Source organism: Mucilaginibacter sp., from assembly GCF_035492695.1.
Taxonomy (GTDB): domain Bacteria; phylum Bacteroidota; class Bacteroidia; order Sphingobacteriales; family Sphingobacteriaceae; genus Mucilaginibacter.
In genome coordinates this window covers 288,358-346,028 of the sequence record NZ_DATJJC010000012.1, presented here as the reverse complement: position 1 = coordinate 346,028, position 57,671 = coordinate 288,358, and the positions used below count along the sequence as shown (strand labels likewise).

58 protein-coding genes (2 of these 58 only partly in view) are annotated in these 57,671 nt (G+C 45.4%); 53 read left to right on the top strand and 5 right to left on the bottom strand.

Annotated features, from left to right (window positions below; translation table 11 throughout):
* The 8 genes from VL525_RS08235 to VL525_RS08200 all read left to right on the top strand — a co-directional run.
* Positions 1-722 carry the final stretch of a DNA cytosine methyltransferase gene (locus VL525_RS08235; protein ID WP_325385279.1) on the top strand. The gene continues 1,003 nt to the left of window position 1, outside the view, so 722 of the gene's 1,725 nt are visible here — the last part of the coding sequence; the start codon falls outside the window, past its left edge; the stop codon is at positions 720-722.
* 2 nt (positions 723-724) lie between these two features.
* Positions 725-2,401 carry an NERD domain-containing protein gene (locus VL525_RS08230; protein ID WP_325385278.1) on the top strand — a complete coding sequence of 559 codons (1,677 nt, stop codon included), beginning with the start codon at positions 725-727 and terminating at the stop codon, positions 2,399-2,401.
* The gene (locus VL525_RS08225; RefSeq protein ID WP_325385276.1) at positions 2,392-4,764 is read left to right on the top strand and encodes a hypothetical protein; all 2,373 of its coding nucleotides are present in this window, start codon (positions 2,392-2,394) and stop codon (positions 4,762-4,764) included. Before VL525_RS08230 ends, VL525_RS08225 begins: the two co-directional genes overlap by 10 nt.
* Before the next feature lie 5 nt (positions 4,765-4,769).
* Positions 4,770-8,939 carry a helicase-related protein gene (locus VL525_RS08220; RefSeq protein ID WP_325385274.1) on the top strand — a complete coding sequence of 1,390 codons (4,170 nt, stop codon included), beginning with the start codon at positions 4,770-4,772 and terminating at the stop codon, positions 8,937-8,939.
* Positions 8,940-8,949: 10 nt separating this feature from the next.
* On the top strand, positions 8,950-10,986 hold the full coding sequence (locus tag VL525_RS08215; RefSeq protein WP_325385272.1) for a DUF1998 domain-containing protein: 2,037 nt from the start codon (positions 8,950-8,952) through the stop codon (positions 10,984-10,986).
* Entirely contained in the window at positions 10,983-12,080 is a 1,098-nt protein-coding gene (locus VL525_RS08210; RefSeq protein ID WP_325385270.1) for a hypothetical protein, read from the top strand. Before VL525_RS08215 ends, VL525_RS08210 begins: the two co-directional genes overlap by 4 nt.
* A gap of 75 nt (positions 12,081-12,155) precedes the next feature.
* The gene (locus tag VL525_RS08205; protein ID WP_325385268.1) at positions 12,156-12,395 is read left to right on the top strand and encodes a hypothetical protein; all 240 of its coding nucleotides are present in this window, start codon (positions 12,156-12,158) and stop codon (positions 12,393-12,395) included.
* 120 nt (positions 12,396-12,515) lie between these two features.
* On the top strand, positions 12,516-12,779 hold the full coding sequence (locus VL525_RS08200; RefSeq protein WP_325385266.1) for a hypothetical protein: 264 nt from the start codon (positions 12,516-12,518) through the stop codon (positions 12,777-12,779).
* A 317-nt stretch (positions 12,780-13,096) separates the two neighbouring features.
* On the opposite strand, the gene VL525_RS08195 is transcribed toward VL525_RS08200, so the two are convergent.
* Positions 13,097-14,662, bottom strand: a complete 1,566-nt coding sequence (locus VL525_RS08195; protein ID WP_325385264.1) for a Fic family protein — start codon at positions 14,660-14,662, stop codon at positions 13,097-13,099.
* Positions 14,663-15,269: 607 nt separating this feature from the next.
* On the opposite strand from VL525_RS08195, the gene VL525_RS08190 reads away from it, so the two are divergent.
* The 42 genes from VL525_RS08190 to VL525_RS07985 all read left to right on the top strand — a co-directional run bounded on the left by VL525_RS08190 (position 15,270) and on the right by VL525_RS07985 (position 50,001).
* Positions 15,270-16,211: a toprim domain-containing protein gene (locus tag VL525_RS08190; RefSeq protein ID WP_325385262.1), complete on the top strand. Its 942-nt coding sequence runs from the start codon at positions 15,270-15,272 to the stop codon at positions 16,209-16,211.
* Between the two features lie 181 nt (positions 16,212-16,392).
* The gene (locus VL525_RS08185) at positions 16,393-16,803 is read left to right on the top strand and encodes a plasmid mobilization protein (RefSeq protein ID WP_325385260.1); all 411 of its coding nucleotides are present in this window, start codon (positions 16,393-16,395) and stop codon (positions 16,801-16,803) included.
* 283 nt (positions 16,804-17,086) lie between these two features.
* On the top strand, positions 17,087-18,079 hold the full coding sequence (locus VL525_RS08180) for a relaxase/mobilization nuclease domain-containing protein (RefSeq protein WP_325385258.1): 993 nt from the start codon (positions 17,087-17,089) through the stop codon (positions 18,077-18,079).
* A 21-nt stretch (positions 18,080-18,100) separates the two neighbouring features.
* Complete coding sequence (locus tag VL525_RS08175) at positions 18,101-18,727, top strand: ParA family protein (protein WP_325385256.1); 627 nt, start codon at positions 18,101-18,103, stop codon at positions 18,725-18,727.
* On the top strand, positions 18,715-19,074 hold the full coding sequence (locus VL525_RS08170) for a hypothetical protein (protein WP_325385254.1): 360 nt from the start codon (positions 18,715-18,717) through the stop codon (positions 19,072-19,074). Before VL525_RS08175 ends, VL525_RS08170 begins: the two co-directional genes overlap by 13 nt.
* The gene (locus tag VL525_RS08165) at positions 19,071-19,478 is read left to right on the top strand and encodes a hypothetical protein (RefSeq protein WP_325385252.1); all 408 of its coding nucleotides are present in this window, start codon (positions 19,071-19,073) and stop codon (positions 19,476-19,478) included. The genes VL525_RS08170 and VL525_RS08165 overlap by 4 nt, the downstream gene beginning before the upstream one ends.
* Positions 19,475-19,759 (top strand): hypothetical protein, encoded by a 285-nt coding sequence (locus VL525_RS08160; RefSeq protein ID WP_325385250.1) that lies wholly within the window; start codon positions 19,475-19,477, stop codon positions 19,757-19,759. Before VL525_RS08165 ends, VL525_RS08160 begins: the two co-directional genes overlap by 4 nt.
* Before the next feature lie 3 nt (positions 19,760-19,762).
* A complete protein-coding gene (locus tag VL525_RS08155) occupies positions 19,763-20,053 on the top strand; it encodes a DUF4134 family protein (protein ID WP_325385248.1) in 291 nt (96 codons plus the stop codon).
* Positions 20,054-20,282: 229 nt separating this feature from the next.
* Positions 20,283-20,588 (top strand): DUF4134 domain-containing protein, encoded by a 306-nt coding sequence (locus tag VL525_RS08150; RefSeq protein ID WP_325385246.1) that lies wholly within the window; start codon positions 20,283-20,285, stop codon positions 20,586-20,588.
* Positions 20,589-20,590: 2 nt separating this feature from the next.
* A complete protein-coding gene (locus tag VL525_RS08145) occupies positions 20,591-20,878 on the top strand; it encodes a plasmid transfer protein (protein WP_325385244.1) in 288 nt (95 codons plus the stop codon).
* Positions 20,856-23,279 carry a TraG family conjugative transposon ATPase gene (locus VL525_RS08140; RefSeq protein WP_325385242.1) on the top strand — a complete coding sequence of 808 codons (2,424 nt, stop codon included), beginning with the start codon at positions 20,856-20,858 and terminating at the stop codon, positions 23,277-23,279. The genes VL525_RS08145 and VL525_RS08140 overlap by 23 nt, the downstream gene beginning before the upstream one ends.
* Positions 23,276-23,950, top strand: coding sequence for a hypothetical protein (locus tag VL525_RS08135; protein WP_325385240.1), 675 nt, complete (start codon positions 23,276-23,278; stop codon positions 23,948-23,950). Before VL525_RS08140 ends, VL525_RS08135 begins: the two co-directional genes overlap by 4 nt.
* On the top strand, positions 23,947-25,170 hold the full coding sequence (locus VL525_RS08130) for an MT-A70 family methyltransferase (protein ID WP_325385238.1): 1,224 nt from the start codon (positions 23,947-23,949) through the stop codon (positions 25,168-25,170). The genes VL525_RS08135 and VL525_RS08130 overlap by 4 nt, the downstream gene beginning before the upstream one ends.
* Positions 25,171-25,191: 21 nt before the next feature.
* On the top strand, positions 25,192-25,857 hold the full coding sequence (locus VL525_RS08125) for a hypothetical protein (protein ID WP_325385236.1): 666 nt from the start codon (positions 25,192-25,194) through the stop codon (positions 25,855-25,857).
* A 54-nt stretch (positions 25,858-25,911) separates the two neighbouring features.
* Complete coding sequence (locus VL525_RS08120) at positions 25,912-26,694, top strand: hypothetical protein (RefSeq protein WP_325385234.1); 783 nt, start codon at positions 25,912-25,914, stop codon at positions 26,692-26,694.
* Positions 26,691-27,848 carry a plasmid transfer protein gene (locus tag VL525_RS08115; RefSeq protein ID WP_325385232.1) on the top strand — a complete coding sequence of 386 codons (1,158 nt, stop codon included), beginning with the start codon at positions 26,691-26,693 and terminating at the stop codon, positions 27,846-27,848. The genes VL525_RS08120 and VL525_RS08115 overlap by 4 nt, the downstream gene beginning before the upstream one ends.
* A gap of 78 nt (positions 27,849-27,926) precedes the next feature.
* On the top strand, positions 27,927-28,541 hold the full coding sequence (gene traK / locus VL525_RS08110; protein WP_325385230.1) for a conjugative transposon protein TraK: 615 nt from the start codon (positions 27,927-27,929) through the stop codon (positions 28,539-28,541).
* On the top strand, positions 28,519-28,932 hold the full coding sequence (locus tag VL525_RS08105) for a hypothetical protein (protein ID WP_325385228.1): 414 nt from the start codon (positions 28,519-28,521) through the stop codon (positions 28,930-28,932). The genes traK and VL525_RS08105 overlap by 23 nt, the downstream gene beginning before the upstream one ends.
* Positions 28,933-28,938: 6 nt before the next feature.
* Positions 28,939-30,147, top strand: coding sequence for a conjugative transposon protein TraM (traM, locus tag VL525_RS08100; RefSeq protein ID WP_325385226.1), 1,209 nt, complete (start codon positions 28,939-28,941; stop codon positions 30,145-30,147).
* Positions 30,148-30,171: 24 nt separating this feature from the next.
* Entirely contained in the window at positions 30,172-30,966 is a 795-nt protein-coding gene (locus tag VL525_RS08095; protein ID WP_325385224.1) for a DUF4138 domain-containing protein, read from the top strand.
* Positions 30,967-30,983: 17 nt separating this feature from the next.
* Positions 30,984-31,199 carry a hypothetical protein gene (locus VL525_RS08090; RefSeq protein ID WP_325385222.1) on the top strand — a complete coding sequence of 72 codons (216 nt, stop codon included), beginning with the start codon at positions 30,984-30,986 and terminating at the stop codon, positions 31,197-31,199.
* Positions 31,200-31,224: 25 nt separating this feature from the next.
* Positions 31,225-36,657: a helicase-related protein gene (locus VL525_RS08085; RefSeq protein WP_325385220.1), complete on the top strand. Its 5,433-nt coding sequence runs from the start codon at positions 31,225-31,227 to the stop codon at positions 36,655-36,657.
* Positions 36,658-36,808: 151 nt separating this feature from the next.
* On the top strand, positions 36,809-38,809 hold the full coding sequence (locus tag VL525_RS08080; protein WP_325385218.1) for a type IV secretion system DNA-binding domain-containing protein: 2,001 nt from the start codon (positions 36,809-36,811) through the stop codon (positions 38,807-38,809).
* Positions 38,806-39,225, top strand: coding sequence for a hypothetical protein (locus VL525_RS08075; protein ID WP_325385216.1), 420 nt, complete (start codon positions 38,806-38,808; stop codon positions 39,223-39,225). Before VL525_RS08080 ends, VL525_RS08075 begins: the two co-directional genes overlap by 4 nt.
* 68 nt (positions 39,226-39,293) lie before the next feature.
* Complete coding sequence (locus VL525_RS08070) at positions 39,294-39,671, top strand: hypothetical protein (protein WP_325385214.1); 378 nt, start codon at positions 39,294-39,296, stop codon at positions 39,669-39,671.
* 19 nt (positions 39,672-39,690) lie between these two features.
* The gene (locus VL525_RS08065; protein WP_325385212.1) at positions 39,691-40,098 is read left to right on the top strand and encodes a hypothetical protein; all 408 of its coding nucleotides are present in this window, start codon (positions 39,691-39,693) and stop codon (positions 40,096-40,098) included.
* Between the two features lie 2 nt (positions 40,099-40,100).
* On the top strand, positions 40,101-40,577 hold the full coding sequence (locus tag VL525_RS08060) for a M23 family metallopeptidase (protein WP_325385745.1): 477 nt from the start codon (positions 40,101-40,103) through the stop codon (positions 40,575-40,577).
* Positions 40,516-41,673, top strand: coding sequence for an ArdC family protein (locus tag VL525_RS08055; RefSeq protein ID WP_325385210.1), 1,158 nt, complete (start codon positions 40,516-40,518; stop codon positions 41,671-41,673). The genes VL525_RS08060 and VL525_RS08055 overlap by 62 nt, the downstream gene beginning before the upstream one ends.
* Positions 41,674-42,450: a DUF4099 domain-containing protein gene (locus tag VL525_RS08050; protein WP_325385208.1), complete on the top strand. Its 777-nt coding sequence runs from the start codon at positions 41,674-41,676 to the stop codon at positions 42,448-42,450.
* Positions 42,450-43,046, top strand: a complete 597-nt coding sequence (locus VL525_RS08045) for a hypothetical protein (RefSeq protein ID WP_325385206.1) — start codon at positions 42,450-42,452, stop codon at positions 43,044-43,046. The genes VL525_RS08050 and VL525_RS08045 overlap by 1 nt, the downstream gene beginning before the upstream one ends.
* Positions 43,030-43,470, top strand: a complete 441-nt coding sequence (locus tag VL525_RS08040; protein ID WP_325385204.1) for a PH domain-containing protein — start codon at positions 43,030-43,032, stop codon at positions 43,468-43,470. The genes VL525_RS08045 and VL525_RS08040 overlap by 17 nt, the downstream gene beginning before the upstream one ends.
* A 73-nt stretch (positions 43,471-43,543) precedes the next feature.
* Positions 43,544-43,822 carry a hypothetical protein gene (locus VL525_RS08035; RefSeq protein ID WP_325385202.1) on the top strand — a complete coding sequence of 93 codons (279 nt, stop codon included), beginning with the start codon at positions 43,544-43,546 and terminating at the stop codon, positions 43,820-43,822.
* 204 nt (positions 43,823-44,026) lie between these two features.
* Entirely contained in the window at positions 44,027-44,464 is a 438-nt protein-coding gene (locus VL525_RS08030) for an Rrf2 family transcriptional regulator (RefSeq protein WP_325385200.1), read from the top strand.
* Between the two features lie 47 nt (positions 44,465-44,511).
* Entirely contained in the window at positions 44,512-44,844 is a 333-nt protein-coding gene (locus VL525_RS08025; protein ID WP_325385198.1) for a hypothetical protein, read from the top strand.
* On the top strand, positions 44,844-46,661 hold the full coding sequence (locus tag VL525_RS08020) for a cbb3-type cytochrome c oxidase subunit I (protein WP_325385196.1): 1,818 nt from the start codon (positions 44,844-44,846) through the stop codon (positions 46,659-46,661). The genes VL525_RS08025 and VL525_RS08020 overlap by 1 nt, the downstream gene beginning before the upstream one ends.
* An 8-nt stretch (positions 46,662-46,669) precedes the next feature.
* Complete coding sequence (locus VL525_RS08015) at positions 46,670-47,716, top strand: cbb3-type cytochrome c oxidase subunit II (RefSeq protein ID WP_325385194.1); 1,047 nt, start codon at positions 46,670-46,672, stop codon at positions 47,714-47,716.
* A 5-nt stretch (positions 47,717-47,721) separates the two neighbouring features.
* The gene (locus tag VL525_RS08010; RefSeq protein WP_325385192.1) at positions 47,722-47,994 is read left to right on the top strand and encodes a hypothetical protein; all 273 of its coding nucleotides are present in this window, start codon (positions 47,722-47,724) and stop codon (positions 47,992-47,994) included.
* 7 nt (positions 47,995-48,001) lie between these two features.
* Complete coding sequence (locus tag VL525_RS08005) at positions 48,002-48,415, top strand: cytochrome C (protein WP_325385190.1); 414 nt, start codon at positions 48,002-48,004, stop codon at positions 48,413-48,415.
* On the top strand, positions 48,412-48,795 hold the full coding sequence (locus VL525_RS08000) for a group III truncated hemoglobin (protein ID WP_325385188.1): 384 nt from the start codon (positions 48,412-48,414) through the stop codon (positions 48,793-48,795). The genes VL525_RS08005 and VL525_RS08000 overlap by 4 nt, the downstream gene beginning before the upstream one ends.
* 85 nt (positions 48,796-48,880) lie before the next feature.
* Positions 48,881-49,153 carry a cupin domain-containing protein gene (locus tag VL525_RS07995; RefSeq protein ID WP_325385186.1) on the top strand — a complete coding sequence of 91 codons (273 nt, stop codon included), beginning with the start codon at positions 48,881-48,883 and terminating at the stop codon, positions 49,151-49,153.
* A 12-nt stretch (positions 49,154-49,165) separates the two neighbouring features.
* Entirely contained in the window at positions 49,166-49,648 is a 483-nt protein-coding gene (locus tag VL525_RS07990; RefSeq protein ID WP_325385184.1) for a hemerythrin domain-containing protein, read from the top strand.
* 23 nt (positions 49,649-49,671) lie between these two features.
* On the top strand, positions 49,672-50,001 hold the full coding sequence (locus VL525_RS07985; protein ID WP_325385182.1) for a 2Fe-2S iron-sulfur cluster-binding protein: 330 nt from the start codon (positions 49,672-49,674) through the stop codon (positions 49,999-50,001).
* Between the two features lie 350 nt (positions 50,002-50,351).
* On the opposite strand, the gene VL525_RS07980 is transcribed toward VL525_RS07985, so the two are convergent.
* The 4 genes from VL525_RS07980 to VL525_RS07965 form a co-directional block, all read right to left on the bottom strand.
* The gene (locus VL525_RS07980; protein WP_325385180.1) at positions 50,352-50,633 is read right to left on the bottom strand and encodes a pyridoxamine 5'-phosphate oxidase family protein; all 282 of its coding nucleotides are present in this window, start codon (positions 50,631-50,633) and stop codon (positions 50,352-50,354) included.
* Positions 50,634-50,643: 10 nt separating this feature from the next.
* Complete coding sequence (locus tag VL525_RS07975) at positions 50,644-51,093, bottom strand: putative zinc-binding protein (RefSeq protein WP_325385178.1); 450 nt, start codon at positions 51,091-51,093, stop codon at positions 50,644-50,646.
* Between the two features lie 15 nt (positions 51,094-51,108).
* Entirely contained in the window at positions 51,109-53,454 is a 2,346-nt protein-coding gene (locus tag VL525_RS07970) for a cbb3-type cytochrome c oxidase subunit I (protein WP_325385176.1), read from the bottom strand.
* A 452-nt stretch (positions 53,455-53,906) separates the two neighbouring features.
* Positions 53,907-54,614 (bottom strand): Crp/Fnr family transcriptional regulator, encoded by a 708-nt coding sequence (locus VL525_RS07965; protein WP_325385174.1) that lies wholly within the window; start codon positions 54,612-54,614, stop codon positions 53,907-53,909.
* Between the two features lie 98 nt (positions 54,615-54,712).
* Here VL525_RS07965 and VL525_RS07960 point away from each other — a divergent pair, with 98 nt between their 5' ends.
* The 3 genes from VL525_RS07960 to VL525_RS07950 form a co-directional block, all read left to right on the top strand.
* Positions 54,713-55,375 (top strand): hypothetical protein, encoded by a 663-nt coding sequence (locus tag VL525_RS07960; RefSeq protein WP_325385172.1) that lies wholly within the window; start codon positions 54,713-54,715, stop codon positions 55,373-55,375.
* Between the two features lie 30 nt (positions 55,376-55,405).
* Complete coding sequence (locus tag VL525_RS07955; RefSeq protein ID WP_325385169.1) at positions 55,406-57,061, top strand: SulP family inorganic anion transporter; 1,656 nt, start codon at positions 55,406-55,408, stop codon at positions 57,059-57,061.
* 121 nt (positions 57,062-57,182) lie between these two features.
* Positions 57,183-57,671 carry the beginning of an IS256 family transposase gene (locus VL525_RS07950; protein ID WP_325385167.1) on the top strand. 738 nt of this gene lie beyond the right edge of the window, so only the first 489 of its 1,227 coding nucleotides appear in the window; it begins with the start codon at positions 57,183-57,185; the stop codon falls past the right edge of the window.

Genomic DNA, 57,671 nt, shown 5'->3' with positions numbered 1-57,671 from the left:
GCTTTCCTATAACTTTTCAGTTCATCGGATCGGAGGGCGCTAAATGGCGCCTTGCAGGAAATGCTGTTTGCCCATCTGTTAGCAGGAACTTTGCGGCAACGGTGCGAACAGCCCTCGGTCTGATGCCAATGACCCAGCCATTAGTACAACGCGAACCCAGGCTTGAAAATGTTAAGGACCTAAACACTTTTACTCAAAAGATATTTAATGATCCACCTGTCCGTAACACTGGTTCGAGGTTCAGGCGTCACCCTTTCAAATATGGTAATATCACGGTCACCTTGTCCAATTACGACATTACGAACAAAGAGGAGTCAGTTTTCAAATGGATCACCTCAGTTCAATATGGAAATGGCGATGGGTTCCCTACAGTGAATTTCAAAGACCATTATTTCACGGGTATCGAGCATATAATCAAGGAATTCCCGAACGGGCCAAACTTCCTGGAGATCGTCAATAACGGTTTTTCCGAACATATAGCGGACGGTAAAACGATGCAGGTACTGTATGAACAACAGCGGGATCAAAAGAACTACATGGAGCCAACGGCGCTGGTAGAAAAACTGGCAAATATCATTGATCGGTGTTGTGCAAAAGGCCTGTTCGCGCAAAAAGACCATGTCATTTTTCCGGACAAGGAAACAGTACCACAAAGCCAGGTAATGGCCCTCTATGCGATAAACAAAATATGCTCGGTTGCTAACGAACCAATCCCAGATTGAACATGCCTGTACATTTCATCGACAACTATCCGCGTAATGACCTTGCCAGTTGCATATGCAAACCTGACAAAAGCCCTTTATACGGTGAAATGTGGGTGTACCAGGAAATGATGAAGTTCAATGATAACGGCTTCCTGGCGGAGGAAAACTGGTATGTCAAACACAACTATAACCTTTCGTCCCATCCGTTCAGTGAAAAGAAAGTAGAAGGGCAGATCGACTTCATCATTGTAAGTAAATATGGAATTCTTATCATCGAAGTAAAAGGCGGTGCAATTGAGGTTGACCGGGATGATGTGTTTTATTCCTACGATGGTAAAGACCGCAATAAAAGGTACGAGGCGCAAAACCCTTTCAATCAGGTGAAGGAATATGTGCACTCTTTGAGAGCGTTGATCGATTCTTCTCCCTTCGTTTACCGTGCGGTAATTTTTCCTCACGAAGCAAACTTTAGGTTACATGGGCCGCAGCTATCGGGCTACGATTATCTTTTCTTTTCAAAAGCTGATCTTGAAAGAAAAGAAACTGAGCACGGAAAAAATCAGCTTTTTTTTGATTTCCTGGTAAAACTGGCGAAGATCTCGCGCCGAACGATAATCGAGCAATTGCATTCCAACGTCCCTAAAGACCGTGTGGAAACAAGAATTTGGGAACAATTTCCGTTGTTGGGCAAACGTGAGATCGATAGGCTACGTTCGGAGTTGTTTCCGCAACAAACAACCTATGGTTTTGATCCCGAGCGGGTAAGGAACGATATCATTCTGGAAGAGAACTATGAAATCCTTAAGGGTCTTCGCAGAAATCGTAAGGTAATGGTGCAAGGTGGTCCCGGAACAGGTAAGACTGTTCTTGCCACGAAGTTCCTAGCCGAGAATCTTATCAAACAACACAAAGGCATCTATTTTTGCGCAAATCAGCTATTACGCGCAAAGATGCGGCACCTAATTTGTGAAGAATATCGCCTGGATCCGAACCTGGTCAGCTTTCGCATTTATCATTGGGACATGCTTTCAACCATCGGCAAGGAGCATATCGATTTTATTATTATTGATGAAGCACAGGAGTTTTTCGACAAAGGACTGGATGCGCTCATCGAACAAGTTGAAATAGCTGATCGGCCGAAGTGTCTCATATTGTATGACCCGGAGCAAGCCATCATCCAAAATTTCAAGGACATTGACTGGTACGCCGATTTTTTGCTGGAAAGCAGTTTTGTTCATTATTTGTTCGACACGACCTGGCGCTGTACCCAGAATAAAAGGATTACTGACCTTGCGCAGTTGTTACAAAATGGTCAGTATAAAAGAATACTAAAAGAACACGAGCAGCTATGTACCTACGCAAGTGTAATTACCGCCCGGCTTGAAGCAATTAAAGGAACGATTGACGAAGCAAAAAGCGAACCTTCTAAATACATTATATTGGTCGAAAGCCATTTGATAGACGAAGTAAGAAAGATAATAAATGATTATTTCAACCGCCATGTTGAGGAGCTGTCAGAAAATAATATCAACCTTAAAAATCTGAAGCTACGGTTCACAACACCGATCAAGTTCAGGGGACTTGAGTCTGAAAATGTCATCCTGATCACATCTGGGTTTAATGACCGCACAAAGATCGAGAACTACATTGCGGTCACCCGTGCAATATATTCTTTTAAATGTATCATATGGAACTAAAGGGTGTTTCATATCGGTGGATACATGGGATCGTCACGGCTATCCTTAATGAACGGGATGTGGATATCACAGAAGACAGTGCTTTTTTTATGATCGGGGAATGGTACTTTAAATGGATATTACTCGATATTCCCGAGCTTTCGCTAAAAGTACCGTTGTATTGGAAGGAGCAAATACGGCCCTTGCTCGAATACCTGCACTGGGCAGACCTGTTGTTAAAGTTATTATCTTGCGATCCGTTAAAAGACCTGAGCGGTTTCGCGCTTTTCGATATTAGAGGCTATCGATCTTCGGACGGTTATTACCGCCGGAACAAGAATTTTACTATCGAATATCTCCGGTCGAAGCCAAATGTGCATTGTTTTGACAATGGGGTGTTAGTGGCCACAGACCGGTTCCTTCCGCTTTTCCCCGATGAACAAATACCTGGTCACAAAAACATTTTTGAAGACCTTTTTTATTTGTTGGATGCAATGGGCAGAGGGAATTTTATTCCTAATGCGCTTGGCATTGATCTCGCAAAGGATATAACACTGCACATTACAGAGTCCAAATTGGATATAGGAAATAGAGCCTTAAGCAGATTTATATACACGGATCTCTTTCGCAATGACCACAACCTTCGCGATAAAATATTGGATGAACTTCAGGAGACTGACATCACCCGTTGTTTGATACTGACTTATCCCTACCACGTCGATGTCAGTTCTGCCGTGATCAACGAGTTTCGGGGCGGTTCAAGAATATTCACGATAGAACTATCAAATAGGTTTTGTCATGAAGATATAACCGATGAGCAATTGATCTTGACAAATGCCGAGTTGGGCGTTGGTAGCAGTTCGGACATTATCGATGTGGTCAATAGCTATCAGGTAGTGAACACCAATTGTGACCCCCTATTGATAGCGGCGCTCATCGAACTAAGGAACGGCTGGGACAAGGTAGGGTTCAATATATTCACTACGCCGTTCCCTACAAAATGGTTCATGTGCATTCACAGGGGTTTTCAACTCACGGTTTGGGAAGATCGATTCAAAAAAGATTTTTATGAGGTTTCCGGTCAATTGCTTGCGGAGGCTATCGCAGTCATCAGGTTGATCTATCAGCTGGACTGGATAGGTAATTATCTGCCGAGAGATAAGAACGCTGCTTTGTTGCTTCCGAAAGCCCCAATGTTCCCTGACGTGATCTCTGCACTGAAAGATCACTTGATCCATACATTTGGATATATTGGATACAGTGAAGAAATCGGAGACCTAGTTCAAAATGGCAAGCCCATTATCCTGCTGGATGCTTTTAATATCATACTGTTGAACAACATACCGCTTTCAGGAAATGCGGAGAGGTTAAGGATCGTTGTTCCGGACTTTCTTTATTACACTTATCAGCCATTTGCCCGCTATCGGGCCTTGAAATACCATTTCGACGCATTAACAAGGGGCGCCAGGGCTATAATTGACAAAGACCAAACGCTTCATCTTGAACAGTGGCAGCGCCAGGGACAAGACTTGCTGGAAAAGTGTAGAAATGCATTGAGGGATTTTAAAAGGACCAAAGCAATAAAAGAAGACCAGGGCGGCGATGAACAAGCGTTGGAAAAACCTGAGCTGGTTTCGGATCTTTCCCGTTCCGAAATGCTTGAACATATCGTTATGGAGGAGCGCAGGTCGGCTCATCGTAATTTGCCCATTAATATTGAGATCACTGTTTCTGGTAATAGAAAGATCGTGCTTCGTCCAACAACTCCGGTACTGATCAGGAAGAACGGGTATCTGATCCGAACCATCGCGGCCGTTCTTGACGACAGTTCTTTGTTCGTACCTATAGAGGATATTGTGAAGAACATGGACATTAGAAACATGGTTGACCGTCTGATAACTCTATCCGACGGTGCAAGGCATTGGCACCAGGATCTCCTAAAATTAAGTCAAACCGAACCCGGGCTTTACAACGGTATGAGAAGCGAGGGACTTTCTATTTCAAGACCTACGTTTGAAAAAGATTATCTCCAGAACAATGACTCTGAAAACGAACTGCATTTGCCAAGATCAAAGAATGACTGGAAGATTGTTTGTGATCGGCTGGCTATCGAGGATCGACAGACAGCGTGGAACGCAGTAAAATGCCGTGAGGACATCAACCGGTTAAAAGCGGCCTATACGAGGATAATCGGTCTAATGGTAGACACCGGCAGCTTTGGCATAAACATTAGTGATAGCGTGATAGAACAGATAACAAGGATACTCGCTGAACTTCCGGATACAAGCGTCAACGAAAAAGAAAAGAAAAGGGACACCATCGCTCTCATCGCAGAGATCAGCGACAAGATCCATCTGGAGCAAATAGAGCAAATAATAACCTGAGCGATATGAACGATATACATGAGCCGATCCTGAAAAAACGAAACGACCTGGAACAATTTTTAGAAGAGCAGATAACCGGGCCCGGTGCGTTTAACAAACGGCTAGTTTTCACGGCTGATTGGGACACGAACAAATTTAAAGGTAAGGCGCTCCGGGATTGTCGTGCATTAGATGATCGCAATGAAGTTATCGGTGAACTTCCGGCTTATCATTACAGTTCCGCAATATTGTTTCCAATTTCGATCACTGCTGAAGAGGCGGCTGCCCGGAGCGAAGACCCCGAACTGCCTAACGGCGATGATGGACAGAACGAAGACATATCGACAAAGGCCGATGACGAGGATTTCTTTGATGACCAGGACGAAAGTGTGTCAAGCAAGAACCAGAACTACCCGAACACCTGCGGCCTCTCCTTTGCCATTGGGGCAGACCACTCCTTGAACCGTGACCTCGCACTGACGGTAACTTTCAGGCAATATCAAAAGATCAGGCAGCATGATTGTCATCAGCGCAAATTAGGGCTTTGGGTCGAGCGTTATGGGCCGCAAACCGCTGCAATCATTGCCAGTCATTTTAGCGGCATTTTCGAGACCGTAGAACTTGATGGTAATATATTTGTCTATTTAGCGCCTGGCGTTGATATCAACCTATATCTATATCCCTTAGATTATATCAACCTCGACCGCCTGCTTAGGGAAACTGTACTTCCCCTTGTTACCTCTATTTTCCCGGATAAAGACCTTTTTCGCGCTGTGGCCAAGACGTATGATGGCGTAACATACGATACGGTAACGCTTTACGAGGGTACATTGCTTGACGAGATACAAAAGATCATACTGGCTAACAAAAGTGATTTTGACACGCTACAATTGCTTATTGAAAACCTTGAGATCTATCAACAGATCAAACAATACGTGAATGAGCTCAAAGCGATCCATCGGGCGAGCTCACGAAGGAACTTTCCGACACCAATTTGGGAATCGCACTTTCATGACATTTCACTCATTCTACCCGCATTTAACGATGGGGCAATTCAACGCGGGGAGATTCCGGTCGAAGGATTTCCTGACCTTTGGGTAAGTTACCAATATCTAAAAGAAACAGATGCTGTATATGTTAAGCTTATTCTTGTCAATAAAGCTATTGTAGAACTTCGCCCAGATGAGCCGGAACAGCTCAATAAAAAGGATCGGGCCAACGAGCTCGCTTATTTTGGTGTTAAAATGATCGTCTCCGAAAACGCCGAACGCATTTTTGTCCCTTATAACCCACCAAATCTGCTAGTCATTGATGAAGAGGATAACTTTAACAAGTTGCTTTATCGGAGGTTCAAGGACTATGCCGAGGGCTACAATACTTCTGTTAGTTGGGGGAATAGTGCCATTGGAAATGATTTGCGTTATGTATGTACCGAATTCTTGCCGCAACAGGATACGCCCAGCGTGGATTTCCGGCCAAGCAAGGTGGAACAGAACAAGGTGGTAGGCTTGATCGAAGATGAAATATTATCAATTCGACGTCTGTCAACACTAACAAATAGGACAGACGATGTTATCCTTGCCGATCTGTCACAAATGATCTCCGCTTACAGCGAATGGATCACCTGTCAATGGACAGAACTTCAATACGACGAGATCACTCAGGGCAAAGAACTGCTTGCAAAACAATTAAAAGCCTGCGAACAAGACCGTAATAGGCTTGCACGCAATATCGAGCTTCTGCGAGGAGACCCAAAGGGAATGGCTGCCTTCCGAATTATGAACACCGCCATGTTCATGCAGTTGCACCACGGCTCAATGATAAAGGCAGCAAAAAAGACGGATAAACAACCCTTCGTCCCTTCCGAAAGCAACGCAAACTTTTATCGTAACATCAGCCTTGACAAGGAATATGCCTGGCGTTCCTTCCAATTGGCATTCATTCTTTTGAACGTTGATGCCTTTATCCGCCCCCAAAGGAACGATCATACTGTCATCGATATTTTTGGAACTGGTTGGCCGGAACGGAACGAGCTCGCCGACCTGGTCTGGTTCCCAACCGGCGGCGGTAAAACCGAAGCATATTTAGGCATCATTGCTTTCGCGATAGCCTATCGGCGCTTCACACATGGAGATGACAGGGGAAAGGGCACTACGGTGCTAATGCGTTATACCCTGCGACTGTTAACGTTGCAACAGTTCCAGCGTGCTACCTTGCTAATTTGCGCGCTCGAGACGATCCGTAAAGATGGGTTTCCAATACCGGGGCCTCTTAACCTCGGTGTCGAACGAATAACTATCGGACTTTTTGTCGGCCGTAGCTCTCTTCCAAACAAATGGGATAAAATGCGCGAAGCGCTAAACAATATTTCGCAGCAGATCACTGAAGGAAAACTGATCACCACCAGCTTGCCGCACACAGAATGTCCCTGGTGTGGAGGTGCTTTGTTCACCAATAGGGCACTTCCGAACATCGAACCGGTGGATAGGGATCATTACGGCATTAATGATAAACTTACCATCATGTGTAACACGTCCGGCTGTACTTTCAATGCCCGGAGGCCAAACGAAAACAAAAGTCTACCGCTCAGGCTTTTCGATGAGGATATCTATAAGTATCCCCCAACCCTGCTATTTGGCACCGTCGATAAGTTCGCGGCACTTGCCAACAAGGTTGCTACTGGTGCGCAAGGAAGAAACCAGGACTCGCGGCGACTTTTGGGTCGGGGCTATAATTACAGTTGTCTCCCACCCGAATTGATCATCCAGGATGAACTGCATTTGTTGTTAGGGCCTCTCGGTTCAGCCGTCGGTCTTTTTGAAAAAAGTGTTGACGAACTTTGTTCGTACGATGCCAACGGTACACAGATCCGCCCAAAAGTAATTACCTCGACTGCTACAACGAGGAACACAGACAAACAAATATTTGCACTTTTTGACCGGCGTTGCGAAATGTTCCCAAAACAAGGTATCGCCTGCGATGATTCGTTCTTCTCGTATTATAAACGAAGAACGGACGATGTTAAAGTATATGCATCGAACCGGCGTTATATAGGTTTGTTGCCTGTTGGGAAAACACAGGTCTGGATGCAATTGCGTGTAGCATCTATCTGTCTTGCTCACAGATTAAAGTTTTTATTGGAGCATTTTAGCTATAATGATATTTTTCATGATACTGCGACCTTTACCGAATTTAAAAAGGCGTTCGATTACTATCATACCGTGCTATCATACTTCAACAGTTTAAAGGAGGTTGGGAAGACGCAGTCACAGCTCAGTCACTATTTGCCTGGCGACCTTAATCTGATCATCAAGAACGTTATCCCGTGGAGCGTTCTTAACCGGATCGTTAAGCCAAGAAGTGAGATCAATGATTCAGAACTTACCGGCCGGTTATCAGGTGAAGAAGTGAAATCTAACCTCGCTTCGATAGAAAGCGCTTGGGAGCTGGCTAAGATGCCCTACCCTCCAGAGCTTGTTATTGCGACTAACATGATCTCGGTAGGTATCGATGTTTCAAGGTTCAACACCATGGTCATCAATTCCATGCCGAGGAACACAGCTGAATATATACAGGCATCCAGTCGCGTCGCCCGCGATCTGGAAGGGATCGTTTTTACTGTTCACCATCCCTTCAGATCAAGGGATATTTCCCATTATCAACGCTTTCGGGAATTTCATGAAAAGTTTTATAGTTACGTCGAGCCCATATCGGTAACTCCTTTTGCAAATAAAGCGCTTGACAGGTATTTCGCCATGTATCTTGCCGTGATGGTCCGTCATGATGAACAGCTTGGTCTCATGAACAACGACGATGCCAGGTCGGTAGATATGGTCAGGGTTCAAACAATACGGCAAGATATAAAGCGCTATATTTATGAGATATACAAACGCTCACTAAAGCTTAATGTCTACTTAAAGACCCGCCCGACAGGTGTCTCCTCGAATGTTGAAGGAATTATCACCGAAGAAGAGATCGAGGATATAGACTTTCAACTAGACGACCTGTTGATCACCAGATGGCTCGATAGGATAACTGGACAGGATCCAACAATTGATATCAAATTTCGTGAATCTGTTTCCCCACAGTCTTTGTTCGCACCAAGGAACAACGAAGCGATCAATGATAACTGGAACGTGAAAGAATCACTTAGGGAGATCGCACCAGCAGTAGTAATCAAAACTGTCCAACAATAAATCTAAGACCATGGCAAGAAAAGATTCCAGGAACAGACAAGCGAACGAAGCAGTAAGTAAGTTCAAACTTTTATCAGCCTACGGCGGCCCGGGATCGTTGGTGCATACAGCTTATGGCAGTATTCTTATCTCCTGTATCGAAGAATGGGGATTCCTTAACAAAGTAAAGGAACTTTATAACGAAGCGTTGCAATTGGCTGAAGACCCACAGGCATATGTCAAAAAACAGGGCGGCCTACAGGGTATCTGCTTATCGAATGATGAGCGTTTGCTCCGTGAACTAAAAGATGCTAAAAGGATCGACAATCTATTATTTCTTACGCTTATTCCAAATATAGAGCTCGATGACTTTTATAATGAGATCGAGGGGCCGCGGGCACATCTCGCGATCAACAGCGAATTTATGCCTAAAATATTTTTTGATAAAAGAGACCACCTGAAGACTTATGAACAGTGGTACAACGCCTGGACAAGAGAAAAGGAAAAGTTCTTTCCTCCTAAATATCTTCAATCCTTTCAACGCGATGGTGCCCCTTTTGAAGTGCCTATACCGCTCAAACAAGATAATATAGTGCTCATTTGCAAGAACGGGCATATCAGCGATTTCCCCTGGGCACACTTTCTGCGGTGGCGTATCGAGCAGCCTCATGCCCTTAACGATGAGATCGACCTTTATAACGTACAGCCTTGTTGTAACCGGCCTGATATCCAGATCAGTGAAACGGCAGCAAATGCCACGGGTTTTGACGGTAAATGGTTGAAATGTAACAATCCGGGCTGTAGTTTTTCAGGCGGAACCTCGTTAAAAGGCATCATGAGCCTTAAGCTGGTCTGCCCAGGCCATAAGCCCTGGGAATCGGAAACAGGGCCGCCCGCATCATATTTTGGGAAACCTGAAGTTCGCCGGGCACAGCCTCCGGCCGAAGCCTGCAGGCGTAGCGACACCAGGATAGCCTTGACCACTGGCAACAATCTTTATTTTTCCAGAATCATGACCAGTATTTTTATGCCGCCGGAGCTTTTTATGACCGAAGGAGAGTTGCGCAAACTTTTACTTGAACAACAACTTGAGCGGGCTATGAATGCTAAGAACTTCGCCCTGTGTATGACGATCCAGGCAGAGATAGAGGTCTTAAACGCACCTGCTATGGCGAGTGCTTCGATCAATTTGGAAGAAAACCGTGATGTCAGGTTCCGATTTCAAGAGTACTCGGCATTTGCCCATAAGTCTGAGGATGAGATAAATATTTCGCGAAAGGACCTGTTCGTCAACGATGTCACTACTAACTTGGCCGATATTTTCAGACCTTATTTCCATCGCATCCTTCGCATCGACCGCTTAAAGATCACTTCTGCACAACTCGATTTTTCGCGCGTTGAACCGTATGAGTCGGGGTCGACGGACATCATGAACCGGAATATATTTCGATCGCGAGCCGAGAATGTACTCTCTTATCCGGTAGTAGAGAATTTTGGTGAAGGGATATTCTTTGCATTTGATCACAATGCCATCCAACAGGCCGAGACGGATACCAGGCGTTTTTCGCGTCTTTTAAACCGAAGAAGAAATAGGTTTGCCGAGGGAGCGACATATTTTGCCGAGACCGGGGGCTGGCGGCTGTATATGACCCACACTTTTGCACATCTTATCATGAGGGAGCTAGAGTTCAGGTGTGGCTATCCGACGGCTTCACTTTCCGAGCGGCTGTTTGTTTCAAACGATGCGGAAACAAAAATGTACGGCTGTCTGATCTACACAGCAGAAGGAGCCGAGGGCAGTATGGGGGGCCTGATCGCCCAGACCCGTGAAACAAACCTAAACGACCTGTTGCGCAGCGCCTTGGTGCGGGCCACTATTTGCAATAGTGACCCATTATGCTGGAGATCAGACGGTCAAGGTCTGTTTGAACTAAATTTGGCCTCATGCTTTGCCTGCGGGCTTGTTAGCGAGACATCTTGTGAACACCGAAATATCTATCTTGACCGTCAGGTGCTGATCGATAGTACCAATGGATTTTTCAAAGACATCATTAATAGATTAAAATGAGCTTTACGCGGAACAACGAGAACTTTCTAAAGTTCGGGTTTGATATCCCGCTCCGGGGACATACCGGTGCCGACCGTGTACTGAAGTATCAGAAAGAGGTCAGAACAGAAGCACGCCGCCGATTTCGTGAATATTACGAAGCCATACGCAACGACCTTTCTGAAAAGCTATTATTTTACCAGGAACTGCTGTCGCGCTTCGGAACGCTGGAGCAACAATTTCTGTTATATAGCATCTATTTTGATACCCAATCCGATAACCTTATTTCATATCTCAAAACTGATGTCTCAGAACATCTTGATCTAATCAATGAGCCGCTTCGCCGTTTATTTGAGCACCAAATTGCACCTCACGATAATAGTTATACCAAAGGATATCTTAAACAATATTTTACTGAAACCTTAGATCTTTCTTCTGGCCAGTGGGAAGAAGAAGATGATACCCGAAACCCAATAACAAATGAGTTAACCAAATGGCTCGTAGATACGATTTCGCACGAACCCCCAAATGAACAAAAGCTAGAAGAGGTCATCCTCAATTATACAAAACTATGGAACATCTATTTTACCCACCCATATAACAGCACCAAGGCATTGATCTTGATCTACAAACTGACAGAACAATACAAAAAGATTGATGCTCAAAAAATTAATGTTGATCTGACCAGTTGTTTTTCTAATATAAACAGATTTTTAAGTGAACTGCTTCCGGCCCCGTTTTATTCACCGATAAGTGATCTGGAAAATAGATCAGCCCTTCGTGCAGCTGAGCTCAATAATCTGCAATCGAATTCGCTGGTCCATCTAAATAAGAACATCGAATTTCAAAATAGGTTAAAACAGGATTCGGTCTTTTTTCAAGACTTGAGCAAATTTATTTGGCCCAAACTTATGATCGAGGCTTGTACCACCCAACTTCCCGCGCGAAAAGCGTATTTGTCAGAGATAGAGAAAAGACGAAACTTAGGTAAGCCGCCAAATTTCAGTGAGATCAACCAGTTTACAACCGAAATAGGCCACAATAATGTTCAACAATCCCTTGATCACAAGGTATTGGAAAATATAATATCTGACAACTACTTATTTTTTGTTTAATATTTATCGATGGCAGGATAATGATTTATTTTGCATGATCCTCATTGAAATCCACTTTTTATCCTATCTTTAAGTATGGGTTTTTGGGAAACATCCGGTTTTAATTATCACACCTTTGCTGATTTGCCAGAGAGAAAGCTTATCGTATTGATAAATGCGATGACTAGAGAGGATATAATTGAATGGTTAATATGGAATGATCCCAACGGAATATACCATGATGAGCACTCATTGAAGGAATTAGGAAATATACTGACGCGCAGCGAAGGGATCGAAATTCTTTTACGCCAAATTGAAGAAAATCGCGTTACTTAAAAGAAGACAGACAACCCCTTTGACCGTTGTTCAAGGAATTCAATTTCAGTCCATTATTTAGCATTGACACCTATAGTCGACAGGCATTTCAACCGGAAGTAGCTAAATTTGAGTATGGAGATGAAGATGCCAGAATTTGAAGGTCAGGTTTGCAAAATCCGTAATCCGTTCACAGACGAAAACCCTGATGATGTTTATATAATAACCGAAGATCCGGCCTCGTTTAGTGAAGACGATAATATTTACGTTGTAAATCTAAATGATTTGCAACGTAACATCGATCATCCATTAATGTGCCAGCAAATGTCCATAGCGAAAAATGAGCTTATTGTTATAGCTGACAATTTGCAAGATTATATTAAATCGTGGAATGAAGTCAATTAATGGATTTTGTCCAAAATAAAAGAAATACAACTATTCCATTTCTCTCCATTGCTCACTCAATATTTTTAAGATCCTTCAATCCCGCACTCTATTTAGTCTTAGGTCGCATATCAATCATGTGATTAGTGTGCTCGGTGACAAGTTGTCGTTGGTGTGATTTAGTACATTTTTAATATTTTCCTGTAAATAGAGAATCAAGCTACCGTAGTATTTTCATCCATTTTTTATAATATCATTTGTAACATGTAGCGGCGAATTATACCATGTATTATTCATCGTAGGACTCGAACCGTTTATTTATGAAGTTAGTGGTTCTGTTATAGTTTTTGTTCGGGCAACACGGCGATGGGTTTTCCCTTGAGTCCTTCATTTACCAAATAGGCTACGAACTTTGAGAATGCGCTGATGTCCTGGTCAACGCTGGCCTGTTCCAATGTTTTCATATATTCCTGTCTCTTTTCAACTGGTATTACAGTCCACGGATAGCCGCCTGATGCTAACATAACATTCATTAAAAATCTGCCCATTCTTCCATTTCCGTCCATATACGGGTGGATGAAAACGAAAATGAAATGACCGAGGACTGCCCTTACTGATGCTTCCGGTTCATTTTCAAGCAATTCAAATAATATCGGCATCGCATCCCGCATCGCGTCGACGCTAAGGGGCACGTGTTTGGAATTGCTGATAAATACTTGGTGGCTTCGGTATCCGGCCAAATCGGCGGCTTTTAAGATGCCTGTTGCAACACTTGGGTCAAAGAGTTCCCTGTACCACCGTTGATGATCTTTGTCGACCTGCGCACCTGGATTGGCGCCACCAAGAATCTTAACTATGGTTTCTTTCACGATCTGAAACGATTGATAATAACCCCTGGCAGCCATCGCATCTTTTTGCTTCTTATCGTCTTCGTTTTCTTTAGCATTCCAGGCCCCGCTGCTTACCCGCTCGATCAGTTCCGGCGTTACCTTATAACGCTCAATAGATAAGGAGTGATAGGCATCGGTTACATATATGGCATCGACATCTTTGAGATAAGCGTCATGGTCCTTTGGAATACCCGGTGCAGGCGGAAAGTCTTTTATGATTATTTCACGCATTTGCTGCCACATTAGTTTGATCCGGTTTGCAAAAGGGGACCGTTCACGGGGCGAGAGATCAATTGGAAGTTTATTTTCAAAGGGATCTTCTTCCCGGATATCATACCCGGCCTGTTTCATGGTTTCCATGATCTGGTCAGCTATTCTGTCTCTTTGAATGTTTCTGAAGGCCCCGGCTAACCTTCCCCCAATGGTAGTATGACCCTTCTCCAGCAAAACAGGTAATAACTCGGAAGCGTCCCGGATAAGGGACAAAGCAGTCCTGGCATCAATGCCGTTTCCACTGTAGACACCTGCCGAACTGTAGATCAATGATGCCTGAAGATTGTACATCCGTATTCCTTTTTCAACAACCATTTGGTCATTTCCGGGTATCTCTGCCTTCATATTAAATAAAGACATATGATGAGGCAGTGGAGTGGGCTTGTTATTTCCATTCGGTGAGCGGACAAATAATTGTGCTGGTACTGACCAGTTACCGGCGTGAATCATGAGTGACTGGTCTGCCGACAGACACCACGTTTCACCATATTTGTTCTCAAGAAACTCCGCACAAAATTCCCAGTAAGAACTGTACCAAGGAGTAGTGTCGCCCGGCTGCGCTCCCGGGTCGGCACTGATATACCATCCCTTTGTTACTTCCTTCAAAAAGCCATTCCTTACCAATATCTCGCGATATGCCCTGCTGGGAATATTATCTGTATGTATAGCTACAACGCCTTCGTCCTGGAGCGCTTTAAGCACTTTTAATGCTTCAACAAATCTTTCCTGTGGTGTTGCCATATCGTTTATTTAACTGTTTGAATGACTTAAACTAAACCGTAATAAGCTTAGTAAACTTTGCTGTGTTAAAGTTAGTAAATATTGTTGTTATAAATTTAGTAAATTTCGCTGTGATAAGTTTAGTAAACGCTGTTGTGGTTAAATTAGTAAACATCGCTGTTTCAAGCATAGCAAATGCTGCCCGGCATTTTTGAAATTTATTTTCCGGTAGTACCGAAAAGCTCCTGTAATACCCCTCTCCCTTCTTGTGAATTTTGACCTCAGTAGGGCCAGCCATTCCATGCTTAGCTCTTCTGAAAGGTCTTTGACATACGGGAACGAAACATTATCCGGCTAATCACCGGAAATTTTGCGAAGGGGAGATAATATCATTAACCGAAAACGCATGGGCAGGCGAAAGCCCGGATCGTAGGATCCGACGCGGGTAGTTCCGAAAATATATACCGGCAGAAATGAATTAACGGGTTCGTTACCCGCTGCCGGTGCAAGAAAGCCTAATACCATGGGCAAATAAGTCACACGATTGACACGATTATTCTTGCCGGAAGCTGAATGGATCGTTTTCTATTCTGCTATCGGTTATTTATTAACTCAAAATCCACTATTTATGTCTGAACTATTAACGGCCAGGGAACTTAAAGAGCAAGGGTCCCTGGTTGACTTGCTGAGCCGTTTGGGTTATCAGCCGGTTCCCAAACGCGGTCGCGAAAAAATGTACATTAGCATGCTCCGGGACGATGACAACGACCCTTCTTTTAGTGTCAATGATGAACTGGGTGTATGGTTCGACCACGGTTTAGGCAAAGGCGGCAATATCATTGATTTTGGTTTAGCCTATTGGAAGAACCTCGGTTTTAACGACGTTGTTAAAAAGATCCAGCAGGTTTGTTGTATTGCTTCTACCGAACCACGGCCGCGCCGGCCACGTAAGCCAGTCAAAGTACAACATATCGTTGAGCGGGTCAAACCACTTGGCGTACATCCGGCGATAACCGATTATCTCAGAAGCAGAGGGGTATTTGACATCGCGAAATTTTACCTGAGCGAAGTTTATTACTATATCGAAGACGAGCATGATGTACGTAAGCATTATTTTGCTGCGGGCTGGCTCAATGAAAACAACTCCTGGGAAGTCAGGAACAGGTATTTTAAGGGCTGTATGGGACATAAAGGCATTACCTATATTCCAGGGCATCCCAAAAAAGCCGCTGTTTTTGAGGGTTTCATTGACTTTTTGAGCTGGCGGAATGAAAATCCCGAAGCAGATCAGAGCATTATCGTTTTAAACACCCTTTCCCTCCTTCAGCAGGGAATTAATAAGGCCAAAGCATTTTCCTGCCTTGACATTTATTTTGACCGGGATAAAGCCGGTAAATCTGCTACCAGGGATTTTATTAAGGCGCTGCCTTATGTTACTGACCGTTCAGCGATATACGAAGGGTTTAACGATTACAATGACAAATTAAAGGCACAGCTCAAAACAGTAGTGACAGCGGAAAGTACAAAAAGCAATTTCTTTTCCGGACTGCGGGTCCCTTTTGAAAGATAGGCCACACGTTGATAGCACTCGACCAATGGCGGCTCCGCCACCTAACTTCTTATAGGCTGAAAATCGCAATTTGATAATCAGAATTTCCGTTGCTTTTGCAACGGCAAGATGTCTTTTTGTTACACAAAAAGTCACTTGCCCTCCCGGGGGGATATAAAAAAATTTCGCAACTCATTTTTTCATGGAGGACTTTAAAAAGCTGAATGGAAGACCGAAATTAAAAGAGGGTAAGCGCACCAAATTTATTAATGTAAGATTTACCGAAGCGGAGTACAAAGAAGTATCCGCATTGGAAAAAGAACTGGGTATATCTAAAACGGACTTAATCAGGGTGCGGATTTTATCTGATGTGAAAAAGACGGTCATCAATTCCAGGGAACTGATCAAATACATAGATGCCGCAGGTGCCGAAATGGGCCGGATAGGCAACAATATCAATCAGTTAGCTAAACATGCCAATACGCTTAAATTAAAAGGATTACTAAGTCCTGCTATTATAGATCAGTTCAACCGCCTGTTTGAAGAATACATCTGTGTCCAGCAACAATTCGAGGTTTCCCTTCGGAAAATCATTAGGGCCATGGGGACATAAAAAACACAGATCGTTAGATAAAAAGCTCTATAGATCAGAAGATAGCCTGATTAGCAGATCGCAAGATCGGCTGGTAAACAGATTGACTGATAATAGGATCGCAGGATAAACTGATCGGCAGATAAACTGATCGCAGACTCAGCAGATAAGGCGATAGGTTGCTTCAAAGATCAGCTGATCGTAACCCATATAGATTGGTTGTTCTGCTGATATGGAGATCAGCCGATATCCTGATCGGTTGATAAACAGATATCCCGATCTTCTTTATAGTATCCCTTGACCTATGATTGCCCGTATCCTCGAAAAACCATCCAGGACCTTTGCCGGCGTAAAATACAATACAGATAAAGTTGGCCGCAACACGGGCGAGCTGATGCTGATCGCCAACTTCGGGGCAATACATGCGTTAAGTAACCCGCGTCCGCAGGACCTGGTTAACTACCTGCTGATGGTTTCCGCACAGAACCGGGGCATTAAAAATACCCAGTTCCACGCGGTAATTTCAGCCGCTGGTCGTAATTACAACAAGCAGGAATTGACCAAAGCCGCAGTCATGTGGCTGAAGGAAATGAAATACGGCGACCAGCCTTATCTCATCGTTTTCCATAAAGACACGGAAAACAACCATGTTCATGTGGTGAGCTCCCGTGTAGGAAAAGACGGAAAACAAATCGACCGGGATTACGAACAGGTCCGGGCCGTAAGAAATATCAATAGGGTATTGGGCTATGATTTTGCGATGCAATACCGGTTCAGTACCAAAGCGCAGTTTTATCTGATCCTGGAAAATCAGGGCTTTCTTGGCCGGAATTACCTTAATGAAGAGAAACTTCAGAAAAAGATAAATGCTTATTTACCGGACAAGGCCAGAATAGCTGAACTAAGAGCCTTGTTTATCGCCCATAAGGCTTCACCCGATTTTGTTGGGCTGATGCACAGGCAGTACGGACTCGATATGGTGTTCCACTCTTCTGAAGGAAAAGCACCTTATGGCTATACCGTCATAGACCATGATACCAAACAAGTTTTTAAAGGAAGCGAAATCCTGAAACTGCAATACCTCCTGGATCAGCATACCGAAATCGAACCAGCTTATATGCCACCGGAAATAATGCTTCATGATTACCTGAGCGGCGATGCCATTACTTATTATTCCGGGTATGCGCCGGAACCCATTTACATCCGTCCGGTCATGATTTCCGATGACGTAGACGACCAGCAGGTGCTCGGGATGAAGCGCCGCAGACAAAAGAAAGCAAGAACTAATACCCGTTAGGGGATAAACCCATGAAGAATTATGATTTGTTTATTTGGCAACCAAAAAGGCGGCGTTGGAAAAAGTACACTCACCGTCCTATCAGGGAATTACCTGAGCCTGGCTAAAGATTGGCCCGTGACCGTTATCGATATGGATTACCAGCAATCCATATCGCAAAAATTTGAAAAAGCTAAAGTGCTGGAAAATGATGAGCCATACGACGTACTGCCCGCTAACCTTGAAAGCTTCGCGCCATTAATTCCGGTGCTTACTAAAAATAAGAAGGAGGCGGTTCTGATCGATCTGCCCGGAAAGCTGGATGATGACGGTTTAATACCCGTCTTTAAATCCGCCGACCTGGTGATCTGCCCTTTCGCCTACGATGAATTCACCTTTGAATCAACTGTATTGTTTACGGTAGTGCTCAAAAAGGTAAACCCCAAAGTGGATGTAGTTTTCATCCCGAACCGCATCAAGGCGAATGTGAAATTCGAGATCATGAGCGAAGTTAATGAACAGCTTTCCAAATTCGGGAAGATCACCACAGCGATCCCTGACCGCATCGACTTTCAAAGGATCACCACCTTTCAAACACCGCTGTCACTTTATGGGATCATCACCCCTGTTTTCGAAGAAATATTTGCCGACCGCTTATGGAAAAAATGAAATCATTGGCCGACCAGCTGCGCGAGAAAATGATAAAGCCCGAGGTTAAAAAAGTAAGCGATAAATTACCTGTGACAACCGGGAATGCTAAAAAACCGGTAAAGAAGGCAAACAAGTCTTCGGATGCGCCCATACTTCAGTTACTGACTGAGTATGACAACAGCGATCACAAAACAATGGTGCATTTCCGGTTTGACAAGCAGACCGTTGACTTCCTCAACCAGTTCAAAATAGCGACCGGGATCGACGCGACAAAATTCGTAGCCTTTTCCGTCCGCCAATTTATAGAGCAGCACCCCGAACTTAAAACGATCATCAAACAATTTATACAAAACTCATACTTATGACGCGGGTAAAATTTATAATCGGAATCCTTTGCACTTATGCGGCCTATTACGCTGTGCTGATCCTTCATGATCATGTTCGTGCAGCTATAAAAGTCGCAGACGATCTGCCAGCAGGCAAGCAAGAGCCTGAGAACGGAATTGGCGTAAAAAACGAGCGTAAGGCCAACGGGATCTTAACCCATGATGCCGTCCTCAGGTCGCTGTTTGCCTATGACAACAGCGACCACAAGAGCCTGGTTCACGTCCGTTTTGATAAACAGACCGTCGATCTGATGAACAAGTTTAAAATGGCGACAGGCGTTGATATTACCAGGTTTGTCGTCTTTGCAGTCAAATATTTTTTTGAAACCAACCCGGAACTCAAAACCATTATTAAACAATTTATACAAAACACAGAATTATGACCTGGATAAAATTTGCCCTTTGGCTGCTTGGTATCTATACCTTTTATTATGTGGCCCTCATCCTTTGGGATTACATCCGAACGAATCGCGGTGAATCCGTAAATGACAAACATGAACTCACTTTTGTAGAGGATATCCAACCTGTTAAAACAGTTGTAGAAGAACCCACCGATACAGCAAAGGAATCCCCGGTAGCGTTTTCAGGGGGTGTAAGCCTTAAACAGCTTTTTAATCTCGCCCGTGAAGAGTCGGTCGAGTACATCAAATCCGTAAGCTTTTAATACATGAAATTCTTCCTGCCTGTTGCCTGCTGTCTTCTGCCGGCATTAACTTTTGCACAGCCCGGAATCAATGAAATGCAGCAGGCCAAACAAGATCTTTCATCCTCCTTCTTCTCAGCCTTTGATTGTGCCATGGTATTGGCCGTTTTATTTGGTCTTTTAGGCGGGCTCAGAATTTACCATAACTGGCAAATGGGGAAGGATCGCATGGATGCCGCTGTAGCCGCATGGTTTTTCGCTGCTTTTTTTATGATCCTCTCGGGTCCATTTTTACGGGCATTGTTCGGAATCTGAATGCCTGATTTTATTTGACGCTTCCTCCCTGGAAGTTGTAAAAGGTTCCTGTCTTAATTCTTCAATCAAGAAATCTCAAAAAGATTTTCTCCGGCAGCTTGGTATTGCCGATCTATTTTGGGTGAATTAACCGGGGTGTTGTTCGTGATCTGGACACCCTTTTTTCTATAACCGGCCTGCTCCCCGCAGGCTTTAAAAGATCTCCGCCTTTATTTTTTTCTCCAAATTAATGTTCTCAAAAACAAAAAAATTGTGGGCTTCAGCCGTATTGCTGGCCCTGTCTGTCCCTGTCTTTGCGCAAAGCGGCGTCAACGGCCTAAACACAGCTACTACTACATTAAAAACCTATGTAGACCCCGTGACCAATATTACTTTGGTAATTGGCGGAATCGTGGGTATCGTGGGTGCCATTCGCGTCTATTCAAAATGGAACGCGGGGGACCAGGATATCAACAAGGAAATTATGGGATGGGGCGGTTCATGCGTCTTCCTTGTGGTTTCCGCATTGGTAATTAAAGCTTTCTTCGGCTTGTAATCATGGCCAGGAAGTATCCTGTTTATAAGGGGCTGCAACGGCCCCTTATATTCAAAGGCTTCAAAGGCAAGTTCATTTATTGGGGCATCGCTTCCTTATTGGTGGGACTTGTTTTTGGCGCCTTAACCATGTCGCTGGTCAATATGTGGCTTGGTGCTTTAGTATTGATCGGATCTGTCGTTGGCGGTTTGTTCTTCACCGCCGGTAAACAAAAAGGCGGACTTCACTCCAAGAGCCGCACCTCAAACATTTACATCCTTAATCATTATGGCCGTAAAAACCTTGTTTAACATTCCCTATGCGGGAGTGGATAAAGACGGCGAATACGATTTGCTCATCGGCCTCAACGGGGAATGTTCGGTCGTTATCCAAATGGTAAATCCGGTCATCCGCTATTCCGCTTATCCCGCGGGGTATGATGAGTTTCACCATCTGCTCATCAATGTGGTTAAAATATTGGGCGATGGCTACCTCCTGCAAAAGCAGGATATGATCAGTCGCAGCCCTTATAAAGGGCCTCCCGCGCATGAATACCTGCAAAAACAGTACAATGCCCATTTCGAGGGCAGGGAATGTCTGAAGGTGGTCACCTATTTAACCATCACGCGCCAGATAAAAAAAGGCGCGTTTTATGTTTATGACGGCCGCGTGCTGCGGGATTTCCGCCAGGCCGTCGGCAAAGTACTGGATATACTTCCTTTAGCAAAGGCCCTGAATGAAGGTCAGCTCAATCGATTGGTTTTGCAACTGCTCAGCATGGATTTTGGCAGGTCCAATATCGTCCTTGATAACCTTGCTCCATCAGAAACCGAGATCAGGACGGGCGAAAAATCGATACGCAGTATCAACCTGGTCAATATTGACAGCATTGACCTGCCACCGGATGTTTCCACGCATATAGAGCTCAACGACAAAGAAAGCATGCGCGGGTTCCCCGTAGATTTTCTGTCGTTCCTGTTCAGGGTGCCCGGCGTGGATGTAATTGTTTACAACCAGGTCATTGAAATACCTAACCAAGTCGCTACGCTGCGTAAGCTTGAGCAAAAAAAGAAAAGGCACGCCGGTATTCCTGATCCCGCCAATCAATTATGTGTAGAGGATATAGACCTTCTCCTAAATGACGTTGCACGCGAAAACCAGTTACTGGTCAATTGCCATTTTAACATTCTTGTGGCAGCCCCGGTTTCTGCCATACAAAAGGCCGTTAATTTTATAGAGAGCTCGCTCTTCCAGTTAGGGATTATCCCGAGCAAAAATGCCTATAACCAACTGGAGCTTTTTCGTACCGCCTTGCCTGGAAACGGCGTAGAATTAAAGGAATACGATTGGTTTCTGACCACCTGCGATGCGGCCATTTGTTTTTTCTTTAAAGAATCACTGCCGAAAGATGAGCCCTCTGATTTCCTGTTAAGGTTTACAGATCGCCAGGGCATCCCCGTCGGCATGGACCCCGCAGACTTGCCTATGCGTACCGGGCGCATCAATAACCGGAACAAGTTTGTGTTAGGTCCAAGCGGTTCCGGTAAGAGCTTCTTTATGAATGCCATGATCGAGCAGTATATGCTCTACAACATGGACATGGTGATCGTGGATACCGGCCACTCTTATTCAGGATTGTGCTCCTATTACCAGGGAAAATATATCACCTACACAGACAAAACGCCGATCACGATGAACCCGTTCCGCATCACGGAGGCGGAATACAACATTGAAAAGAAAGATTTCCTGTGCACCCTGATCGGGGTTGCCTGGAAGGGCGCCGAAGGAACCTTCAGCCCGGTAGAACGGGATGTCGTAGCTAACGTAATTTCTTCCTACTACAGCAAGTTCTTCGCTGAAAACGGTGAGCTGAACTTCAACACATTCTATGAATTCGCCCTGGAAAAAATACCGGAGATCAAAACCGAGGAAAAGATCGTCTTTGATTTTGATGAGTTCCGCTACGTGCTCAAAAAGTTTTATCGCGGCGGTGAGTTTGCACCCATCCTCAATAAGGAAGCCGATAAATCGCTGTTTACCGAACGCTTCATTGTGTTTGAAATTGACAGTATAAAAGAGCACAAGATACTTTTCCCTATTGTCACGCTCATCATCATGGATGTCTTCATCCAAAAGATGCGTTACCGCTCGGATAAGCGCAAGGCATTGGTTGTCGAAGAAGCATGGAAAGCCATTGCCAGCCCTTTAATGGCGGGATATCTCCTGTATTTATATAAGACAGTCCGTAAATTTTGGGGAGAAGCGATTGTAGTCACGCAGGAGCTGGGGGATATTATTGGAAATGCGGTAGTAAAAGACAGCATTATCAATAATTCGGACACCATCTGTCTGCTGGATCAAACCAAGTTCAAGGACAATTACAATGACATCGCCGCGCTCCTGTCCATCAACGAAACGGAACGCCGCAAGATATTTACCATCAACCAACTCGACAATACGGAAAATCGTGGCCGGTTCAAAGAGGTATATATTCGCCGTGGGGCTGTCGGAGAGGTATATGGGGTAGAAGTCTCGTTACACCAATACCTTACCTATACAACGGAAAAACCGGAGAAGTCGGCGGTAGAAAGCTACACCAACCGTTTCGGTTCTTACCCGGAAGGCCTTGACGCCTTTATCCGGGACTTTAAGGCCAGCAATAAATCTTTGCCTGCCTTCATTTCACAGGTTAATCAAAATCAAAGATCATGAAAACCAAATTTATAATGTGGCCGCTTTTTATGTGTTTATTGTCAGCCTTCAATGCTTCCCTTGCCCAGGAACTGGTTGTAGACCCCGCGGTATCTGCCGCTATCGCCGTTAATGCCGGCGCCATAAACAGTCAGCTCAACACCACTAATAACAAGCTTAACCTGATCCAGAAAGGGCAACTCGCCGTCAGCAGCCAACTCGTCATTGTAAACGATCTGCAAAATAAGATCTATAAGGGATTGAGTCAGGTAGCATCGGTGATCAATAACCTGACGACCATAAAGGAAATTGCCGAATGCGGCACCGATATCGTCAAGGATGTGGAAGCTTCGGTCACGCTGGCTAAATCCGACCCGGTATTATTGCTGTTTGCAGAGCAGGGGGCGCGTGATTTCGAAACAAGGGCAACAACACTGGCCGCCGATGTAAGTGCATTTGTACTCAAGGGGGGTAATAATTTGATGGACTCCGGTGAGCGCGGCAAAATGCTTAATCATATAGCGGACCAAATGCGTATTCTGCGTGGAATAGCCTATGGTATGGACCGGGCCATGTACTGGGCAAAGATCAATGGCATTTTTCGCTCGCTTAATCCCTGGGCAGAATGGCAGAATCAGGACGTTCGGATAGCCAATGACGTCTTAACCAACGCTAAATACCTCAAACAATGAATTTTGATCTCATCATGGTTTGCCCGCCATGGAAACGGTTTAACCGCTTCAGAACGAGAGGCCCTTGCCTCCCCGACAACTTACCATCAAAACTGGAAAGATCGATTGAGGCCTTTGAGTTCATCCAACATATACTCAGGGATTTCACAGCTGATAAGCATATCGTTTTTGTTTGGGTGCCTGGAAAATATGCAATGGACTGCAGGGAGTATATGACCCGCATGGGCTATACAATCCGTGGCTCATTTGTTTGGGTGCGGCCAAAATGGAAGAGAGGCAGCGATAAAAAGACGGTGGAATTTCTCATGGTCTGTCATAAAGGCGAAATGCCTCAGGTATCCGATCATTATCTCAAAATGACTGATTCCCATTTGTCTGGCATAGTCAAACACCGGTCGGCAAAGCCTGAAAGTGCTTACGAGTTTCTGGAAGATGAATTTCCATGGGCAAGAAAGCTTCAGGTTTACGGATGGACCAAAAGGCCGGGATGGACCCTATTTCATAAAAACAATAAAAAAATCGGTAGCGTGATGAAAACTATAATCTTATTATTTGTCGCCTTATTCGCCGGGACAACGAACGTTTTTGCCCAGCAAAAAATATTGGATATTCCCGCGCTCCACCAATTGGTTGACGAATCGGAATCCGAAAACAAACTGCAGGTTAAAGCAAAAAATCAGCAGGCGCTGGCGACGGCAAATGAACAGGCGAACCTGACCCTGCTCAGTAAAATGAAGGCCATGTACCGGACTTTGCAACAGCGCTACAACACGCTCGGCACAGCCATCAATATCGCAGATATCGGTATTTATGCGACCCCAATGGCAGAACGCATTGTCAGCAACCAATCGCAGATCGTCCAGCTGGTTCAAAAAAACCCCGCCTTAATTGCTATTGGTTACCAATCTGCCCTGCAATTCACTTCACAGGCGAAAAGCCTGGTTGCCTACGTCACCGGGCTTACCCTGTCGCTGGGCGACGTTAACCAAATGAAAGCGTCCGACCGGAAGATGCTTTTTGATTATGTGATCTCCGAACTAAGCAACATCCAGGACTTATCCGGCAATATGCTCAATATAATGCAGTATTCCAGCGTGGCCTCGCTGTTAAGGGCGGCAAACCCTTTTCAGCATTTTATTGATGCCGATAAGGCTATCGGCAACGACATCATTCAAAACGCTAAATACCTAACCGGCGGAGCCAGCTTGAGTACCAAATAAAAACAATTATCACACGAAAAAATGAAAAGTTTATTTATCGCATTCCTGTTGCTCATTGCTTTTCAAGAGATACGGGCGCAGGAATATGTCATAGACTACCAGCACCTCGTTGCCGTAACACAAAATGCTGCAGTCAGAAGCAGCGCCGAAGTAACGCACGACCAATATCTCAGTAAGATCAATAACAATATCAACGACCTCAATACCAACGTAGGTTCGGTGGTATTGGCGCAAACCATGATCTATGAGGGACTTTCCAATGTGAATTCCGCCCTGAAGGATGGGCTTGCCGTCAAAAACATAGCGGTGATCATTGCCGACATGACCGGCTATATCAACCAGGCGTTGGATATGGCAAAAAGTGAGCCCTATCTCCTGGTATTTGCCGGAAATATCGCATCCGAAATGCGAACGAGGTCATTGGCCCTGGTTACCGATGTTTCCGGCTATATTCTAAAAGAAGGCGATAACGTATTGGCAGACTATAATTCGCGTGACCAGCTATTACATAAAGTAGTTACTCAATTGCAAATATTGGATGGATTAGCTTACGGTGCCTGGAAAGCCATGTATTGGGCAAAGGAACGCGGCGTGATCGCTTCCCTTGATCCGTTCGCCAACTTTATCAGCCAGGATACCCGCATTGTTGGTCAGATCATTCAAAGTGCTAAATATTTACATCAATGACCATCATTCCCGGTCGGATGATAAATCGAATGCCGTTTAAAAGCAATTTAAATCATGAAAAAATACTTAATTCTACTACCGTTTATACTGATCGCACTGATCCACCAATGCTTCGGCCAGTCCGTCGTGCAGGATCAAAGCGTCCGCTACCAGGAGGAACGCATGGTCTACCTCCAATGGGATCAGAACAAGTTTACACCGAAGGCCGGGTTTTTAAGCCTCAACCCATATTACTGGCTGACATGGGGATTGTTTCACCCCAATTACCATAAAACAGACCTCAGGCCATTAAGTGCAACGGGCCCTCAAACACAGCGGCTTGCCTTAGTAGGCGCCATGAACAGTACCGACAATAAGTACAAGCTGCAATCCGATACTGTTCGCAATACGGCATTATCCGAAATCGCCAATCAGTCCGGTTTGATTTCTGATGCCGACCCCTTATGGCAGCTTTATTACCGCAACGAACTGAAGCCGGTCCTTAATAATTCTATGGCATCCATTCTGGCCGGACTTTCACCGCAGGTCAGCGCCAAACTGGTTTCCGAGGGCTTGTACACCTGGTATAAAAATGAGCTGGATATGTTAAAGGAGCGTATCCAGGCCGCACACACCACCACCATGGATCGCGGGGCGCGAATCATTGCATACCATCGCTACCTGATGGAGTACCGCAGGCTGGCCGGGGTATGGGCGATTCGGACCTCATCTGCACAAGCCACCTTAAATATGACCGCCCAGCAGCAGAAGCTTCAATCGGGGCAGGTGACCATCAGTAACTGGACGCCACAGACAGACATCCAGATCGCCAACCAAGTTTTACAACATCTCCAATGAAAAAGAAAATAACTTTATTGGTATTGCTGTGCCTTTGTATAACCGCAGTTTACGCCCAAACTACTACCGGCACGGATAACACCAAAACGCTGCAGTTTCTGCAAGGCGACGGCGTTTACGAAGCAGGCGTCATGGTGTTTTTAAAAGGACTCAAGGATTCCGTCTGGACACATTTCGATATGTTCATTACAGATGCCAAAGCGCTTGCCGCCATATTCATGATCATCTTTTTTGCCATTAAGTCATACGAGATGATGGTGGGGGATAAACAGTTAGAGATCATGCCGCTGTTGCGTCCCTTCGGTCTGGCCATGATCATTTTATGGTGGGGCGTATTCGTTAAGATGATCGCGTTCCCAACAGATCTCGTAGCCAACCAAACGGAACAGATGTTTGACAGCGAGCAAACGACCGTAGACAACCTGCGCTTAAACAGGTCAAACCTGATGCTGGCAGTCGCCAATTCCCTTTACACCTACCAGGCTCAAACCGAGGTCGCCGAAAAAGAAAGTGATACCTGGTACGGGCGGGCCTGGGATTCCGTAACCAGTACCGTTAAGGAAGGGATCAGCACTGTTGTTTCTCCACTGCTCGAATTGAAGAACCGCCTAACAGTCGGCATGCAGTTGCTCTTCACCCAACTGCTGGAACTATTGGGTATCTGGATATTGCGTTTGGCGGTCTATATCATCTTTATGATACAGATCATCTACTCCTCTATTCTTATCATATTGGGGCCCTTTGCCGTAGCCGTCAGCATCCTGCCTGCTTTCCGCGATAGCTTCAGCACCTGGATCGCCCGCTTTATTTCGGTTAACCTGTACAGCGGCATTGCTTACCTGATCATGTACCTTACCGGCTTGATGCAGGAATATGCGCTGACCTCCGAGATCAGCAAATACCAGGAGTTGGTTGGACAAAACGGCGCGAGCGCGAACCTCGAAAAAATGGCCTGGTTTGCCGGAAATGGCATTCTGTCATTTGGCACAGTCATTATTGTATTTTTGATCGGCGCCATCTGTATGTTCACTGTTCCAAGTATCTCAACCTGGATCATCTCGACATCCGGTATCAGTTCGGCTACTTCCACTTTTGGCCGCAGTGCCGGAACCGTAGTGAGCATGGCACGCAAAGCTACCGGCAGCTTCTTTTAATTATTTGTTTTCTTTCCCCTTTTGATTTGAGGCTGACCCAAGCTGTGGGCCGGCCTTTTTTATTTAACGCCTTTTATTATGATCATTAAAAATATCGAAGCTAAAGTAAGGCTGGCGACATTCATCGCAGCGGGCAGCCTGCTGACCTCACTGGTCATCGTTGGAATGAATTGCCTGTATGCTTTTAAACTGGTATCCAATGCGCAGAAAAGCATTTATATACTGGATAACAATATTCCCATTCTGGCCAGGCAAACAGACATGCAAATGAACCGGCCCGCGGAGTACAGGGCCGATGTTGACCTGTTTCATTCCCTTTTCTTCTCCTTAACGCCGGACGATAAATACATGGAATACCAGATGAAAAAAGCCATGTACCTCATCGATGAGTCGGGCATGGAGCAATATAATAACCTGAAGGAAAACGGGTTTTTTAACTCCATCCTTTCCTCCAGCTCGGTGTTAACGCTGCAAACGGATTCTATCTCTGTGGACATGCCCAGGCATTATTTCCGCTACTACGGCAAACTCAAAATTGACCGGCGCAGCTCCACCGTGGTGCGGTCCCTGATCACGGAAGGCTACCTGAAAGACATCCCGCGAAGTGATCATAACCCGCACGGTGTCCTGATCACCAACTGGAAAACTTTGGAAAATAAAGACCTGCAAGATGTGGAAAAGAATACATTCTAACAGAGATCCCAGGGATACCCTGTACAGCGAAATACGCAAGGAATTCGGTGCCTACTTTTCAATTGCCGGCGATGCCGGTCAACGACTGATAGGGGCATATCCAAAGTTCTTTTTTGGGTGCATGATCGTCCTGATGGGTGCATCCCTGATATTATCTTTTACGGTTTTTCACCACCCGGAGAAGTCAAAAATAACCGTGGTAAAAAAGGTCAACCCGGTTGAGGATGGCTTTAACCAGATCATGCAGGCGACCGGCAACATCCGCGAAACCATGAAACTTAAAAAGGTGGTGGACAGCCTGACAGCAAAAAAACAACTGTCAGCTGAAGACAGCACCTTATTGGATAGCGCTCTTGACCGCCTCTCCAAAATTCACCAAACCCTAAAATAAAACGCCATGAAAATTGATTTTAAGCAGCCCAGGTACGTGCTGCCGGTCATCTTGTTGCCCTTTTTATGCCTTTTCTTTTATGTCTGGCATAGTGGCTTCTCCAAGCCAAAGCAAACCGTCAAAGAAACTGCGGGCCTGAATGGCTCAGTCGGTAAAGTATCTGCCGATGTACGGAAGAAACAGCTGACAGATAAACTGGATGCCTACCGGAATACCTTTAAAGAAGCCGATGGCTTAACGGCTGTAAACGCCATACCCCGGGAAAATTCAAGTAACTCTGCCTTTAATAATGATTATTCGGATCTGCAAAGGAAAAAGCTGGATTCCATTCAACAGGCGATGAAACTAAAATTTGGTACAGGCAGCCACGCTGGCCCCGGTCAGAAGCAATTCGCTGGTTTGGTACATGACCGGCAGGTCGCCAAAGCCATAGAGGAAATGAGCAACCGGCAGGCTAATCCTCCCCGCCGTGTAGAAAATGCTCCAAAAGAAAAAGACCCTATGGAGATTTTTAAGGAGCAAATAGCCATCATGGACAGCATCAACAAGCAAAATGATCCGGCCTATAAAGAGGAGTTAAAGAAAAAGCAGGCAGCCGATAAAGCGGCTAAGCTCAAACAAAGCCAGGTCAAACTGACCGTTGAAAAAGCTGATGCCATTTCAGGCGATTTTAATACCGTGCTCCCGGAAAAGGAGACCGCCTTTATCAGCGCCGTCATAGACGAAAATGTAACGGGTTACGCAGGCTCAAGACTTCGGCTGAAACTGCTCGAAGATATCAAAGCGGGAAACAACCTGATCAAAAAAGGGACTTACCTGTTTGCCCGGATCAGCGGGTTTACGGAACAGCGGGTAACCCTTGCCGTAACATCCATTCTTTACGACGGGAAAATACTACCGGTAAAACTGGATATATACGATATGGACGGATTACCCGGACTGTACGTTCCTTCATCCGCCTTTCGGGACTTTACCAAGGATTTAGGCAGCAATTCGGTGCAGGGAGTAACCATAGACGGCAGTTCGGGAAACAGTCAGTTTATCATGAGTTCGCTGGATAAGGTGTTCCAGTCAACTTCTTCTGCTATTGCCGACCTCATCCGCAAAAACAAGGCAAAGCTCAAATACAACTCTTACCTCTATTTAATCGATCCCGATGCCTTACAAAACGCTCAAAAAAGCGAAAGCGGCCGGAGTACCGATGAAAAAAAATAAAAAACACGAAAAATCTTATTGACAATGAAAACGATCTTATTTCTTTTATTGGCGCTTTGCGCCCCATCCCTTTATGCCCAGGAAAAACTGCCTGTAGTCTACCTGCCGGAAAACCTGACCATTCATTTTATCTCGCCGGAACCTATTCAGTACGTGGACATTTCCACAAAAGAATTGGTAGGCGACCTGCCGCTCAAAAATGTATTGCGCTTAAAATTGCGGGATTCGCTCAAATCATTTATGGGTGCGGTGGTTACTATAGCGGGTGAAAAATTTATTGCACAATACCGGCTGTTACCCGGCTATCCTGGTGTGCCCACCGAAATCAACATTGTTCCCCGGGATATGCGGCCGCTGGATATTTCCGGCATAGGGCTGTCCCAAAACCAGCTAAAAGGTTTAGCGCTCAGCCTGGTTGCCAAGACTCCCGATAAACGCATGGAAAAGGTCAAGGCTTTTGGCATTAAAGGCCAGTTAAACCACGTCTACACGGTTGGCGACTATATTTTTCTGGACATTTCCTATCATAATAAGACCAACCTCAAATACGACATCTCGGATTTCCGGTTTAAGGTAGATGATAAAAAGGTAACCAAGGCGGCTAATAACCAATCGGTAGAGATTAAACCGGTGTTTGTGCTGTTCAATCCGCCAGCCTTCGCCAGGAATTACCGGAACATCTTTGTTTTTAAGAAAATGTCCTTTCCGGGCAATAAAGTGCTTCACGCAGAACTCAGCGAAAAGCAGCTTTCCGGCCGCATCGTGACTTTAAGTATTTCGTACCAGGATATACTGGACGCAGATATGCTGCCGAATTAAATGTTCATTCCATTCTTATGACTGATTCCACAGCCTACGATTATGTAAAGCTTGTGTTGGAAGAAGAGTTTTTCAGGACTTACCTGCGTTTTTCCAACCACGGGATTCTACACTACGAGCTTACGAATATCCTCGAACTCTGTGCGCCTTTGATCCGGGGCCTCGACGAGGACGACCGCTTTTTAAAATATGAAGTGATCGGCACCATAGCAGACTATTTACAGGAGGTGTAATATGGCATTTAATCCGGTAAGGAAGATGGCAGACAATATTGCAGCCATCCGAATCGCGCTGGACTTCAACGGCCAGCCGCCTTCCCAAACAGAATTAGAAACGCTGAAAAAATATGCCGGTTTTGGCGGCCTGAAAGCAGTGCTCTTCCCGCCCGGTGAACTAACAGAATGGACAAAATTCGGCGCTTCCGCCGCAGACATTAAACTTTACCCGCAGGTCATGGAATTGCATGCCCTGCTCCGGGAAAAACTGACTGCCGCTGCTTACAAAGAGGCAGTCGATGCGCTCAAAAGCAGTTCTCAAACCGCCTACTATACGCCGGAATATATTCCCAGGGCGATTTATGCTGCAATGGCTGAAGCCAATATATTGCCGAAACGCTTATACGAACCGAGTGCCGGGGCGGGCGTTTTTATTGAAGAAGCAGTACAGGCATTTGATGGGCTGGAGCAGATCAACGCCGTCGAAAAAGATATACTGACCGGGAAAATACTGACAGCGCTATGCTCGGTCTACGAATTGCCGGTCGAGGTGCAGATCAAAAAGCTGGAAGAAACGGCAGCGGCTGAAAAAGCACAGTCAGATCTCGTCATCAGCAATATCCCGTTCGGGAAGATCGCTGTGCATGATCCCGCTTATAACAAAAGCGGCATCTCGGCCAAAGTTCATACCTATTTTTTTGCCAAAGGGCTGGATAAGATTAAAGACGGCGGCATCTTAGCGTATATCGTAACGGATGCCTTCCTCAATAATCCGTCTAACGCTCTTGCCCGGAAATACTTGTTTACTTCCGCCGACCTGTTAAGCGTAGCCGTTCTGCCGGCAAACATGATGAAGGAAAATGCCAACGTAGAAGTCGGCATGCACCTGATCCTGGTGCAGAAAAACGATACGAAGGAAACACTTACTGATGCCGAAAGCCAGCTGATCGATACCGTTGAAGTTCAAAACGCTTTTGGCAAATACCATTTGAATGCCTGGCTGGCGGATAAAAATGAATTGGTCTATGCCGATGAAATCATTGAAGGCACCAACGCAAGAGGAAAAGCATCCCGGGTGGCCTGGCAAAATGGCGATATGCCGGATATCGTACCCTTGCTCAAGGATCAATTGGTTGCCGGATTTGCCAATTTTAATTATGCAAAATGGGAGGCCATCTCGTTCAACAGCAAGCAGTCGCAACCGGGCCAGTTTACCTTTTTGCCGGTACCTCAACAGGAGAAAGCAGATAAGACAGAAGTAAGCTTCGGACAGCTGGGCCTCTTTGATTCTCCCATGCAGGAATTCCGGGAAAACAAGGCCCTTGCTTACCTCGATGACCTGGATAAACAATTTGTCGATGCCGGGACAGCACGCGTGATCAGCGTCATTCGCACAACTGCTAAACCACTGCATGACAGCATTGTATTGATCAGCGCCCGTGCAAACGCAAATAGCCGGTACAACTACAAACTATACAGTAACCTTTCGGAAATCTCATTTCCCGACAAGTGGATGTCAGGCGTCAGCCTGGGCCAGGAACTGGATGCCCTTTCCGTAAAGCTGAAAAATTTCGGCCACGATTACCGCTACGAAGGGGATACAAGCCTTGAACCCGCTTTTAAATTACAACCGGACAGGCCCAAAGCTTTTACAGACCTGAAGCCCTTTTATATCAAAGACACACTGGTCATATTTAACGGCAAGCTTGGGCTGATCGGCGAACCCCACAACCTTGAGGCTAAATTCGAGCCGCTCGATCCACAGCCGGAATTGTCCTTTTACGAGGATTACCTAACGCTCCGGGATATATACCTTGAACTGTCAGGTTATGAAAATGAGCACGGGATCCAGTTCCCGGAACTTCGGAAGTCACTTAACTTTTACTATGATGCCTTTGTAGCTAAGCATGGCGTACTGAACAGCAACACAAACCGGAACCGCATATTAAACGATGCGGCTTTAGGGTTTAATATGTTGGCCTCGCTTGAAGTCAGGGACGGGCAGCAATTTGTACGGTCTGATATATTTTACGGGCCGCTCTTTCAGCAAAAAGAAATGCTGAAAACAGATGATCCCGCTGAAGCCCTGGCACGTTGCCTGAATGATACCGGCCGGGTTGACCTTTCGATCATCGGCCAGGTCACCGGCTTAACGGAGGATGAGATCATTCTGCAACTGGACAAGCAAATTCTGCTTAACCCGCACACACTTGCCTGGGAAACAACCGATAATTACCTGTCAGGCAATGTCGTTCAGAAACTAAAGATAGCAGAGAAACTCGCAGCAGGAGAACCGCAAAACCTGCAGTTTGCAAGGAGCCTTGCCGCTATTCACCGTGTTCAGCCCGAAAGGATCCCGTTTGAACGGCTCGACTTTAACCTGGGTGAACGCTGGGTCCCCGTTGAATATTACCAGCGTTTTGCTGCCGACTTATTTAAGCTGGATACAAGGGTAGATTATTATGGCTCCGTAGACACCTATAAGGTCAGCTATGCAAAAAAGGGTAATACAATTACCAATGAGGAATTTTCGGTAACACCGAAAGAAAGTAACAAGGTCACAGGCCGTACCTTACTGGAGTATGCACTCCTTAATACAACCCCGCATTTTACCTACCCCGTAGAGCAGTACGGCAAAGTAGTGCGTGTTCCCGACACCGAAGCAATACAAAATGCGCACCGCAAGATTGACAATATTCGGGCCCGTTATCTCCTTTGGCTATTGGAGCTTCCCAATCAGGATAAGCAGCGCTTAGAGAAACTTTATAACGACACCTACAATTGCTACGCCCTCCGCGAATATGACGGAAGCCACCTGACCTTTCCCGGCCTTGACCTGGAGGCGCTCAAAATACCCTCGCTATTTAGCTCCCAGCGCAATGCCGCATGGCGGATTATGCAGAACAACGGCGGGCTGATCGACCACGAAGTGGGTTTGGGAAAAACGCTGACGATGATCATCGCCGCGATGGAAATGAAACGGCTGGGCATCGTTCATAAGCCGATGATACTGGCGCTGAAAGCCAACGTCCAGCAGATCACCGACACATTCCGGCTGGCTTACCCCAAGGCAAAATTATTGGCGCCCGGCGAAAACGATTTCGAACCCGCGAAACGCAAACGGATATTTCACGAGATAAAAAATAACAATTGGGACTGCATCATCCTGACACATGACCAGTTTGGGAAAATCCCCCAGGCACCGGAGATCCAGCGGCAGATATTGGAAATTGAACTGGATAACACCGAGCTTGATTTGATCGCAGCTCAGGGTTCAGGTGAAGAGATCACCCGTGAAATGCTGAAAGGTTTGGAGATCAGGAAGGAAAACCTGGAGGCTAAATTGAAAGGCGTAATGGAGGCTATCGCCCAGCGGAAGGATTCCGGCGTCAATTTTCGTGAATTGAATATCGATCACCTCTTTATCGATGAATCTCATAAATTCAAGAACCTGACTTTCACCACCAGGCACACGCGGGTAGCCGGCCTGGGCAATATGGCAGGCAGCCAAAAAGCCCTCAACATGCTATTTGCCATACGCACCCTGCAGGAAAGGAACGATGCCGACCTTTGTGCAACCTTTCTTTCCGGCACGCCGATCTCCAACAGCCTGACCGAAATGTATTTGATCTTCAAATACCTCCGGCCACAAGAACTGGAAAGGCAGCAAATCTCCAATTTTGATGCCTGGGCTGCGGTTTATGCCCGCAAAACGGTCGATTTTGAATTTACCGTAACCAACGAGATCAGGGCCAAAGAGCGTTTTCGCCATTTCATTAAAGTGCCTGAGCTGGCGCTGTTTTACAACCAGATCACCGATTATAAAACGGCCAAACATATCAACCTCGATAAGCCGGAAATGGAGGAAACGCTGGTCAATATTAAACCCACGCCGGATCAGCAGGATTTTATTAAACGGCTGATGCAATTCGCCAAAACAGGTGATGCTACATTGATCGGCAGGCGTCCTTTGACTAAGGATGAGGATAAAGGCCGGATGCTGATCGCTACCAACTACGCCAAAAAAATGGCGGTGGACATGCGCCTGGTCAACCCGGACAAATATGAAGACCACCCCGGTAACAAGGTGAATGTTTGTGCGCGGAACGTTTCAGAGATCTATCATGAAAGCACCCCCCACAAGGGTACACAGATCATTTTCAGCGATATCGGTACACCCAAAGTTGATGAGTTCAACGTATATGATGCCCTGCGGGATAAACTGGTAAATGATTTCAATATCCCTGCAAACCAGATCACCTTCATCCATAACTGGGCGACGGATAAGCAGCGCAAAGAGCTGTTTAGAAAAATGAACGCCGGGGAGATCAGGATTCTGGTCGGCAGCACTGAAAAAGCGGGTACGGGTTTAAATGTTCAAGAACGGATCGTTGCCATGCATCACCTGGATATTCCCTGGAAACCATCGGAACTGGAGCAGCGCGATGGCCGCGGAGCAAGGCAAGGCAACTGGCTCGCCAAAATGTTTTATGGCAACAAGGTCAGGAATTTCATTTATGCCGTGGAGCAATCCCTGGATAACTACAAATTCAACCTGCTCAAGAACAAGCAAATCTTCATCAGCCAGATGAAAAATAATGAACTCTCCGTGCGTACGCTGGATGAAGGTGCGATGGATGAACAAAGCGGTATGAGCTTTTCCGAGTATATCGCGATTTTATCAGGCGATACGTCCTTGCTTGAAAAGACCCGTCTTGAAAAGAAGGTTGCAGAACTGGAAGGCTATAAAGGCGCTCATTTCAAAGAAGTCGCCCGGAGCCGTTACCTGCTGGAAGACCTGGAAAATAAAAGCAGGGAAACCCAATCGACGCTGGAGCTGGTTCGCAAAGATGAGATCACGTACAAAAGTGTCCTTAAACATGATGCTGAAGGCGCGAAACTCAATCCGCTGAAACTGACAGACCTGTTCCAGGCTGATGCAACAGCCATTGGTCAGAAACTGATTGATCTGTATAAAAACTGGCATCCGGAAGACTTTAACAAACCGGAATTTCGCTTGGGTGAGCTGTATGGTTTTGATCTTTTTATCAGGCGCAAACTCCAAACCGTGGAAGACGGATTTTCCAGCAGGATAACCCATGTTACTTCGCTGTATGCAGAGAGCCGGATTACAGGTATCAAATATATGCAGAACGGAGGGGCGCCCAACATTGATAATCCCAAACTGGCAGCACGTTATTTTTTAGATGCGATCAACAGGGTAATTGGCATGGCTGAACGCTATGAGAAGGAATTGGAGACTATCAATAAACAGATTCCTGAAGTCCGCGAGCTTTCGCAAAGACCATTTGAACAGGAATACGAACTGGTCGCCCTGAAGAGAGACATGGAAAAACTGGAAATGGAGATCAATCAACGGATTGCGGAAAAGGAAAAACAAGCACAGGCTGAACAGCTAAATATCGAAGAACATATAGAGACGATAGAAGTTACCCCGGTATTAGTGAAACGTTGAAAATGTTTAGGCGAAAGATGGACAAGGCCGAATAGGCCGTCAGCTTCATCAACAAGCCACCGGATTTTTTCGGTGGCTTGTTCATTTTAATCTAATTTTTTATGGAAGAGCGGTGAAGCCCTCGTTCCAGCCGTTAAAAATCAAATTACTTATGGAAGAAACGCGAGAGCAGCAAAAGCTGCATGGCTTTTTGCAGTGCGCTATCTACGTATCCTTACTGTTAGAAGCAGCAATTTTTATTTACCGTGGCGCCCCTTTTTGGGGCATTTTTTTTACCCCGCTGGATAAGATAAGTCACCTGGTGATTTACTCGGATCTTATTTATAGCAAGTTGACCACGTTTGGCCTCATCTGCCTGGTCAGCATTGGTACGCTGGCAAAAAAGAAAACAGACCTCGATCCCAAAAAGCACATCGTTTACCCGCTTGCGCTCGGTCTGTTTTTATTCTTTGGTTGCCTTGTTTTTCAGGGACGTGCCTCCCCGCTGGCGTTTGCCTATACCACCTGGTATGATCTGCTGTACATGGTCTGCTCCTTTACCGGGGCATTGATGATCAGCCTGTCCATGGACAATATCTCCAAGTTTATCAAATCGGGGTTAGGCAAGGACAAATGGAACACCGAAGCGGAAAGTTTCATGCAGCCCGTCAAACGGGTAGACACCCCTTACTCCGTGAACATCCCGATGCTTTTCTATTATAAGGGAAAAGTAAGAAACGGCTGGATCAATATCTGCAATGTTTTCCGGGGCACAATGGTGATCGGCACACCGGGCAGCGGTAAAAGCTTTTCCATTGTAAATCCTTTCATACGGCAATTGATCGACAAGGAGTTCGCCGTTTGCCTGTATGATTTCAAGTTCCCTGACCTCGGCCACATAGCTTATTACCATTACCTGTTGGCCAGGCAAAATGGCAAATTGAAAGGTTTTGCTTTTCATGTTATTAATTTAAATGACATCGAAAGAAGCCGCAGGATCAACCCCTGGCGTGCTGATTATATCCGCTCGCTGGCTGATGCAGCAGAAACCGCCGAAGCATTGGTAGAAGCTTTGAAAAAAGGTGACCGCTCCGGCGGCAGCGACCAGTTCTTTACGCAGTCTGCAATTAATTTTTTAGCGTCCTGTGTGTATTTCATGAGCAAATATAAAGGCGGTATCTATTCCAGCTTCCCCCACGTACTGGCGCTGCTTAACCGTTCCTATGAGGAGATATTCAATGCGCTGACCTCCGAGCCTGAATTGCGGTCGCTGCTTTCACCTTTTATGACAGCCTATAACGCTAAAGCGTTTGACCAGTTAGAGGGCCAGATCGGTACCCTGAAAATCTTTATCAGCCGTTTGGCGACAAAGGAAACCTACTGGGTCTTTTCCGGGAATGACTTTGACCTGAAAATTTCAGCTAAAGAGAATCCGGGGATGCTGGTACTGGCAAACGACCCGAATACCCAAAATATCAATTCGGCCTGCTATTCCATTATCATCAACCGCCTGACGAAGCTGATCAACACTAAAGGCAACCTGCCTTCCGCGCTGATCGTGGATGAGGTGCCGACCCTGTTTGTACATAGGGTAGAAAATTTAATTGCAACGGCCAGGTCGAATAAGGTAGCCGTCTTGATGGGTTTGCAGGAACTGCCGCAATTCAACCAACAATATGGTAAAGATACCGCAGCTACTATCACTGCCGTAGTGGGTACCGTGCTTTCCGGTTCGGTCAGGAATAAGGAAACGCTGGAATGGCTGGAACGGCTCTTTGGCAAATCTAAACAGATCGGTGAGGGCTTGTCCATCGACCGCAACAAAACATCCACTTCTCTGAACGAAAAACTGGAGGCCCTCATTCCGGCAGGAAAGATAGCATCGCTCAATTCCGGCGAGATGGTCGGTGTAATTGCCGCCGATGCACAGGAAAAGTTTACCGGGCAGTTCGAAACGTCGGCCATTAACTGCAGGATCAATCTCGACATGAACGCCATTAAGCGCGAAGAAAAAGGCTACAAACCCCTGCCCGCCTTTTATGATTTCGGCGGAAAGCTGGACGAAAAGCTCCGCCAGAACTTTAATCATATCAGCCAGGAAATACAGGAGATGGTATTGACATTCAAACCGTCCGCCTCGCCCGTACCAATTAAAGCGACCATGAAGAAATGAAAGAGAACCCGAACGAAATTCAGCTGCCCGATTTTTTGTTGGTGCACCCTGAACTGAAAGATGACCCGGTGAACAAGCAGGGTCAGATCGGCTTCGTAACAGCCGCGATCTTAAATACCGATGAATTTTATATCGGCTTTGATGACTTTGAAGTTGGTTTCTATAGCGCGGATGCGCTGCTTGTCTTAAAACCACCGGGAGACATCTATGACCTTCTGCACCACAATGCACTGACACTTTCAGTTGACGATTTTAAAGACCTCAAGAATATAGCCCTGCTATTGGATCATGGCACGGAAAAGCATGTACGCAAAGCGATGGAACTGGTTCAAAAAAACGACGGCATCCGCATTGCGGCAACAATAGGATTAGACCAATTACTCGGAATTAGTCAAAACCGGGGCCTGAAAAGGTGAATCTACTCAACCAAATATCAATAAACATTTAAAGCAAAATTATGAAAGCGGAAGATACCCCCGGATTGATGGTAGTGGTTAGCCCCGTCCTTTGGACGTCTGACCACGTCGGCAAAATTGGGACAATCGAATTTACAGACTTTACAGAAGACAAGATCTGGGTACGATTTGAGGATGAGGAAGTGGATTGTTTTAGCTCCAGGACCTTATTTGTCCTTAAAACCGCTGACGAGCTTAATGAGTTGGCGGAAACTTACCAGGCTGTTCAATGGCCGCCTGTGTCTCGAAATCTACGAACCCTCTCCTTGCTGCGGTCATCCGGATCGACCAAACAACTGAAGACTGCCTTTGAACTAATACAGGACGACCCCGAGCTCCATCGCGTGGCCACGATCCGGCTGAACGAAGTCATAGACCTTGCCCCGGCACGAAAAATAGGCAGGTAAAATCTTAAAAATTAATTTTATGGACAAACAGAATTTAACCGGCACGCTCGTGTTGGTGCAGCCGGATTTGGAATTAAACCCCGATATGAAAAAGGGGATGATCGGCGTATTGACCTACGCAAGATCTGAAACAGAAAACTATGTGCGGTTTCCCGGGGCCGGTGAAGCCTTTTATCCGGCAGGGCAGGTAATGATGCTGAAAGATAAACAGCAGGTCTTTGAGGACCTGACGCACAACGGCTCATCCATGCCGCTTGACGACTTTAAGGCCATGTATAAGATCATGCTGTTGCAGGACAGGGGGACTTCGCAGGCCCTGTATGCTGCGCTGGCCATTGCCAACGACAATCCCGGCATACAGGAAAAAGTATTGGAATCAATAAGCCCGGAACAAAAGCGGGAACTGGCTAATTCTTACGGCCGGTGAAAATGCTGATCAGCTTTTGCCTGGTCTGCCTGCCCCTCAAACACCTCCATATAAATTCCGGTTTCGGTTACCGCATCCATCCCCTGACCGGGAAATATGCCATGCACCAGGGTATTGACTTTAGAGCCGGTCACGATACCGTGTATGCCATTTTCAATGGCCTGGTGGAATCAACCGGATATGATGCCGGACTTGGGATAAATATTTGGCTGGAACATGGGCAGGTAGAATCGGTTTACGGCCACCTCAGCAAAATTTTAGTGGCAACGGAAGATAGCGTAACAGCTGGTCAACCCATTGGCATAACCGGCGCTACCGGCCGGGTGACAGGCGAACACCTGCATTTCAGTATCCGGTACAGGCATCAATACATCAATCCAATTAAATTTTTATATGAACTGCTAAAAAAACAAGAAAATGAGCAAAAATTTCAAAGCACTGCCGATACAGCTTTCAGACAAGCTGATCGCAGAAATTAAAGAGGGCAATTCCCTGTTTCAAAAACCGGTTAAAGACAATGGCATGCCTGCCTTTGTGAAACCGGTCAATCCTTCTACCGGGAAAGGGTACAGCGCCATGAACGCACTGATCCTGGGTATGCAGCGGCATGACGACCCGCGCTGGATGTCGGCGGATGCTGCCCGCTATGCCGGTTCATGGGTGAAAAAGGACGAAAAAGGTACGATGATCGAATTCCCCAAAACCAGCGATATCGAGGCGATACGTACTCCCGAGGGCCAGCGGATCAAAGATGAGGCGGGCGTAACGCAAACCAAAACCGTCGAATTTGAAAAGCCGCAGCAGGGCAAAGCCTTTCTCTTCAATGCGGAGCAGATGAACGATATCACCCCTTTGGATGAATTCCTGCAAAAACAGGAATCGCAACAAGCGTTAGTTCCGGTTGAACGGGCCATGAAACTGATCGAAGACAGCGAAGCCGTGATCATCCACGGTGGTCACGAAGCATATTATGACAAACAGCGTGACGCTATTTTCCTGCCGGAAATGGAACAATTTGACAATGAAGTAAAATACCTGCAGGCCGCTATTCATCAATTGGCCCACTGGACAGGTCATGAAAACCGTTTAAACCGCCCGATGGAAGGCAAGTTCGGTTCCATGGAATATGCACGTGAAGAAATGCGCGCGGCGATTGCAGCCATACTCATCGGCGGCGAATTAAAGATAGGCCATAACTTCGGCCAGCATAATGCCTACATGAACAACTTTGCCAAAATATTAAAAGATGAGCCTTTCGAAATTGCCAAAGCTTCCAGGGATGCGCAAAAGATCGCTAACTTATTATTAGGGGTGAATCAGAAGCGTGAGCAAAAACAGGGGGCCGAAGCAGGTTTCCAAAAAGGCGATGAAATCGCTTACATGGATACTACCTATAAAGTCCTTGAAACTTATAAAACCAAAAGCATCAAAGTCGAAGATGCAGGGGGCACCCGCAAGGTACTGAAGCCGGAATATGGCCTCTATAAATCCCTGTTGGAGGCTAAAACTAACCCGCGCGAACCGGAAATGGTACTGGAAGAAGAACAGGGCCAAAACCATAAAATAGGACGATAAATGAATCCCGTTAATTTTCATGAAGATGATCTTCCGATCCAGGATCTGGAAACCATCGGGCTGGCCGCGGGCGGTCAGCTGCTGTTAAATGTCGATGACCTGAAAGCCCTGCTTTCAGGCCGCCGCACCTCCCTGCTGGAGCTGCATGACCTCGAAACAGAAAATATCAAGATCAAATCCATCAACGCGAAGATTTCGCTGAAGCCGAATGAAAAAGGCAAGCTGGATCTGCTCATTCATCCGATATACAAAAATGCGGCTACGCCTGAATTTTTGAACGAAACGGAGGCGCAGCAGTTGCGAAAAGGCGAGGTGGCCAACCTGCTAAAAATCACCCTTGATAATCATGGCAATAAAAAGGAGATGCTCATTGAATACGATCCGGAAACAAAAGAGTATATCATTTCAGACACCCAGAAGATTTTAGCTCCGGACATGGTAAACAATGAGTTTCTGACACCTGCACAAAAAGAACAATACCGCAGAGGTAAAGAAGTGCAGATTGCAGATGGCACCAGGTTCAGTTACTCCGCTAGCGACCACCACGGCGTCCGCTCCAATAAGCTTGCACTCGTGGCATCCATTCTGATCGACGGAGGGCTTTCCTACATGGTGCACAAGGGCCTGAACGCCTTGTTTAACCAGAAGCGGGAACAAAAAGCCGCGGAGAAATTAAGCCCCGGCTATTACCAGGCGCTCAAGGATATCGGGAACCAGCATGGATTTGTCCCTAACCAGTTTAACCGTTCTTATACCCGCAGCGGAAGTTCACGCTAATGAATCGCTTGTTAACAAGGCTTGGCGTTTCCCCCGAAATCCAGGCCTTTTTTAAGGTTTCTGCAAAACTTTATTTCAGTTACGGTGACCAGCAGGAACATTATGGCGAAGGTTTGCATACCGTGCCGTCAACACAAAACCTTTGGGTGGCAGGCAGTCATCATGCAACCCATGTGATCGTTACCTATTCAGTTATCGAGGCAATGGCATTTATCACGCTAAACCGCCATCGCTTTCCCAGGCTGGAACAACTGGCATTTATCGCTATCGGTAACCGGTGGTACCCGGAGCAGGGCAACTGGATCAGGCAGAATTTCAAAGGGCGAAAGTTTACGCTGGTATTTGGCAAGGACCTCATCGGCCATATCACCGATATCAAAGTGGCGGCAGGAATAAAGAACATAGCCATAAGCGTATTCCATTCCGAAAATGGGATCGTGATCTGCCGGGGCAGCCAATCACACATTTTTAAACAGGAACAGGCCACCCTTCATGCTTTCCAGGAGGCTTTCGGCATACGCCCACGGTTCCGTACCGGCAAGCCGGTTCAATCGTTAACTTTTTTAGAACAATTAAAATATGACGCAGAACGATGATATTTTATTAAAACCGGCCATGGTGTTTGCTTTTCTGAAAGCGTTGCCGCTGATCTTGTTGGCCATCACTTTCCTTTTGCTGGCCTGGTGGCTGTCACCGTATTTTATCCTGTTCAGCCTTGCGGTCTGTGCTGCCGCCTGGTACAGGCTTTTGTACATTCGCAGCTTTCAATACCTGGTGACGGAGCAATATATCCGGCTGACCCGTGGAATTTTCTTTAAGCGGATTGACCAGGTAGAAATGTTCAGGGTAAAGGATTACATTATTACGCAGTCTTTTATTTTGCAGGTATTCAAGCTAATGTACCTGACTTTAAAAAGTACCGACCCGGAAAACCCGGTCATTCAGTTTCAGGGGATTCCCGAATCCTCCATTACGGATACCATCCGGGAAAGGGTTTTGTCAGCCAGAAAAAAACAATAATATTTACGAATTAAATTAAAAAAATCTTGAATTTACTAAAATTGTTAGTATATTTAATTCTATTTTTAGAGTCATGAAAGCCATCGTTCGCAATATATTATTGGCCTGTATAATTACCATGTTCGCCTTTTTTGGGGCCGTTGGCAGGAAGCATACCGGCCGTCAAATGACAGCCGCCCAAAAAGCCGAAGCCAGGAAGGAGACCTTAACTTGTCTTTCAGTGGCTTTCTTAGCCTGTGGATTGTGTGCCTGGAGATGTTCAGTGCTCTATAGAAGATTAAACGAAGAAAGAGAATATAAGCGCAGGTTTAATGACTATATGCGCAATTCAGCATTTAACAGGCAATATTGATTTTCGTATTTTATATTAATTTAGCATTTCAATGTGCGGGCATCTGCCCGCATTGTGATAAGGTTTAGGTAAAACCCCCAATCAGCGAGTGAGAGGGGGTTTTTTATTGTAAATGCTTCCCATAACTTATCTAATAGAAATGCATCTTAAATAAAAGATTAAAAACTCTTTTAATATTAAATTATTTTATACTTTTGTCAGGTCATGGGAATGTTTTCAAAAACATGTGAATATGCAATAAGAGGAGTGTTCTTTATTGCCCATAAGACCGCTGATGGCGGGAGAGTTGGCATTAAAGAAATAGCGACGGGAATTGGTTCACCTGAACCCTTTCTGGCGAAAATATTGCAGGACTTAAGCAGGCGTGGAATTGTCCAGTCTACAAAAGGCCCGAATGGTGGATTCTACCTGAATGAAGAATCATTAAAGCGTCCTTTAGCCTCAATTGTTGAGGCGATTGATGGGAACGGAATATTTACCGGCTGTGGTCTGGGCTTAAAACAATGTTCTGAAATTAACCCTTGTCCTTTACATAATGAATTTAAGTATATCCGGAACCAGATACATGATTTACTCGCAAAGACCAGCATCGGTGAGTTCAATGGTGACATGAATCTGGGTATTATCTCTCTAAAAAGGTAATTTTTTGCCTCGATTAAAAGATAATAGGTATTAATATATTTTATAAAATGAAGCGAAATATGATTTTGTTGATTGCACTTCCCGCTCTGATTCCGGGACAAGTGATAGGACAGCCTGCTCATACAAATCAAACGGAAAATTCTTCAACAGGCGTAATCGTTCTGTTAGCCCTTTGTCTGCTAATACTGATGGCGCTTACCCTATGGCTATTAAAAAACAGCTATCGCTTGAAGGAAACGCTGGAGAATACAGAAGCCAATGGGAAGGTGTGGCTGAAAAGCCATTTAAAAGATTTGGATAATCATCAGCTCGATATATTAACTAAACGTCATCCTTTAATGAGCAACACAGCATTAAAAGATGAAAAGCCCAATGAATAATGAAAAAAATATCAATTCTGATTCCGCTTGTCATCACAGGTACCCATTTATTTGCCCAAACAGCTGTTGCAAGTAACGGCATTTGGAGCAATCCTGGTGTTCTGATCACGATCACACTAATTCTTATACCCTTATTGATCATCGTTTACCTCGTTGCGGTCAAAGTAAATAATATGGTCAAAAGAATCCGCAGCAACAAGATCACTATTCAGGCCAAACAACTTGCTAAGTCTATCCAGGACATGAGTACGGATGAGATCAATAACGAACTCCTCCAGCGTAAACGTGCGCTTGAATTTAAATTAACTGACTCAGAACTCGCCGGTGATATCCCGGTTGACGACAAAAGAGGCTTACTCCATCATATCGCAGAAGTTAACACCCCTCGTTTTATCGCTGCCAAGAAGAAAGCCGTAAAAAGACCGGACATCGATCCGGCTCTAACGAAATTGATTTTATGGTATTTGTGCAGTGCTGCATTCTGGCTGGTCCTGGGCACTTCAATTGGCGAATACCTGGGCATCAAATTCGTTTCCCCGGATGTTGACCATGTAAGCTGGCTGAGTTTCGGCCGCTTGAGGCCCGTACACACCAATATGGTATTTTGGGGCTGGTCGTCCCTTGCAATGATCGGGCTTGGCTACTATGTGGTTTCCACGGTCAGCAATACCAAAGTAGCCAGTTTAAAATACGGATGGTACGCTTTAGGTCTGATCAATGCCTCGGTTGTAGCCGGAAGTATTTCATTGATGGCCGGCATTAATAATGCCGGCGGCGAATACCGGGAATATATCTGGCCCATTATGCTTTTGTTTGCTATTGGCCTTGTGATCACTCTGGTTAATTACTTGCGGACAATTGCAAGACGTAAAACCAAAGAGATCTATATTTCTAACTGGTATATTGTTGCGGCTGTTATGTTTACGATCGTGATTGCGCTGGTGGGGTACTTGCCTTTTTGGCAGAACGGCCTTGGAGAAACGATAGCACAGGGTTATTATATGCACCAGGGCGTGGGAATGTGGTTTATGCTGTTTAACCTCGGCCTCATTTACTATTTTCTTCCCCAGCAGTTGAATACCCCTATCTACTCCTATAGTTTGGGCATTCTGGCGTTCTGGACACAAATACTGTTCTATACGTTGATTGGCACACACCATTTCATATTTAGTGCCATCCCCTGGTGGCTGCAAACAGTTGCGATTATAGGCAGTATGGGTATGCTGATCCCGGTATTCGCAGGTACTACCAATTTCTTGATGACCTTCCGGGGGAATTTTAACAAGATAGGTTCGAGCTATACATTGCCGTTCTACCTGGTAGGGATTATTTTCTATTTCACCGGCTCATTTCAGGGCACCGCAGAAGCTTTTCGCTCTGCGAACTTATACTGGCACTTTACGGATTTTACAGTGGCCCACTCTCATCTTACGATGTATGGGATTATCGCTTTTATGTTATGGGCGGCTATTTATACACTCGTGCCCCGGCTGACAGGCAGGGAGCCGCGCCAGGCCTGGGTCGGCGCTCATTTCTGGATGGCGCTGGTTGGGCTCCTATTTTATACTATTCCCCTGATGATCGGCGGTACGATAAAAGGGATGTATTGGCAGGAAGGGAAACCGTTTATCGACTCTGTAGTGCAAATGGCACCCTACTGGCTGTGGCGCGCAATAGGGGGATCGCTGATGTGGGCATCGCACTTGATCTTTGCTTATAACCTTTATGATATGATTGCCGGCAGGGAAGAAGTTGATCTGCAAAAGGCAGTGTTTGATGAACTTAAAAAATTGCCTGCTGAAAATGCTTTACAATAATTAAAACAATGGAAATCTATAATAATCATAAAAGACTTTTTGGGGCAGCCATCATTTTATTTATTGTCCTGACCATGTTTGCCGCTATTTTACCGGCGTTGAATGCAGAAAAAAATGACGTCCCTCTGCCGGGCAGTAAGGCTTTAACTCCAGATGAACTGGCCGGTAAAGGAATTTATATCCGTGAAGGTTGTATTGCCTGCCACACGCAGCAAGTCAGAAATGTGGATATGGATAAGATATGGGGCAGCAGGCCCGGGATCGCCGCTGACTACGCACGGATCAAGAGAACAGATGTATGGAGAAACACCGCCATGCTCATGGGGTCTGAACGCACAGGGCCCGACCTGACCAATATCGGTGTGAGGCAACCCAGCCAGGACTGGCTCCTGCTCCATTTCTATAACCCCCGGTCAGTAGTAGCGCAATCCATTATGCCCGCATATCCATGGCTGTTTGAAGTGAAAGAATACCCCTTTCCCGGCGACGTGGCTGTGCATGTTCCGGATGAATACCGCAAAGGCATAACGGGTCAGATTATTGCGACCAAAGAAGCGATGCAATTGGTAGCCTACCTCAAATCATTAAAGCAGGTCAGTTTGCCGGATGGAAAGCCAACACCTTTATTTTTATATGGTAAGGATTCAAAAGAAACCGGCATCGCACAAAGTGCAGCAAGCACTAAAGCAATTGCCGCCCCGCAGCTTGATGGCGCCGCCCTGTATACCGCTAATTGTTCCAGTTGCCACCAGCCTAACGGCGAGGGCTTGGCTGGTGCTTTTCCGGCTCTAAAGGGCAGCAAGGTGGTACTTGATGACAATCCGGAAGTACAGATCACAATTATTATGAAGGGTTATAACGGGAGGGCGAACGAAGGATATGGTGTAATGCCGCCGGTTGGAACGAATAATAATCTGAAACCGGAAGAAATTGTAGCTATTATCAATCACGAACGCACTAGTTGGGGGAATGGCTCCAAACAAGTAACCGTGGATGATGTAAAAAAAGTAATTGCAGCGCTTAAACCGGCAAATGAGATTGCCGCAAAAAAATAAAAGAGATGAAAGCAAAAAAAATATGGACCGGTATGATATGCACGGCTTTGTTGCTATTAGTTGGCTTGCCTGTTGTGGCTTGCGAGGCTTGTAAAAAGCAGCAGCCGAAATTATTGCAGGGCATCACACATGGTTCAGGACCGGACAGCAACTGGGATTATTTGATCGTAAGCATTATGGTGGTTATCACCGCATACTCTTTTTATGCCATGATCAAATGCCTGGCGAAATCCCGTGATAAGGCTCACCAGAATATTAAGACCATTATTTTAAACTAATAGTATTATGGAGGACAAAAGTTTTGTAACCCTGTTTATCGACGATGACCCTCAGCCGGTAGGAACATTTCCTGCGCCGGTATCTTTTGAACTGGATACCAAAAAGCTGACCGATGGCAAACATGTCCTTAAAGTAGTCAGCAAAGACCACAGAGGGAAAGAGGGCATCAAGACCATCCCTTTTATCGTCCGGAACGGCCCGGCGATTGCGGTTGAAGGCATCAGAAAGGATGAAGTTGTCGACGGGGTTTTGCCGTTAATGATCAACGCCTATAGCAAGGGCGACCAAAAAACATTTATGCTGCAAGGTAGTGAGACCCCTCAAAGCATTCCTTTCTGGATCATCATCCTGCTGATCATGTTTGTGGCCTGGGCTGTCTATTATCATATTACTTCGGGACAGATAAACTTAGTTAAATGAAGGACATCGAAAATATTGAAGACATCAAAGTTTTTGTAGATGAATTCTATGAAAATGTCAGGAATGATGAATTAATAGGCCCGGTCTTTTTGGAAAAGGTCGGGGATTGGCCGCATCATCTGGAAAAATTATATGCCTTTTGGAATGCAGCACTCTTTGGTGTGCCGGGATTCAGGGGCAACCCTTTTGCCAGGCATGCACCTTTGAAAATTGGCCCTGAACACTTTACCCGGTGGCTGAAATTGTTTTATGAAACAATAGACCGGCATTTTGAGGGAGAAGTGGCAGCAGATGCAAAAAACCGTGCTGAACTCATGGCCTATATGTTTTTAAATCGTTTACAAAAAATGGTGGATGGCCCTGACAAAGTAGTGATGTAACCGGGTGGCCCGGGTGATTTGGTGAAAAACTGCGCGAAGAGCAGAATGGCTGTTCGAGGGCGCAAGACGATAAATTACTATCAAGATGAAAGAAATAGAAAAGAATGACCACTATAAGATCCTGACCGTAGAATTACCTGCGGGAACAAGTATGCCGAGACACCTGGCTACTTCAGACGCTTATATCATTGTCGAATCCGGCAATGCTCTGCTGATTTTCAAAGGTGAGACCTATGAATTAAACCAAGGTTCAAACATGACAATCCCTTCACGTGAGCCGCATCTTTTGAAGGTGATCAGGGATTTTAAAGCATTTGTTGTTTTAGCTAAGGATGCAGTGATCGATTTTGCGGCATAATAATTTGACAACGTGAAAAATAAGCCAATTAAACGTAGCAAGTATATGATCTTCCTGTCCCATGATCACCACTCCGGTTTGCTTTTTTGCTGGAAGATCAAAGAAGGATTGAAAAGAGGCGTCGATGCTTTGCGGATCAAATCCTATATTAATTTCTTTTGGGAAAATCATTTGAGCGAACATTTCCAGGAGGAAGAGGTGCTTTTATTTAACCGGCTTACCGATCCTCTCACCAGGCAGGCCAAGCAGGAACATGCCATGCTCACCAAACGAGTTAAGCGGATGAATCACTATGAAGTGGAGAACAATGAGGATTTCGTAATCTTCGCTGAATTGATGACTAAACATATCAGATTTGAGGAGAGGGTCCTTTTTCCGCACCTGGAGAAGGAATTGCCGATCTCCACGCTGGAAACAGTGGGCGCTTACCTGGAACAGCAACATCATACGCCATTTAAAGAAGATTACCCGGATAAATTTTGGGAGGAACAGTAAGTGAAAATGGACCGTAAATAGCCATGGAAGAGCAGCTGGACAATATAGTAGTTCATGTGATCTGTGAAGACCAGGAATATACTCTTAATACCTATCCTAATGAATACCGAAACCTGATGATGCTGATTTACGACCGCATATATACAGAAGGATTTGGAGAATGTTTGGGCATGGGTAAATGCGGAACCTGTATGGTTGAAATTATCGGCAGCATGCATAAGTTATCGTATTATGATCGGAACGAGCAGGCGACCTTATCAAGAGCCGGCGTTCAGGGCAGCGAAGTACGGCTGGCTTGTCAAATGCTGATCGATGAAACTATGGATGGTTTGAAAGTTAAAATACAGGCTTAAGCAGACTGCGCCCCCAAACATGAGCCCCGGTTTGCATTAAAAGGAGGTCAGGAATTAGACATATTGGAAATGCTGCCCGACACTGGACCGGACAGCAGGCGTGCTTGTCAAATACGGATAAGCGCAAAAATGGACAGTATGCCTGTTCGGATAGCAACCGAGAACTAAGCGTCTTAAATTCCAGCGCTAATGCACATGCTCCATATTATCGCTATCTCTATGCCATACAACTTTCTTGCCCAAGATTTTCCCGCTGTTTGTCATCTTGATCGATTCCAATTTCACTAAAAAGATTTCGCCTCCTACTGTTAAAGCTAACGGAACCCTTTTGTAATATTCCATCGCCGCTTCTAACTTGCGCAGCGCCTCCCTCTGCAGAATATCCCTGAAAATTGGATGCCTTTGGCTGGAAATGCACCCATTTTTTCATCTAAAATTGTTCCGGCTATTTGTGGATTTTCCAGTAATAATTTGATATGGCGGGAGGTGGGAGACGATTTGAAGATCAGCGAAAAGTATTGGGGGCTAAAAGCATAAAAAGAAGTAAAGCAGTATGGGTTACCCTGCTCGTCCACACAGCAGATCGTAGCTGTTTTCTGTTTCTGTACGAAATTTTTTATTTCTTCATCCATTTGATAAATCTTATATCTGCCTTCCTGCAGAAGTCGTCATAAAAGTCCCTTCAACAGGGCAATTTGTTAAGCACTTACCAGGCTTAGGCATTTCCGCAAATGTTTCGGAAATTACCTGTTGGAGCTTTTTCAGTATTTCATTGGCTTGACGACTATCAAAGTCTTCATGTTGCTTTTTGGACACACCGAGCTTAGTTAGTTCAATATGCATGTCCGGGACTATTTGATAATTGTCGAGGCATGCTTTTACACAGGCAAGCGGACAACCATCTATTGCTATTACTTTTCTCCCTGACTGCGCCACTTTCACTATTTTTTTCACATGGCCCCCAACCCCTGCGATGCAGGACATTTCTCCGGACCCCGCCCTGTCTAATGATACTGCGAGGTAGTTGGCCATTTGTGCCGCACTCGAGCAACCGGAACAGGAATAAACGAGCGGTATATTTTTATCAGTCATTCTCGTCTATAAATATTAAGGCACAAAAACCTGTTCACTATTCTGGAGTATCGGGGATTGTGTGGAATGCTTATCACCAGCCTTTATAAAATTCTTTCTGCTGCGCATTACATACCACACCAGCGGCACCACACCACCTAATGTAAATATGACACCGCCTATGGCACGCAACCATGTGAATGTCTGAAAACCCGCGCTTCCAATAAATTCATCACTGCGGGCAAACCAAAGACCTTTTTCCGTTACCGTTTCAAATTGCCAGATACCGACCGGAAACAGGTCCAGAAACACCATAAGCAACAGCCCGATATTGACTGACCAGAATACCACTCTTATTGTCCGTGGTTTCCACCATTCAGCCTTGAATAATAACTGACAACAGAATAGAACAGCAGCAAGTGAAAGGTTTCCATAAACACCCATTAATGCAGCATGGCCATGATTGACCGTCAAATAAGTGCCATGCTCATAATAGTTTGCAATTGGAAGATTAATGATAAAGCCGAGTACGCCTGCACCGAAAAAGTTCCAAAAATTTACTGCGAGGAGAAATAAGAACACTTCCGAAAATCCAAATCGTTTTTCCCCGCCGCCATTTGTACGATTATTTTTCTCAAGCAGCTTAGGCATTTTGCTAAAGCGCCAGGCCTCCAGACTGAGCAATACCAAAGGAATAACCTGTAATGTCGAAAACACCGAGCCCAATGCCATTGTGCCTACCGGCTTTGCGTTCCAGTAAAAGTTATGTGAAATACCCAGCAAACCCGAACCAAGAAATAATAACGTGGCGACATAAATTACACGTATCGTTGCCTGTATGCTCACAAGCCCCATTAACACCATAAAATAGCCGATCAGTACTGTTGTAAATACTTCGAAAAAAGCTTCCGCCCACATATGTATGACGCACCAGCGCCAGAAATCTGCAATTACAAAATTTGTGGACGGCGTAGCAATAAAGCCTGACAGCAGCAATAAAATGATACTTGAAGTTGTGTAAACCAACCAGTTGGGCAATGCCCAGGGCGATCCCCATTTCATTACAGGTCTTAATCCGCGATACAGCGTTATGGCCCACAAAACTAAAACTATAAAAAGCAGCGCCTGCCATGCTTTACCCAACTCCACATATTCCCAACCCTGATGTCCGAACCAGTACCAATAATTTGCAAGAATGCCCTTTGGCCCTAAAAATATTCCTGCGAAGGAACCCGCAACCATCAGTATTGTTAACCAGAAAATAGTGTTGATCAGGGTTAGCTGCCCTTTGCGCTGTCCCGGCGAAATCATCGAAACAACAAAGAATGATGCACCTATCCAGCAAATGGAAATCCATAACAGTGAAAGCTGCACATGCCAGCTTCTGGTAATTGGTTCGGGTAAAACCGTCGTAATATTAAAACCAAAAAAGTTAACGAAGCCAACAAAGTCATGAACGGTTAATATGCCTGCAACCACCTGTGTTGCAAATAGTAAAATTGCGGCATAAAAAAATTTGTAGGTCGCCTTTTGAGTTTTATCCGGCTGGAATTTATTTATTTCATCGGTTGTCATAAAGGGACGACTCTTGTTAGCTACAACACTATCATCAAGTTTTTCCATTTTCCCATGATAATACAAAACGATGCCTAAGCCCAATATAAGCCCCAGCGAGCCGATGATGCTCCATAATACTACTGCGCTGCTTGGTGTATTTCCCGCCCCAGGATCGTAAGGCCAGTTATGCGTATAACTATAGGTTTCGCCGGGCCGTTGTACACCGCAAACCCATGCCCCCCAAAAGAAAAAAGCGGTCAGCGGCCTTATTTCGCTTGCGTTTTTTATGTAACCGGCAGGGTGAAAGGATGAACCAGCCGTTCCAGAGAAAAATTGCTGGTAATATAGTGGCAACTCATCTGCGGCATAGGTTTGGGCTGCGCTCAACATTACACGATTGCTTCCACTGTTATAATGGTTGCTCTTGATTTCACTTTTTATTTGCTCGCCAATCCCTTGTCTTATTATATTATTTTCTAAATCACTTTTATTCATTGTCGATAAATAAAAATGGTTCATCAATAGCATCGTATGGTGCAGGGCATCCGCAGTGAAATCAGGTCCCCGATTTGCACCGTCGCCAAACATGCTCCCATATTCCATAAGTGCATATTTTTGAAAAATGGCCTGCCCCTTAAGAATATCTGCTTTTGAATAAATAATTTCCCCTTTGTCCGAAGTGAAATCCGGAATAGGCGGGGCATCCGAGTAGGTATGAATACCAATTTGTATTACGCCTGCAATACTTATAGTGAAAATAACGAGCAGCGGGAGCCACCACTTTTTCGGATTCATCAGAAAATCAATGAAATCAAATTTTTTCATAATTGTGAGGGTTTTGTTTTATAATCTATATTAATACCTTTTTATCTTTTATTATTGCAGTTTTCAAGCGTTATTAAGACTATAATAAACAAGTGTATTTTACTTTGAAAATCTCTTTTTCATACCATCAAACTTTGACCTGGCTTACCAGTATGTCGGCTTCAAATACAAAAACGCCAATATCGCTATTGGATCATCAGAAAAAATGACCTTAATCACATTTTGGACGATTAGGTAACAATATTGTAATGGAATGTATACAGATCAGGAAATGTTTAGCCATTCGCATTATTTTGAACGGTATTTTTGGGCTGACTTAAGCTTTAATATTAAAAAAGCAACTAGTTAAATTGGCGAGGGCAGCTATGAAAAAATATACAGGAGTGAACGGCAGACAAGTCGGAATGAGTCGGTCAAAAAGTAATTATATCAATGCAGTTCCCAACGTATCTTTATCTATAGTTTGATTTTTTGACCAACCGTTTAATATCTCTAATCCATATTTTCCGGCCATCTGTTTCGATGATACCCTCGGTCTTAAACTCCTTTAAAAGGCGAATCACATTTTCCTGCGCAATGCCTGCCATGCTCGCCAAATCCATCCGGGAGATATTTAATATAATTTCTTTCTCGTCGGATCCTTCTTCTTTATACCTCTCACGGAGCACGATCAGGGCAATGGCGAGCCGTTCGGGCGCGGTCCGTTGAGCGATTACAGAAATACTGTTGACCAGGACTGCAAACTCATGGCTGAGCGTTTTTAGTAGCTGCTGGTTAAATGCCGGCGAGTGGTGCAAGGCGCGCGTAAAGTCATCCTCGGGTATGAAACTGATCACGCTATCCTCCATTGCGGCAGACGAATCAGGGTATCGCTCCTGCGACAGGACGGCGTGATAACCAATTAGTTCGCCCGGGCCGGCTACATAAATGATCTGCTCTTTGGAAAGATTGTCCACCTTATATTTCTTGACCTTTCCACTCTGGATCAGGAAAATACCGGAAGGCACGGTGCCTTCCCTGAAAATCACCTCCCCCTTTTTATATTTCAGTTCGCTTTGGTGCACCAGCAAGTCAGCATACTCAGATTCAGAAAGCACGTTCAGTACAGATTGCGTGGTAAAATTCCAACGATCAATAGGAAAGATTCCGGACAGACTCATAAATGTAAAGATACGCATTTTAAAAACTGATAAATATCAGCTTCTGCGTTGATCTATTACGGTAAATCACCTTGCTGCACAGGCTAAATTTGCAGGTCATGAAAATTTACCCGTTCTCCAATTTCCCACCATTCCCAGAAGGCCCTGACTCAGGGTTAGGGATAAAGCTTCGTAAAACACAATCTAATGCCGCATTATTCAGCAATGACGCCGCTTTCGACTGGATGTACCCCGAACATTTTCAACTGCTGTCCCTGAAACATTGGACACCTTTGGCCGTCGCCCGGAAAGCCGCTGCGTTTTTGGCAGAACCGGGTGCGCGGGTGCTGGACATCGGCAGCGGTATCGGTAAGTTTTGCCTGGCCGCAGGTTATGAGTTTCCCGAAACGTATTTCTATGGGGTGGAGCAACGCCATGAATTAGTTTACCACGCCGAGGATGCAAAGGGCTATACCGGGCTGCCCAATGTGAATTTTATCTATGCCAATATCACCCAGGTCAATTTTAAGCAATTCGATCATTTCTATCTTTATAATTCCTTTTATGAAAACATTGACCCGGAGAACCAAATAGACGACACGATTGAAATTTCCGAAAGCCTCTATAACTACTATACGCAATATTTATTTAAGGCGCTTGAGGAAAAACCATCCGGGACCCGCCTGGTGACCTTCCATGTTTCAGGGGAAGAGGTGCCTCCGGACTATAAACTTGCGGATGTTTCTGATAATACTTTGCTGAAAATGTGGATCAAAGCCTGACCAAATGAAAATCCGTCACTTGCTGTAGATATGAACCTTTTTAGGCCAAAGCTAATAGATACTTTAAAAAACTATAATAAGGATCAGTTCTTTAAAGATATGGTTGCGGGAGTGATTGTTGGCATCGTGGCCTTACCTTTAGCTATCGCCTTTGCCATCGCCTCCGGTGTTTCCCCGGAAAAAGGAATTTTTACTGCTATTATTGCCGGGTTCATTATTTCTGCACTAGGTGGCAGTCGCGTCCAGATCGGTGGGCCGACCGGTGCTTTTATCGTAATTGTCTACGGAATTGTCCAGCAGTTCGGTGTCAGCGGCCTGATCATAGCCACATTTATTGCAGGTATATTGCTGATCATCATGGGCCTTACCAAATTGGGTAACGCCATCAAATATATTCCTTACCCGCTGATCATCGGTTTTACCACCGGTATCGCCGTCATCATTTTTTCCTCCGAAGTCAAGGATTTACTGGGCTTGAAGATGGGCAGCGTACCTGCAGATTTTATCAGCAAATGGCTGGCTTACGGGCACCATTTGGCTTCTGTCAATCTTTACGCCGCGGCCATCGGCATTTTTACTTTAATGGTGGTTCTGTTATGGCCCAAAATCACCCACAAGGTTCCGGGTTCACTGATCGCCATCATCGTTACTACTTTTGTGGTCAGCCTTTTTCATTTGCCCGTTGAAACCATCGGCAGCCGGTTTGGGGCCATTCCTTCATCATTGCCCAAACCAGTTATTCCGGGAGTAAGCTTCGCCGTTATCCAGCAACTGATCAGGCCGGCGATCACTATTGCGCTGCTGGGCAGTATCGAATCCTTGTTATCGGCGGTGGTAGCAGATGGTATGATCGGCGGCAATCACCGCTCCAATACCGAACTGATCGCCCAGGGCCTGGCCAATATCTGCTCTTCCATTTTCGGGGGTATCCCGGCGACCGGGGCAATTGCAAGAACGGCTACCAATATCAAGAACGGCGGTAGGACGCCCGTAGCCGGGATGATCCATGCGCTGACCCTGCTGGTGATCATGCTCTTTGTCGGCAAGTGGGCTGCGCTGATCCCTATGGCCACGCTTGCCGGGATATTGATCGTGGTCGCCTGGAACATGAGTGAGCTGGAAAATTTTATCAGTGTATCTAAAGGTTCAAAAAGCGACGCCGCAGTTTTAATAACCACTTTTGGCCTGACCATATTGGTTGATCTTACTGTAGCCATTGAAATCGGAATGATCCTGGCTGCCTTCCTGTTTATGCGGAAAATGATGCAGGCTAGCTCAGTCCAGCAGGCTGTTTTTACTGGGAATCAAGTTTCAGGCGAGTTGTTTGATTCGCAGATTATTCCTACCGGAGTTGATGTCTTTGAGATCAACGGCCCCCTATTCTTTGGAGCAGCTTATAAATTTAAGGATGCTATGAAAATGCTGGAAAAGCCTGCGCGGGTACTGATCATCAGGATGAGAAATGTACCCGTTATCGATGCCACCGGCATTAGGGTACTGAAAGAGGTAAATACAGCAACAAAAAAGCATGGAACAAAATTGATCCTTTCCGAAGTTAATAGTTTACAGGTTATCAATGAATTAAAAAAGGCCCGTTTAATATTTCAGATCGGCAAAGGAAACATCAAGACGACGTTTGAAGAAGCTTTGAAGAGAGCCAACCACCTTATCGGCGCAAAATTGTAAGAAGAATTAAGCCTTGATCTGGCCTGACAAAACATTCAGAAACGATAGCTAAGCAATTATTATTCGAGGGTGTAAAATAAACTGTGTCAAAGTGTAAATAATTACCTTTAACATAGTTTAGATGAAAAGAGAAGAAGAGTCGCTCGAGTACGAGCAAATGAAGAAAAAAGTCCTGGAGCAGTTCCGCACGGGCAAGTCGTTGTACGGTAAGGATGGGGCATTTGCGCCACTGCTGAAAAGTTTTTTAGATGCTGCGCTGGACGCGGAACTGGAGAATCATTTGGATGAGGCAGAACGCAGTTCGGGTAACCGCAGGAATGGTAAGACCAGTAAAGAAGTCCGCACGTCAGATGGCACCATATCGGTAAATACCCCCCGAGACCGGCATTCGAGTTTTGAACCTGAACTGATCCGCAAGCGGGAGACCATTCTGGCAGAAAGCCTGGAATCAAAGATAATCGGCATGTATGGCCTTGGGATGAGTTTCCGTGATATATCAAAGCACATCCGGGATATGTACGATACGGAGATCAGCCACAGTACTTTATCAGCCATAACCGACAAGATTATCCCCGAGGTAAAAGAATGGCAATCCCGACCATTGGAAGAG

Coding starts and splice junctions, on each gene's coding strand:
- VL525_RS08230 (WP_325385278.1), top strand. CDS start 725: ATGCCTGTACATTTCATCGACAACTATCCGCGTAATGACCTTGCCAGT.
- VL525_RS08225 (WP_325385276.1), top strand. CDS start 2,392: ATGGAACTAAAGGGTGTTTCATATCGGTGGATACATGGGATCGTCACG.
- VL525_RS08220 (WP_325385274.1), top strand. CDS start 4,770: ATGAACGATATACATGAGCCGATCCTGAAAAAACGAAACGACCTGGAA.
- VL525_RS08215 (WP_325385272.1), top strand. CDS start 8,950: ATGGCAAGAAAAGATTCCAGGAACAGACAAGCGAACGAAGCAGTAAGT.
- VL525_RS08210 (WP_325385270.1), top strand. CDS start 10,983: ATGAGCTTTACGCGGAACAACGAGAACTTTCTAAAGTTCGGGTTTGAT.
- VL525_RS08205 (WP_325385268.1), top strand. CDS start 12,156: ATGGGTTTTTGGGAAACATCCGGTTTTAATTATCACACCTTTGCTGAT.
- VL525_RS08200 (WP_325385266.1), top strand. CDS start 12,516: ATGAAGATGCCAGAATTTGAAGGTCAGGTTTGCAAAATCCGTAATCCG.
- VL525_RS08195 (WP_325385264.1), bottom strand. CDS start 14,662: ATGGCAACACCACAGGAAAGATTTGTTGAAGCATTAAAAGTGCTTAAA.
- VL525_RS08190 (WP_325385262.1), top strand. CDS start 15,270: ATGTCTGAACTATTAACGGCCAGGGAACTTAAAGAGCAAGGGTCCCTG.
- VL525_RS08185 (WP_325385260.1), top strand. CDS start 16,393: ATGGAGGACTTTAAAAAGCTGAATGGAAGACCGAAATTAAAAGAGGGT.
- VL525_RS08180 (WP_325385258.1), top strand. CDS start 17,087: ATGATTGCCCGTATCCTCGAAAAACCATCCAGGACCTTTGCCGGCGTA.
- VL525_RS08175 (WP_325385256.1), top strand. CDS start 18,101: ATGATTTGTTTATTTGGCAACCAAAAAGGCGGCGTTGGAAAAAGTACA.
- VL525_RS08170 (WP_325385254.1), top strand. CDS start 18,715: ATGGAAAAAATGAAATCATTGGCCGACCAGCTGCGCGAGAAAATGATA.
- VL525_RS08165 (WP_325385252.1), top strand. CDS start 19,071: ATGACGCGGGTAAAATTTATAATCGGAATCCTTTGCACTTATGCGGCC.
- VL525_RS08160 (WP_325385250.1), top strand. CDS start 19,475: ATGACCTGGATAAAATTTGCCCTTTGGCTGCTTGGTATCTATACCTTT.
- VL525_RS08155 (WP_325385248.1), top strand. CDS start 19,763: ATGAAATTCTTCCTGCCTGTTGCCTGCTGTCTTCTGCCGGCATTAACT.
- VL525_RS08150 (WP_325385246.1), top strand. CDS start 20,283: ATGTTCTCAAAAACAAAAAAATTGTGGGCTTCAGCCGTATTGCTGGCC.
- VL525_RS08145 (WP_325385244.1), top strand. CDS start 20,591: ATGGCCAGGAAGTATCCTGTTTATAAGGGGCTGCAACGGCCCCTTATA.
- VL525_RS08140 (WP_325385242.1), top strand. CDS start 20,856: ATGGCCGTAAAAACCTTGTTTAACATTCCCTATGCGGGAGTGGATAAA.
- VL525_RS08135 (WP_325385240.1), top strand. CDS start 23,276: ATGAAAACCAAATTTATAATGTGGCCGCTTTTTATGTGTTTATTGTCA.
- VL525_RS08130 (WP_325385238.1), top strand. CDS start 23,947: ATGAATTTTGATCTCATCATGGTTTGCCCGCCATGGAAACGGTTTAAC.
- VL525_RS08125 (WP_325385236.1), top strand. CDS start 25,192: ATGAAAAGTTTATTTATCGCATTCCTGTTGCTCATTGCTTTTCAAGAG.
- VL525_RS08120 (WP_325385234.1), top strand. CDS start 25,912: ATGAAAAAATACTTAATTCTACTACCGTTTATACTGATCGCACTGATC.
- VL525_RS08115 (WP_325385232.1), top strand. CDS start 26,691: ATGAAAAAGAAAATAACTTTATTGGTATTGCTGTGCCTTTGTATAACC.
- traK (WP_325385230.1), top strand. CDS start 27,927: ATGATCATTAAAAATATCGAAGCTAAAGTAAGGCTGGCGACATTCATC.
- VL525_RS08105 (WP_325385228.1), top strand. CDS start 28,519: ATGTGGAAAAGAATACATTCTAACAGAGATCCCAGGGATACCCTGTAC.
- traM (WP_325385226.1), top strand. CDS start 28,939: ATGAAAATTGATTTTAAGCAGCCCAGGTACGTGCTGCCGGTCATCTTG.
- VL525_RS08095 (WP_325385224.1), top strand. CDS start 30,172: ATGAAAACGATCTTATTTCTTTTATTGGCGCTTTGCGCCCCATCCCTT.
- VL525_RS08090 (WP_325385222.1), top strand. CDS start 30,984: ATGACTGATTCCACAGCCTACGATTATGTAAAGCTTGTGTTGGAAGAA.
- VL525_RS08085 (WP_325385220.1), top strand. CDS start 31,225: ATGGCAGACAATATTGCAGCCATCCGAATCGCGCTGGACTTCAACGGC.
- VL525_RS08080 (WP_325385218.1), top strand. CDS start 36,809: ATGGAAGAAACGCGAGAGCAGCAAAAGCTGCATGGCTTTTTGCAGTGC.
- VL525_RS08075 (WP_325385216.1), top strand. CDS start 38,806: ATGAAAGAGAACCCGAACGAAATTCAGCTGCCCGATTTTTTGTTGGTG.
- VL525_RS08070 (WP_325385214.1), top strand. CDS start 39,294: ATGGTAGTGGTTAGCCCCGTCCTTTGGACGTCTGACCACGTCGGCAAA.
- VL525_RS08065 (WP_325385212.1), top strand. CDS start 39,691: ATGGACAAACAGAATTTAACCGGCACGCTCGTGTTGGTGCAGCCGGAT.
- VL525_RS08060 (WP_325385745.1), top strand. CDS start 40,101: ATGCTGATCAGCTTTTGCCTGGTCTGCCTGCCCCTCAAACACCTCCAT.
- VL525_RS08055 (WP_325385210.1), top strand. CDS start 40,516: ATGAGCAAAAATTTCAAAGCACTGCCGATACAGCTTTCAGACAAGCTG.
- VL525_RS08050 (WP_325385208.1), top strand. CDS start 41,674: ATGAATCCCGTTAATTTTCATGAAGATGATCTTCCGATCCAGGATCTG.
- VL525_RS08045 (WP_325385206.1), top strand. CDS start 42,450: ATGAATCGCTTGTTAACAAGGCTTGGCGTTTCCCCCGAAATCCAGGCC.
- VL525_RS08040 (WP_325385204.1), top strand. CDS start 43,030: ATGACGCAGAACGATGATATTTTATTAAAACCGGCCATGGTGTTTGCT.
- VL525_RS08035 (WP_325385202.1), top strand. CDS start 43,544: ATGAAAGCCATCGTTCGCAATATATTATTGGCCTGTATAATTACCATG.
- VL525_RS08030 (WP_325385200.1), top strand. CDS start 44,027: ATGGGAATGTTTTCAAAAACATGTGAATATGCAATAAGAGGAGTGTTC.
- VL525_RS08025 (WP_325385198.1), top strand. CDS start 44,512: ATGAAGCGAAATATGATTTTGTTGATTGCACTTCCCGCTCTGATTCCG.
- VL525_RS08020 (WP_325385196.1), top strand. CDS start 44,844: ATGAAAAAAATATCAATTCTGATTCCGCTTGTCATCACAGGTACCCAT.
- VL525_RS08015 (WP_325385194.1), top strand. CDS start 46,670: ATGGAAATCTATAATAATCATAAAAGACTTTTTGGGGCAGCCATCATT.
- VL525_RS08010 (WP_325385192.1), top strand. CDS start 47,722: ATGAAAGCAAAAAAAATATGGACCGGTATGATATGCACGGCTTTGTTG.
- VL525_RS08005 (WP_325385190.1), top strand. CDS start 48,002: ATGGAGGACAAAAGTTTTGTAACCCTGTTTATCGACGATGACCCTCAG.
- VL525_RS08000 (WP_325385188.1), top strand. CDS start 48,412: ATGAAGGACATCGAAAATATTGAAGACATCAAAGTTTTTGTAGATGAA.
- VL525_RS07995 (WP_325385186.1), top strand. CDS start 48,881: ATGAAAGAAATAGAAAAGAATGACCACTATAAGATCCTGACCGTAGAA.
- VL525_RS07985 (WP_325385182.1), top strand. CDS start 49,672: ATGGAAGAGCAGCTGGACAATATAGTAGTTCATGTGATCTGTGAAGAC.
- VL525_RS07980 (WP_325385180.1), bottom strand. CDS start 50,633: ATGGATGAAGAAATAAAAAATTTCGTACAGAAACAGAAAACAGCTACG.
- VL525_RS07975 (WP_325385178.1), bottom strand. CDS start 51,093: ATGACTGATAAAAATATACCGCTCGTTTATTCCTGTTCCGGTTGCTCG.
- VL525_RS07970 (WP_325385176.1), bottom strand. CDS start 53,454: ATGAAAAAATTTGATTTCATTGATTTTCTGATGAATCCGAAAAAGTGG.
- VL525_RS07965 (WP_325385174.1), bottom strand. CDS start 54,614: ATGAGTCTGTCCGGAATCTTTCCTATTGATCGTTGGAATTTTACCACG.
- VL525_RS07960 (WP_325385172.1), top strand. CDS start 54,713: ATGAAAATTTACCCGTTCTCCAATTTCCCACCATTCCCAGAAGGCCCT.
- VL525_RS07955 (WP_325385169.1), top strand. CDS start 55,406: ATGAACCTTTTTAGGCCAAAGCTAATAGATACTTTAAAAAACTATAAT.